Genomic DNA, 57,671 nt, shown 5'->3' on the forward strand with positions numbered 1-57,671 from the left:
GCGGGGTATCCGGCATAACGCCGGATACCCCGCTTCGCGCTGCCTGCGCGGCTGCGCTGGCAGGTCACCTTTCACCGGCCGCGTCTAGGCGTCGCGCCGTTTCAGCGCAACATATCCGGCTCCGAGCAGGGCCATGGCCCAGCTAACCAGCACCAGCAGCGCCGCCTGCGGCCCATAGGGTTCGGTGGCGCCGGTGGCCATGATTGTCGCCGCGTTGGTTGGCAGGTACTGGGCCAGCGTCTGCACCCACTGGAAGGGAATCAGCTGCAGGATCTGCGGCAGCCCGATCACCAGCATGATCGCCGAGACAATCGCCCCGGCCGAGTTCCGGCACAGCAGCCCGAGCCCGAGCACCATCAGGCTCAGCAGCGCCAGGTAGGTTCCGGCGCCCAGGCAGGCCGAAATCAGGTCGGAGAAGGCGAAGGCCCCGTACTGCCCCGCACTGAGCGCCGCGGGGATGGTGCCCAAGGAGATCATGGCCACCCCGGCAGCAAAACTGAGCCCGGACAGCAGCAGCGACTTCGCTGCCAGCAGCAGCCCGCGGCGTGGTACCGCTTGCAAGGAGGTGGTGATGGTCCCGCTGGAGTACTCGTTGGTGATGTGCAGGGCGGCTGCGGCGGCGAAGAACAGCTGGCCGAATTGCAGGGTAGCGAAGACCATCAGCGGGGCGGGCATCGTCGTGTCGAAGCCATTGTCCCCGCTGGCTTTCGCGCTGGCGCCAAGCAGCCACCCGAAGGCGATGGTCAGCGCGATTCCCGAGGCATAGAGCCAGAGCAGCGAACGCAGCCCGAAGAATTTAGTGGCTTCGGCGCGGGCAGCCCCCACCAGCTCTGCGCCCAGGTATCCGGATGCGGATTCATTGATCTGCAGCGTGCTCATTTGCTTCCCGCTCCCCCTGCTAATTCGGCGGAGTATTCCACCGTGTCATGCGTCAATTGGTTGTAGGCGTTTTCCAGCGATCCGTGGGCAACGCTCAGTTCATGCAGCTCGATGCCATGGGCGAAGGCCAGCGCACCGATGTTTTCCAGCGGCATGCCGAGGACCTCCAGCCGGTCCCCGGCGGCGTTCAGCTCGATGCCCGGTTGCCGCAGGAGTCCGGCGAGCGCGGCGAGCTGCGGCGAGCGCACCGTGATGACCTGCTGAGTGAATTGCCTGATCAGCTCCCCGGTGGGCGCTTGGGCGATCAGCTCCCCGCGGCCTACCAGGATCAGCTGGTCCGCCACCTGCTGCACCTCGCTCATCAGGTGGCTGGAGACGAAGACGGTCCCGCCGCAATCTGCCCGGGTGCGCATCAGCTGCCGGATCCAGCCGATGCCCTCGGCGTCCAATCCGTTCATCGGCTCGTCCAGGACCAGGATTTCCGGGTCGCCCAGCAACGCCGCGGCGATGCCCAGGCGCTGGCGCATGCCCAGGGAGAACCCGCCGATGCGCTTGGCGGCCACGGACTGCAGCCCGACTTCCGCCAGCACCTCATCTACCCGGGATGCCGGGATCCGGTTGCTTTGCGCCAGGGCCTTGAGGAAGGTGCGCGGGGTGTGCCCCGGATGCCCCGCCGTGCCGGAAATGTGCGCTCCTACAACATGCAGCGGGTAGCGCAGCTGCGCGTAGGGAACCGAATTGACCAGTGCCTGCCCGCTGCTTGGCGCGTCCAGTCCGAGGATCATGCGCATGGTGGTCGATTTGCCGGCCCCGTTGGGTCCGAGGAATCCGGTCACCTGCCCGGGCTCTATGGTTGCGGTAAGCGCATTGACTGCGCGGGTGGCGCCGAAGTCCTTGCTCAGTGCTTGAAGTGCGATCATGGTGTGCTCCTTTGGTTCTGTTCTCCACCCTAGGATTCGCCCAGGCCGCCGCGCACCGGCCGGAAGTCTGCAAACTCGCGGCCCCGAACCCCTACCTTGGTCGGTGTCTGGCTGCGGCGAATCTGCGTAGCATGTTGTCCATGACTACCTCGTGGAAGCAGCCGGTCCTGTTGCTGTTGCTGGCCCTCTGCGCCTATCTGGTCCCCATCTCCACGAACGGGGCCTGGGTTGTGCTCGCTCCCCTGGCCGCGGCCTTCAGCTACCTGGCTGGACGGCATGTTTCCTCGCTGGCCCACGGATTGCTGGCCCTCGGGGCAGGGACGCTGGCCTCCGGGGTGACGCTGGCGCTGTCCTCCCACCTGAGCCTGCTGACGTTCGCGCTGAATATCCTCACCGGCCTGGTGCTTTTTGCGCTGCTGCCCTGGTGGGCCGGCCGGGCGCGGCGCAATGCGGTGCTGTTCCGCAGCCAGGAGCGCCAGCATCTGGTGGTGCAAGCCGAGCTGCGCGAACGGGCGCGGATTGCCGAAGCCATGCATGATCAGCTGGGCCACGATCTGGCGTTGCTGGCGCTGTCCACCGGCGGGCTGCAGGTATCCCTGGAAAAGGGCACGGAAGCCTACGCGCAGGCGGCGCGGATCCGCGAGCAGGCCGATGAGTCCATAGAGCATCTGCACCAGATCATCGGGGTGCTGCACGAGGACGGCGAACAAGCGCCGCTGGGTCCGGCAGGGTCATCGCTGGAGCAGCTGGTCGAGCAGGCCCGAGCCAAGGGCATGAAGATCAATTTCACCCGGCATGGCCCCTCGCCCCAGGCCCCCGGATCCATCCGGTGGGCCGCGGTGCTGCACCAGGTAGCCCAGGAGGCGTTAACCAATGCGGCAAAGTACGCGCCGCACGCCGAGGTGGACCTCGAGCTCGATACGCACTCGGAGCATGCGGTGCTGAGGATTTCCAATCCGCTGCATGGGCCCCTGCCTCCCAGCCGGCCCGGGGCCACCGGGATTGCGTCGCTGCGCGGCACCCTCGAAGCCGCCGGAGGGACGCTGGAGGTGCACCGCACCAAGGAGCGTTTCGAACTGCGCGCTTCCATTGCCCAAACATCCCCGCAGCCGGCGCCTGCCGGGGTGCGCTCGCAGGTGAAGCGCACGAGCACCTCGATGCTGGTGCTACTGCCGGTCCTCGCCGTCACGGTGATTGCCGCGTCCCTGCTGCTGTTGCAGCATGCCACCTACCAGGCCACCGCGCTGCATCCGTCGGACTACCAGAAGCTCTTGGTGGGCATGGACTCAAGCGAGGTTGCTACGCTGGTCCGCGCCCCGGGCCTGGATGAGCCGCTTCCCGTGATCGACGAGCCGGCGCCACCTAGGGATGCGCAGTGCCGCTACTATGCGGCGCGGACCGGCCTGCTGGATCTGGGCAGCGAGATGTTCCGCCTGTGCTTCACCGATGACGTGCTGGTTTCCACCGACCACCTCTACCCCGCCGCCTAGCCAAAGGAACTGCAGATGAGCATGGATACACCCGTCAGCGTGCTGCTGGTGGATGACGATGCACTGATCCGCGCCGGGCTGCGCGCGATCCTGTCCAGCGACCCGGGCATCTCGATTATCGGCGAAGCGGAGAACGGGGTGCGCGCCATCGAACTGGCCGCGCGCCTGGACCCATCGGTGATCCTCATGGATATCCGCATGCCGCAGCTCGATGGACTGGGCGCCATGGAAGCGATCCTGGGCCGGGCCCCGGAGGCCAAGGTGCTGGTCCTGACCACCTTCGGCGAGGAGGAATACATCGACCGGGCCATGTCCAACGGAGCCTGCGGATTCATGCTCAAGAGCTCGGGGCCCGAGGAACTGCTCGGCGCCATCCATGCGGTGGCCGAGGGCGCCGCGGCGCTCTCCCCGCGCATTGCCCGGCGGGTGATCGACAAGGTGCGCGGGATCGATACCGCCTCGCTGGCCCGCGCCCGGTCCCTGGTCCAGGCCTTGACCGTACGCGAACGCGAAGTCCTGGCGCTGGTGGGTGCGAGCCTGACCAATGCGGAGATCGCCGCCCGGCTGCTGCTCACCGAGGCGACGGTCAAGGGGCATATGACCGCAATCCTGCTCAAGCTCGGTGCGCGCAACCGCGTGGATGCCGCCCTGATCGCCTATCGCGCAGGGATTGTTGCGGTCTAGGTAATCGTCTTCAGCACAGCCACTGACAATTATCGACGAAATATAGCCCGGAACACTAACCTCGAATTCACGCCGGTGACCCCTTATCAACCAATTACGCTTCTGAACCTAAGTCCACTGCTGGATAAGCTGAAATATTTGCCAGGAATAATCCAGACACAATGTGAGGGTTACTGTTACTGCCGAGCAGCTCAATCAGGACCGAGTCATCATCGCATTCCAAAACTAAAAACTGATCATCTACTTCAAACTTCAAACCATTATCATCACAGGCCCCAGTGCGCACCACGAAAGTTCTAACTTGCCCTTCGTTGCGCATCGATCTTGATTTGAACTTTTCTTTCAGAATATCGATGCGATCTTTCACCGCGGGACCGCTCGCAACACCGGCAGCATAAAGAGCAGTGGCCGCACCAATTGCCATCATCCCCGCCTTCTTGGGCCCTCCAACTCCTTTGACGAACGTAACTATCATTTGATAACCACCTAAATTACTCATGACGTTCCCCATTCCCGAGTCTCTGAATGAGCCTACCAACAGACGCGCTTTACAAATTGACTAGTGAAACAAATCTATCTTCAGCATGCGCACCAAGTGGAGAACAGTATTGGCGGCAGGTGACAGGCAGCACGCTCCACCTCCGGGAATATTTGACGCATCAACTTGTTATTACATGCATACGCATATAAATTAGAGGTAAGCGCACAGCGGATCTCGACAATTCAGGAGTGGACATGCAATTCGGAGTATTCTCAGTCAGCGACATCACCCGCGACCCAACCACCGGCCGCATCCCGACCGAAAAAGAGCGCATCGACGCATCGGTAGCGATCGCCAAGAAGGTCGAAGAAATCGGCATGGATGTCTACGCCATCGGCGAGCACCACAACCGCCCGTTCTTCTCTTCTTCCCCTACCACCACGTTGGCCTACATTGCCGCCCAGACCGAGCGCATCATCCTTTCCACCACGACCACGCTGATCACCACCAATGACCCGGTGAAGATCGCCGAGGACTTCGCCATGCTCCAGCACCTGGCAGATGGCCGCGTGGACCTGGTCCTGGGCCGCGGCAACACCGGCCCGGTCTACCCATGGTTCGGCAAGAACATGCAGGACTCGGTCAACCTGACCGTGGAGAACTACCACCTGCTGCGCCGCCTGTGGGATGAGGACGTGGTGAACTGGGAAGGCAAATTCCGCACCCCGCTGCAGAACTTCACCTCGACCCCGCGCCCGCTCGATGACGTGGCACCGTTCGTCTGGCACGGTTCGATCCGCACCCCGCAGGTAGCGGAAATCGCCGCCTACTACGGTGACGGCTTCTTCGCCAACAACATCTTCTGGCCAAAGGAGCACTACCAGCAGCTGATCAACCTGTACCGCGAACGCTACGAGCACTATGGGCACGGGCGCGCAGACCAGGCAGTAGTTGGCCTTGGCGGCCAGTTCTACATGGCCAAGGATTCCCAGCAGGCAGTCAAGGAATTCCGCCCGTACTTCGATAACGCCCCGGTCTACGGCCATGGCCCGTCGCTGGAAGACTTCACCTCCCAGACACCGCTAACCGTTGGCTCGCCGCAGCAGGTGCTGGAGAAGACGCTGTCCTTCCAAGAGTACTTCGGCAGCTACCAGCGCCAGCTGTTCCTCATCGACCATGCCGGCCTTCCGCTGAAGACCGTGCTGAACCAGCTGGACATGTTCGGCGAGTACGTGCTGCCTGAACTGCGCAAGGAAATGGATTCCCGTGCACCGAAGGACCTCACCCCGGCGCCTACCCATGCGGGATTGGTTGCTGCTCGCAACGCTAAACTAGAAGCTGAGCAAGCAAACACCAAGGAGCCTGTAGCAAGTGACCGGGACCAGTAATCCAGCAGCCTCATTGAAGGTCACCACCGATGCCTGGGAAGCGCTTTTCCGGGCACAGGTGGCGGTCATGCGCCAGATCACGGCAATGCCGGAGTTCGGCAAGCTGTCCATGCGCGAGTACGACGTGCTGTTCAACTTGCGCACCTGCCCCGGCGGCAAGAGCCGGATGGTAGACCTGAACAAGCAATTGCTGATTTCGCAGCCCAGCCTCAGCCGCATGGTCACCCGCTTGGAAGACCAGGGACTGGTAGTTCGTGAAGCCGACCCGGATGACCACCGTGCCATGCAGCTCTCGCTGACCGAGGCAGGCCGCAAGCTCCAGCAGGAAATCGGCAGGGAGCACGTCAAGCATCTGCACAATTTGCTGGGCACCGCACTGACCGAAGAAGAATTCCATGAATTGGAACGCTTGAGCACCAAACTGCGTGAAGCGGTGCAGTAGCGTTTGCGCCCAGCCTGGAAGGACATGCCCTAGGGCAGCTCCTTCCGGGCTCTCGGGCATTCCATGGGATTAAATTGAGTCAGCATCAACTGTTCAATCACGGCGCACAGAAGGCAGAACACTTTTGAAGGACGAAAAGCTATTCAGCTTGGAAGAAGCTGCCAGCACCCTTGGGGTAGAAACCAAGGAGTTGCGCAGCTACCTGCGCCAGCATCGTCCCAAGGGCGCCATCCAGAAGCCGCCTCAGCCAGGTGGCAATTGGCATGTCTCTGCCTCATTGCAGACCCAGATTCAGTTCGCCGGCGCGCCGGGACTGGAAATTGCCCTCACGCCCATAGATGACCAGGTCATCGATTCCCTGGATTGGTCACCGTGGGAATCCTTTGAAGCCACGGCCGAATCGGCGCCAGTGGCTCCGGGCGTCTACATGTTCCGGCGTGCTGGTGCCGGGGAGAATGAGCCAATCTACGTGGGCCAGGCTGGCGAACGCAGCGGCAAGGGCCTTCGCGGAAGACTGAAGATCTATTCCAGCGGCAAGGGCGCAACCTCCGGCATGGGCAAGTACGCTTTTGACGAAGGACTAGCAGATCCGCAGTGGCTACGGGACCTGGCAGTTGAAGCGGAACGCGGTGAATCCCGGTCGATCCAGCAAGTGGCACGCCTGGCCATTGACCGCTTGAACCTTGAAGGACGGTGGGTGACCTGCATACATCGCAAGGCGGCCTTGCTCCTGGAAGCCGCATTGATCAGGAAATACCACTCTTCGCTGTGGAATATTGCCGGCGTGCCAAAAGATGCGGAGAACTAGGCATCCCGCTGCATTTTCCCGGGAATGGGCTTGATTCTGCCTCCGGGCAGGTTCATTGTAGGAGTAGCCACTCTCCCACCGGTATGTAGTTTGAATCGAGGCATTTGCCATGGGCTCGGTAGTTTGCGATGTCACCGTCTCCCTGGACGGATTCTGCGCTGGACCCAATCAGAGCATGCAGAATCCACTGGGCGAGGGAGCCGAAGCCCTGCACCGCTGGCAGCTTGAGCGCCTCGAAGAGAACCAGGCGGAAATTTCCGCGATTACCCAGGCATCGGCTTTCATCATGGGCAGCAAGATGTTCGGCCCTCCGGCCGGAGAGGAAGACGCCGACTGGATCGGGTGGTGGGGAGAAAACCCTCCGTACCATGCCCCGGTCTTCGTGCTCAGCCATCACCCAAAGCCGATGCTCTGCCTGGAAGGCGGGACCAGCTTCCAATTCATCCCCGATGGGATCGAGGAAGCCCTCGCCGAGGCCCAGGAAGCGGCGGGAGAGCATCCAGTGGCCATCGCTGGCGGGGCAAACACGATTGTGCAGTTCTTGCGATCAGGCCTCATTGACGAACTAAGGCTGCATATCGCGCCCATCCGCCTTGGACAGGGTGAGCCCATCACCATTGAAGATATAGAAACGCATATGGACCGCGTTTCACGTCGCGAAACGACTCTCGCCACGCACGTCTACTACCAGCGCCGCCGCTAGCTGCCGATCCAGGTTATTTGTAGAACCCCTCGCGAAGATTGATCCCGTATTCCAGCCAAGCCTTCATTGCGGCCAGCATTCCGGTCCAGCCCTCGCAATTCCCAAAGGCGGCCTTGGCCCCTTCGGAGGTCCCCACCCAGCTAGCCTCGCTGATGGTCACCTTGGTTCGGGTGCTGTCTTCCAAGGAAGCAAATTCGAATGTCACGGTATTCATGCCGTCTGCAGCGGTGGATTGCTGACCGCCCCATTGGAAGACAATGCGCTTTGGCTCTTCTACTTCCAAGATCTTGACAGGGAAAGGGCCGGGGAAATCATGGAAGTCCCAGGTCACGGTTGCACCATTTTCCAGGTGCCCTTCAGCTCCCCCGGTGGTGAAGTAATGCGAAAGCTGTTCTGGATCAGCCACAGCTTCATATACCTGCCTGATCGATTTGGAAATGATTCCCGAAACGGAGAAAGACAGTTCGCGAAGCTCTTCATGTGGTTCCATAAGACAGGTCTACGCCCGAAGACCACTAGTGACAATAGATATGGGAAAATTCCCAGCGAAAATTAGTGCTTAAACACCAAACGGCTTGGCATAACGGTAGGTGCCGCGCGGCAGGCAGCTATCGTCGAACACGCGCACCATGAAGTGCTCGCCCCACGAAGTGCGCGTAGGCCGGATACCGCGAGCTTGCGCAGTTTCGTAGCCGAAGCGGCGGTAATAGCCAGGGGCGCCCAGCAGGACAATACCGCTGATGCTTTCTTGCTCGGCCTTGTCGTGAATTTCTTGCATCAGGATCGACCCGACACCTCGGTGCTGGTATTCCGGAGCAACAGCTAGCGGGCCAAGTCCCAGCAGGGGTTCCCCGTTGACTTCGCCCCATGTAGCGATGACGTGCCCTATGACCGTTGCGTCGTCCAGGGCAACGATTGAGAAGCGGTTATCGTACTGGTCGCAATCGAATAGACGCTGCAGCAGTCCGACTTCCTCAGGCTCAACCATCGGATCGATGCCGGAGAACGCAGCATGCGTTATTGCATACACCGCAGCTCGGTCATCGAAGACTTCTGGACGGATACGCATGCACGCAAACCTACCAAATCTCGCCGAGCTAGAAAAATTGAACCCTCGCGTTCTTCCACCAACTGGACTCCCTGCGCAGGGCATTTCCCTTGCTGCTGAACAGGCGATTGCGTTTTCTTGCAAGCATGGTTCGGCCAGCACTTCCCAAGGCCGCGTTCCTTCTGGCACGACCTGTCCAACCGGAATACCCAGTTGCCAATATTCCGTGGCCATTGCTCCGGGAAACTTCTCGCTTCCTCAGGCGGGAGGGCGTTTCTTCATTTCCGGGCCGCCAGTTGCCGCTGCTTGCAGGCGCCTGCTGCCAAGCGAGGATCTGCCCCACTAGCTGCTTCAAAAAATGGGCCCAATTAGCCCATTCCTTCTCTAACGTTTGCAGTAACGTCTTGAACGAGTCATGGATAGATGATGGAATGATGGTCGCATCGCTTGTCACCTCTATCGGAGAGTTCCATGAAACTGCCTCGGGCGTTCAAGACTTCAATGGCTGCCATCCTGTCGGCCGCACTGTTTGCAACCGTGCTTCCGGCAACCCCGGCTCTAGCCACAGCTCCTGTTCCAGCGACTGCAACGGTCCAGGCACAGGCACTCGCAGTCGATAGCGGACTGCAGATTGCCGCTAGGAAAATCCAGCGCAATCCGGGCAAGAACGACGTCTTCGTCAACAAGAAGTACCCGCTGAGCCCCGTAAAGTACGCGCCGAAGACGGTAGCGGTCAAGGGCACCAACGTCCGGCTGAAGTCCTCGGCGGCCAAGGCCTACAGCAAGATGGCCAAGGCAGCAGCGAAGGACGGTGTCAAGATCCGCGCTGTTAGCGGTTACCGTTCGTACAACCGCCAGGCTGAGCTGTTCAACTACTACACCCGCATCTATGGCAAGAGCTACGCTTCGCGCATCTCCGCGGTACCTGGCACCAGCGAGCACCAGACTGGCTTGGCCATTGACGTTGGAAACGCCAACGGCGCTTGCGGATTGCAGGCCTGCTTCGCCAACACTCCTGTGGGCAAGTGGGTCGGCAAGAACGCGCACAAGTACGGCTTCATCATGCGCTACCAGAAGGGCCAGGAATCCGTCACTGGCTATTCCTACGAGCCATGGCACTTCCGCTACCTGGGTACCTCGTTGGCCAAGAGCGTCAAGAATTCCGGCGCCAAGAGCCTCGAAGCCTACTACGGGGTCTCGGGCAAGAAGGCCAAGAGCACTCCTAAGCAGTCCAAGGGCACTGCCCGGACCACTGCGAATCTGAATATGCGCACCGGGGCAGGCACCGGCAATCGCGTGTTGCTGACCATCCCGAATGGCAAGAGCGTTCAGCTGACAGGATCCAAGAAGTCCGGCTGGTACCAGGTTCGCTACAGCTCGAAAACCGGTTGGGTTTCAGGCAAGTACTTGAAGAACATCTCGATGCCGGCTGCACCGAAGAAGGATGCAAAGAAGAGCGCACCTCAGAAGAGCACCAGCAACGCCAAGTCTGCGAAGACCACCGCGAACTTGAACATGCGTGCCGGGGTAGGCACCAGCCACCGCGTCGTGCTGACTATTCCGAATGGCAAGAAGGTCGCCATTCGCGGCGCCAAGAAGTCCGGCTGGTACCCGGTGAAGTATGCAGGAAAGAATGGCTGGGTCTCAGGCACCTACCTGAGCAGCTTCTCCTCCTCCGGGACTGCGCCGAAGACCACTAAGCCCAAGACCTCAAAGCCCTCCTCAAAGAAGACCATCGCGAACCTGAACATGCGCAGTGGTGCGGGAACGGGCAAGCGTGTCATCCTCACTATTCCCAAAGGAAAGACGGTGACTATCCGCGGCTCGAAGAAGTCCGGCTGGTACCCGGTGAAGTACGCGGGAAAGAACGGTTGGGTCTCCGGCTCGTATTTGCGCTAGCTCGTTGCACTACACCAACGCATCCGCAGATTGAGAGATAGACGATTCATTTTCGAATGAATCGTCTATCTCTCTTTTGCCGCTTTCTTGGACTGTGGTGCAGCAAAATCGCCCTTCAGTGCTGGCCGCCATCTGCGGTGGCAAACAACTGCAAGTTCGCTGATCGGCAATTCGCAGGTGGTCTCGCCGCTTCATGGTTCCTCTCGGATCCCGATTTCTGGCGCGTATTGGATAAGCTGTGAGCGACTCGCCTACACTTCGCGCCGCTGGTTTCCAGCACATACATTTGGGGGAAATAAATTGCATAAGAACACGAATGAGAAGCCTGATCTTGCCAGCCAGCAGGAGGCCGAACTAGGCACTGCGGATCCAAATGCTACGCAGTCTGGTCCAGAAGCAGACGAGACCCTTGCTAGCATGCTCAAGGATCAAAATGTGGATGCCGAGCAATTCGCTACCGTTTTCCTCAAGAAAGTTATCCGGCTCAGGGGTGTGAAAATCGATCGCGAGCACTTTCTCACTGCAGAGCTACACAAAAGGGGCTTGAGCCGCGAGCAGATCGAACAAGCAGTCTCGACCAACCCATCCGCAGCCGGCATCGGGCCAGCGATCCTTGACGATATTGCTTCCAATTCCATTGATTTCGAAACCCGCAAGTCCACTGCCTTGTCATTTGCCAGTGGATTGCCTGGCGGGTTCTTCATGTTCGGTACGATCCCAGCGGACATCACCCAGTTCTACATCCATGCATTCAGGGTCATGCAGAAGATCGCCTACACCTACGGCTGGCAATCCTTCCTGGACGACGTGGAACACATCGACGATGAGACCCTGGGCAAACTCGCTGGTTTCCTCGGCGTGATGATGGGAGTCAGCGGTGCTTCTACCACGGTCGGCCGGTTCGCTTCCCAGGTAGCCGGACCGGCTATCCAGAAGAATCTCGCGAAACAGGCTCTTACCAAAACAGCATGGTACGGTCCGATGAAACAAACGCTGAAGTTGATAGGCGTCAATGTCACCAAGCAGAGCTTCGCCAAGAGTGTCAGCAAGATTGTTCCCGTCGTTGGCGGGGTGGTCTCCGGAGGGCTGACTTTCGTCACGCTCAAGGTGCAGTCCAATAGGCTCAAGCAGCATCTACGCGAACTTCCGCCACCGCTGGTTGACGCGGCGGAGTACATGGCTGCGCTGCATGATTTGGACGCGGCTGAGCCTGAACACGGTTTGTCTACGACACTGTCCTCAGCAGGTGCATCTGCCCTCGACAAGGCACAAAAAGTGGCGGGTTCCGTGCGCGATAGCAACTTGGTGAAAGGCAGCCTGTCCGGGGCATCAGCTGGCGTATCCAAAGCGAAGAATCTCGGTTCTTCACTGGCCGGTGCCGCGAGCGGTCGAATTGCAGGATTGAAGCGAGCCGAACGCCACCGGGCTCTACCCGCAGATACCACTGGCGATCAGCCGGAGACAGACGACTGCTAATCAGGCGAACTCGAATATTTCCCCATTAGTTGGAACTCGCCATCGCAGCTTTTGGGGAATATTCCGTTCCCGACGTTCAAGGGCGCTGCCAAGTGTGCGGAGAACTCTCGGCATATTTGCCTCAGGCTCGCAAAATTAATCGAGCACGCCAAGGTTATCGAATTGGCTACCTCAAGAGCCCGGAGACGCAGGAAACTACAGCCGAGGCCACCTGGCTGATCTCATTTTCTTTCGCCGTTCGCGTGAACGACAGGCGGACAGCAGTATGGGCCAGTTCTTCTTCATAACCCATCGCGGTGAGTACCGCGGACGGATCGGTCGAGCCTGCTGCGCAAGCAGAACCCGAAGAGCATAGGACTCCCCTGCGGGCCAACTCAATCAGCACAGTTTCGCCGGCGGTCTTCGGGAAGACGAAAGAGACTATGCCGCCAACGCGATGTTCCGGATCCCCTGTCAGCTGGACGCTGCCCGGATGCTTGGCATTGAGTTCCTTGAGAATCCGTTCAATCAGGTACGGGCCAAAGCTTGCACCCAATCCCGCTTCGCGCTGTGCAGTCGCTGCCTGCAACGCCACGGCCACGCCGACGGCCGCCGCCGGGTTCTCCGTTCCCGAACGCATTCCGCCCTGCTGCCCGCCACCGTGCAGTAGCGGCACGAAGCGATGCCCGGCGGATAGGTACAACGCTCCGCTGCCCTTGAGGCTACCGATCTTGTGCCCGGAAATGCTCAATGCGTCCACCGCGGCGCACAACGGCTTGAGATCGATCCAGCCGGCGGCCTGCACGGCGTCCGTATGCATGATCGCCCCAGCGCTGCGGGCCAGTTGGGCAACCTGCACTACCGGTTGAATGGTGCCGACTTCATTGTTCACCGCCATCACCGAAACCACGGCAACAGCTGCATCGATCAGCTGACGGGCTGCATCCAGATCGACTAGCCCCGTGGCCGACACCGGGATAACGCGGTGTTCGAATCCGTGAAATTCAACAAGGTATTTGCAGGCTTGCAGCACCGCTGGATGCTCAATGGAGCTTGAGACCACCACACGTCCACGGGGGTTGGCCAAGGCCGCCCCGATCACGGCAGTGTTGGCTCCCTCGGTGCCACCGGAAGTGAAATAGACTTCCTCTGCTGCCACGCCCAACTGGCTAGCCAGCTGCGTTCTTGCCCAGTCGTTAGCCCGCTTGGCTTGCTGCCCGGCTTCGTGCAAAGATGCCGGATTACCGAAATCCTTGGTCAGCAACGGATTGAGCATGTCGAGAACGTCTTGGCGAGGTGGCGCGGTGGATGCGGCATCCATGTAGATCATGCAATAACCATATCCAGTCCAAGGTCAATTGCTTTCACCGAGTGCGTAATGGCACCCGAGGAAATGACATCAACACCGGCTTCAGCGACAGCCACGACTGTTGATGCGTTGATGTTTCCGCTGGCTTCTACTACTGCTTGCCCGTTGATCAGTTCAATGGCTGCGGGAATGTCAGCGGGATCAAAGTTATCCAGCATGATGATGTCCACTCCGGCGGCGAGCACTGGTGGAATCTGCGCAATGGAATCTACTTCAACTTCCATCGACGTGGTGTGTCCCAGCCGCGCGCGTACGGATTTCAGGGCCGCGGTAAGCTGCTCCCCGTCATCCAGCAAAGCCAGGTGGTTGTCCTTGGCCATGAAAGCATCCGATAGGTTGTCACGGTGGTTGACTCCTCCACCGCAACGGACTGCATAGCGTTCAAGGACGCGAAGTCCTGGCGTTGTTTTCCGTGTATCAACAATGCGGGCTTTGGTATGCGCAACCAGGCCGACGAGCTCAGCGGTCGCCGTAGCGATGGCACTCATGCGCTGCAAGAGATTGAGCCCCACGCGTTCAGCGGTCAGCAAGCTCGCCGCTGGCCCCGTGACCTTGAGCAAGCTATCACCGGCGGCAAACGTTTTTCCGTCGGCAATCAGCTGCTCTACCTCCAACTGCGCATCGACTAGCTGCATAGTCCGGGTGAATACTGCCCCTCCGGAGAGTACGCCTGGCTGGCGGGCCTGCACCACGGCGGTAGCTGACGCACCTTCGGGAACGATAGTAAGTGCGGTGATATCGCCGCGAGGATTGTCCTCGGCGAGCGCCAGCTCGATGATGCGGTCCATGGCAGCGCTTGGTACCGGATGGATCAAAGTGTTCACGCGTTCATTTCCTTGCTCAAAAGGTTCTCGTTGTCCAGCTCGCTTGGGTGCAGGGTCCAGCCATAGCGCACACCCTCATCTGACTGGCTGCTGGTGAATTCGGTTGAATCCAAGCGATGGTGTGCACCCAGGCTTTTTGTGCGTGCCATGGAACCTGCAGCGATGATCCTGGCAGTGATCCACAGATTGCGCAGTTCCGATTGCTCTCGCGCAGTGGCAGCTACAGGCGCGCTCGTCGCTAGCATCTGGGCCATTTCTTCGAGCTCCTCGCCGGTGCGATAGACACCAAGTTTGCTGCTGGCTGCCGTTTGCAGCTGTTCAAGATCCAGGGGTGCTTCCGGGGCAGGCTCGGAGATGTGCTGGATAGCCAGCGCATCGATATTGCAGCGAGCATCTGGTGGGTCGCTGATCAAGGCCAGGATGGCTTCTCGGGCAAAAATCATTGCTTCCAGCAAGGAGTTGCTGGCCAAGCGGTTGGCACCATGAACTGTCGTGTTGGCGCATTCGCCGGCCGCGTAGAGGCCTGGGACAGAGGTTCGTCCTGAGATGTCGGTGTGGATCCCGCCCATGAAGTAGTGCTGGGCCGCTACCACCGGAATCAGGTCATGAGCCATGTCCAGGCCGGAGCCGCCCGCGGTGCAATTCGCGAGCCGGGCGGTGATGGATGGGAAACGGCCTGCGAGGAATCCTGTGCCACGCGTTTCTTCCACGGCCCGCGCATCAAGGTAGACCTGGTGCCCGGCTTGGATCTGTTCATGGATGCCTCGGGCCACGACATCACGGGGTGCCAGCTCAGCATCCGGGTGAATTCCAAGCATGAAGCGCTGCCCGGCGTCATTGACCAAAATGGCACCTTCACCACGTACGGCTTCGGAAACCATCCCGGCTTCTGGATATCGGGCGGGGTCAACCAGCGTTGGATGGAACTGGATGAATTCGGCATCCGCGATGACAGCACCTGCCCGGGCGGCCAGTCCCAGGCCGTCGGCGGTTGCTCCTTGGGGATTGGTGGTCGCTGCGTACAACTGGCCCAGTCCACCGGTAGCCAGCAGGATCGCTTCTGCCAGGATCAGTTGTTCTGCCTCATTGCGCAGGTAGTGCACCCCTGAGAGTTTTCCATCATGCAGCTGGAGCTCGGTGGCAACTGCATCCTCGAAGATGCTGAGCTTGTTTGCAGTTTCCAGTTGTCGCACGGCACGAACCAAGGTTTGCACCAATGAAGCGCCGGTGGCATCCCCATTGATATGCAGAATACGGTGTGCGCTGTGCGCGGCTTCAAGGCCAAGCTGGTAGGAGCCGTCTGCATCGCGGTCAAAATCCACTGCATAGGATTCCAAAGCCTGCACTAGCTCTTCGCCTGAGGAACACAGGTGTTCCACCGGTTCCACGCCGCAGTGGCCCGCGCCAGCTTTGAGCGTATCGGCAACGTGTTTGGAAACAGAGTCGCCTTGGGCCATGGATGCTCCGGTAACAGCTGATAGCCCGCCCTGCGCGAGCTCGGAGTTCGAGTCCCCCAGTTTCCCTTTGGTCAGCAATACCGGCTGGATGCCCAGCTCTACGGCGTGCAAAGCTGCGCACAGTCCGGCCACACCGGAGCCGACGATCACCAGCTTCTTCGGTTCTTGTTGGACCTGGCTCATGGCTTGGCAGCTAGCATGCGCTCCAGGGCGATCTTTGCATCCCCTTGTTGTTCCTTCGGCACAGAAATCTGGTTGACCACTCGTCCGGCAACCAACTCTTCGAGCACCCAGGCAAGGTAGCCCGGGTGGATTCGGTACATGGTGGAGCATGGGCAGATCACTGGATCAAGGCAGAAGATGTTGTGCTGCGGGTACTGGGCAGCCAAGCGGTTGACCATATTGATTTCTGTGCCGATGGCAAAAGCAGTTGGCTCGGTAGCAGCGGCAATAGCCTTTTGGATGTAGTCGGTAGAGCCGGCTTCATCTGCCGCGTCCACAACTTCCATGGGACATTCCGGATGCACAATCACGCGCACGCCAGGGAAGTCCTCACGCGCCTTGGCGATCTGCGCGGGGTTGAAGCGCTTGTGCACGGAGCAGAAGCCGTGCCACAAAATGACCTTGGCATCGAGCAGCGTGTCGGCTTCGTTGCCGCCTAATTCCTTGCGCGGAGTCCACATCGGCATCTGATCCAGGGCAATGCCCATTGCCTTAGCGGTGTTGCGTCCAAGGTGCTGGTCCGGGAAAAACAGGACGCGGCGTCCTCGCTCGAAAGCCCACTCCAGAACAGTTGAAGCGTTGGAGGAGGTGCAGACCAGTCCGCCGTTGCGACCGACAAAGGCCTTGAGCTCTGCAGAGCAGTTCATGTAGGTCACGGGGATGACCGGCATCCGCCCGTCATCTGCTTCATCCGCATATAGGGCGGTGAGCTCTTCCCAGCACTTTTGCACGCTCGGACCGTCTGCCATGTCCGCCATGGAGCAACCTGCTGCAAGATTCGGAAGGATCACCGATTGGTCCTCGCGGCTGAGAATGTCTGCCGTTTCGGCCATGAAGTGCACACCGCAGAACACGATGGCTTCCGCCTTGTCGCGGGTCAATGCGGCGTTGGCCAGTTGGAAGGAGTCACCCACGAAATCCGCATATTTCACCACTTCATCGCGCTGGTAGAAGTGCCCGAGGATCACTGCCCTGTCCCCCAGGGTTTCTTTGGCAGCCATGATGCGAGTATCAAGCTCGGCGTCGCTAGCCTCCAGGTATTCCTCTGGGATGGAACCCTGCACCGGGTAACCAGCTGGAATCGAATCCTCTTGGGAGGCACCTGGCCCGTAGCCCGCAGGGGTGTCCCACGGGTTGGAGGCCAGATCGGTGGAGCAGGTGGATTCCGGAGCCAGCAGATTGAGCCGAGCGATGTTCTGGGCTACCGAGGCATTGGCGTTGTCAGTGATTTGGGTGCTCATGGGTTCGTCCGTTTCTTACAGGATGACGGTGAAAAAGTGTGGATGGTGATTGCTAGTCGTGCAGCGGGTCGACTTCCAACGGGTCTGGTCCGTGGCCCACGTAGCGGTATAGCCGTGGCGGCCGGTGCTGTCCGCCGGCCAGATATTCGTCGGTCTCCTCGATGGAGGCAGTGTTCTTGAGCGTTCGGCGGAAGTTCGCAGGATCCAGGCGGCGTCCGAGGATGGCTTCATAGACTCCGCGCAGGGCCGCCAGGGTGAAGCGTTCTCCTAGCAATCGATGCGCTATCTGCCCGTATTCGGTCTTGTTGCGCAGCCTCCACATGGCGTAGTCCAAGATCTTTCGGTGGTCGAAAGCCATCTGGGCAATCTGCGGATCATCGATGTCGAACCAGGCCACGTTGTCGTCTTGGACGGTGGCACCGACCTTGTCAGCGTTCAGCAGCGCAAAGTAGGCGATGGTGACTAGGCGGTGGGTTGGCGAGCGGTCGATATCTCCGAAGGTGTAGAGCTGTTCCAGGTAGGTGGGGCGTAGGCCTGTGGTTTCAGCGAGGTTGCGCCCGGCCGCTTGGCCGAGGGATTCCCGCGGATCAACTGGTCCGCCTGGCAGCGCCCACATTCCAGTGTGGGGTTGGCGAATGCGGCGTACCACTGGCAAGCAGAGTTTGTCCGGTCCGCCATCTTTGCCTTCACGGATTCCCAGGATCACAGTGGAAACTGCAAGAGCGGGCGGGAGGTTGCGGCGTTCGTCGACGTTCGCCCAACCTGGTACGGATGACATTTCTTAGTTGCCTCGTTTTCAGCACATTCGAATTCGTTAGAGTCATTCTGACATTAACACTCTTGACGCGCTAGCCCAGATCACATTTCGAGGGCGAATGGCCTATGATCAATGGCATGACATTGGATCTGAATCTTCGAGTGGTTCGTGCAAACGCTGAGGTGAAGAGCCCATCCGTGCTCTTCATCCACGGCTTCGCCTCATCCGGCGAACTGAATTGGGACCGCTCGCGTTGGCTGAAATATTTCACTGATGCAGGACGCGATGTCCTTCTGGTTGATTTGCCGGGCCACGGAGAAGATCCTCGCCGCAACGACGGCAGCTGGGCGCCAAGCCAGATTCGCCAGGCCCTGGCTGCCATCGTGATGGATCTGGACGATGGACCCGTAGATGTCATCGGCTACTCTTTGGGTTCCCGGCTGGCCTGGGAATTCGCCTCTTTCAATCCGGATTTAGTGAATCATTTGGTCATCGGGGGTCCAGGAGCCGGCGATCCGCTGGCCGCCTTTGAATTGGACCAGGCCCGCACCTACGTCGAGACGGGCGAAAAGATCCATGACGACTACACCGCCGCCATCATGCGGATAGCCGAGGCTGAACCGTCCAATGATCTATCGGCGCTCTTTGAGCTGATTGAAGCAATCAAATCCGAGCCATACGACCCGGCAGCCAAGGTGCCATCGGTTCCCACCATGCTGGTCGCCGGAGACCAGGATGATCTCGCGACTACCATGCCGCATTTGCGTCGCCTCCTGAAGGACGCAGGAACACGAAATGAAGTGCTGTGGCTGGCAGGACGCAATCACGCCAACGCGGTAACAAGCCACGAGTTCAAGGAAAAAGCTCTGGAGTTCCTTCAGTCCTAGCCGTTTTGCAAAAACCTTATCCTGCCCTCCGGGTTTCCCGTGGGGCAGTTTAGTTTTTAATTCACAGGATCAGGCTGGATCAGCACCGATGTCCACGGTTAAAGCGGCGTGTACATCAACAAGGTCAAATCCGAGGCTTCGGTAGGGGTCAGGTTGTGCTGCTCGTAGCGGGTCAGGCCTTTGGCGGGGTGCCGGAACACCCGTTCGCCAGTACGGAAACCTGCAACGTCCCGTTCATTCCAGATAGCAGCGAATTCCGGGGATGCCGCCGAGACCCGGGCAACGATGCCACTCTCCCCCGATGGGCTGAGCCATCCACGGGTTTCTGCACGGAAGCTCCCCACGAAACCACGGCTTTGCACTTCCCAATCCGGGAGCATCTCACGTAATTGCGCGTCGGTGAAAACCAGCCACAACAGGTTCCGATCTTCCCTGTCCAATGAACCGACCCGCGGATACAGCTCCTCGTAGGCCTGGTTCCACCCCAGGATGGTCCAGTCAGCGGAGAGCAGGAAGGCAGGGAACTGCAAAGCATCGAGCAAACGCTGCAGGGCTGGAGTCATGCCGCCGGTGCCAATGGGTTCAAGCTCGCCGTGCCCTGCCAGCGAAAACAGGTAGGAGGATTCCACCGGGGTTAGCCGGAACAGCCTCGCCAAGGACTGCAATACCTGGCGTGAAGGATTGATATCGCGAGCCTGCTCAAGCCAGGTGTACCAGGTAACAGAGACACCGGCCAAGGTGGCCACCTCCTCGCGGCGCAGGCCGCGCACCCGGCTGCGCCCGATCTCCGGCAGTCCGTGCGAAGACCTGTCGGCCCGGGCCCTGCGGTCCTTGAGGAATGCCGCGAGCTCTTCCCGGCGTCTTTGACTTGGATTCACTTGGCTGACCTCATTGCATGGTAGTAGTACTACTAGTATCGTCACCGTCTGGGTTTGACGGCAAATATATGGTGAGATTTTATGTATGACCACACTTCGTTCACACACTGTCACCCATGGCCGCAATATGGCCGGCGCTCGCGCACTGTTCCGCGCAGCCGGCGTGAACGGCGCTGACCTCGGGCGCAAGCCGATTATCGCTGTCTCCAACAGCTTCACCGAGTTCGTCCCAGGACACACCCACCTGCAGCCAGTGGGCCGCATCGTTTCTGATGCCATCACCGCCGCCGGCGGCATCCCCCGCGAATTCAACACCATCGCGGTGGATGACGGCATCGCCATGGGCCACGGCGGCATGCTCTACTCCCTGCCTTCCCGCGACCTGATTGCGGACTCCGTGGAGTACATGGTCAACGCCCACTGTGCCGACGCGCTGATCTGCATCTCCAACTGCGACAAGATCACCCCAGGCATGCTCATGGCCGCCCTGCGCCTGAACATCCCTACCGTCTTCGTTTCCGGTGGTCCGATGGAATCAGGCCGCGCCACCCTGGTTGATGGCACCGTGCGCACCTTGGACCTGGTTGACGCCATCTCCGAAGCAGTGAACGAGAACGTATCCGATGCAGACCTGCTGCGCATCGAAGAGTCGGCTTGCCCTACCTGCGGTTCCTGCTCGGGCATGTTCACCGCCAACTCGATGAACTGCCTGACCGAGGCAATGGGCTTGTCGCTGCCAGGCAACGGCTCCACCTTGGCCACCCACACGGCCCGCAAGGACCTGTATGAGAACGCAGGCAAGCTGGTAGTCGATATCGCCAACCGCTACTACGGCGAAGACGATGAGACGGTCCTGCCACGCAGCGTCGCCACCAAGAAGGCCTTCGGCAACGCCATGGCACTGGATATCGCCATGGGCGGTTCCACCAACACCATCTTGCACCTGCTGGCCGCAGCCCGCGAGGCCGGCGTGGACTTCGGCCTGGATGAGATTGATGAAGTATCCCGTCGCGTGCCATGCCTGGCCAAGGTTGCACCCAACGCTGCCGGCAACGGCACCACCTACTACATGGAAGACGTCCACCGCGCCGGTGGCATCCCGGCCATCCTCGGCGAATTGCGCCGTGGCGGCCTGCTGGATGAAACCGTCCACACCGTTCACTCGGCCACCTTGGGCGAATGGCTCGATGACTGGGATATCCGCAGCGGCAAGGCCAAGCAGGAATCCTTCGACCTGTGGCACGCAGCCCCGGGTGGCGTGCGCTCCTCCACCGCATTCTCGCAGTCCGAGAAGTGGGCGGCCCTGGACACCGATGATGCAGAAGGCTGCATCCACTCTGTAGAGCATGCCTACTCCAAGGACGGCGGCCTGGCCGTGCTGCGCGGCAACATTGCCGTTGACGGCGCAGTAGTCAAGACCGCGGGCGTTGACCCATCGATCTGGACCTTCTCCGGTCCAGCGGTGGTCTGCGAATCCCAGGACGAGGCCGTGGAAAAGATCCTGAACAAGCAGGTGAAGGAAGGCGACGTAGTGGTGATTCGCTACGAAGGGCCCAAGGGCGGTCCTGGCATGCAGGAAATGCTCTACCCTACTTCGTTCCTCAAGGGCCGCGGCTTGGGCAAGTCCTGCGCACTGATCACCGATGGCCGCTTCTCCGGCGGCACCTCGGGCCTGTCCATCGGGCATGTCTCCCCGGAGGCTGCTTCGGGCGGCATGATCGCCCTGGTGGAAGATGGCGATACCATCTCCATCGATATCCCGACCCGCGAGCTGACCCTGAACGTCTCGGACGAGGTTTTGGCCGAACGCCGCGAGCGCTTGATCGCCACCACCGGCTACCGTCCGAAGAGCCGCGAGCGCGTAGTCTCCCCTGCGCTGCGTGCCTACGCCGCCATGGCGTTGTCCGCGGACAAGGGCGCTGTACGCGACGTTGACCGCGTAGAGCAGGCCGTGCGGGAAGCTGATGAGCGTGCCGCTGCGGCCCAAAGCGCAGCCAAGATCTAGCCACAGGGCTTGAGTGCTGCAACAGACCCGGACCACTTATGCGAATAAGAGGTCCGGGTCTGTTCTGCTTCTGCCGCATTGCCCGCGAAGCAGCAGGGGTTCTGCCCCGCACGCCGAATGCCGGCCCTGCCCCGAAGGGCAGGACCGGCATCCAGCTGGCGCGCGGACTATGGGTTCCGGCGACGGTACCGAAGCAGGATCAATGCTCCGGCGATAATCACCATTCCGGCAGCCCCTGCCAGCCACAACGAGCCTTGGTCAAGGCCGGTTGCCGCTAGTGGTGCTGGCTGGGCTGGTGGCGCTGCCGGCACCGGTGGTGCTGGTGGAGCCGGTGGCGCTGCCTGCGGAGCCTCGGCGCAAACTTCCACGTCCGCCGAATCCGAATTGTTCCCATCCTCGCCGGACTTCTCCGGAATCGAGGCGGTATTCGTCATCGTCTGGCACTTGCCGGCTACGCCGTCCAGAACCAGTTCGTACGTGAACTTCTTGCTCTGCTCCTGGGCCTTGACCTTGCCCAGTTCCCGCGGTTGGCCAGGATTGGTGTAGTCATCGAAGACCGTCACCATTTCATCCCTGGCCGATGCGGCCTCGAATTCCAGCGGCGCCTTGGCACTGGCCGTATGAGTTTCCCCATCCTCACCGGTCCAGCTGGCGGTCACCGTGTTCTCGTGGCCGGTGTAGTCGGCCTCGGCAACAGGTGTTTCGAAGGTGCAGCTGTACTTCACAGTGCTGGTTTCCCCGGCGGGGATCGCCAGCTTCCCATCCGCCAATCCTTCGATGGAGCAGGTGGCCCCTTCGATGGATATCGTGTCTTCCAGGAGCACTTGCGTGTCCTTGAAGTCGTTCGGATTGCCCAGGATGATCTCACCGGTTACGGTGAATTCCTGGTCCTCATATCCCTCCAGCATTGCCTCGACCGTGTACTCGGCCGTGGCTTGCCCATCAGCGTCAACCTCGAATTGCGTTTGCTTCGCATCCTTGCGGGCTGACCAGTTGTAGTCCCGGACGTACTGGGCTTCGGCGCTCTTGGCGATCATCAGGTCCTGCTCGATGCACAGTTGCAGGTCCACCGAGGATTCGTCCTTGCCGTTGCCATCGGTACTCTCATGCACTGCCGCGGTATTGGTGTATACCGTGCAGGTTCCCGCTTCGGGTTCCAATACTTGTTCGTATTCGAACTGCATTGGCGCTTGCGGGACGTGGACTTCTCCGAGCACTTTCGGCTCGGTTTCGGGATCCATCATGTCGTCGGTGACTATCACCGATTCGTCGGTGACTGCATCGATCTGGAAATCAACCGGTGCTTCAGCGCGCACTTCGCGATCATCGAAGGTGGCAATCACGGTATTGACTGCTCCTTCAAAGGCGTCGGTGGTAAGCCAGCTGGCGAGGTCGCATTCATACCGGGCCCCCAAGTTCTCCCCGGCATCGAGCACGACCTGCAATCCAGCGGCCGCCTCATCGGCGTCTTCCAGGTCGATCCGGCAGCTGGTGCCGGCGGTATCGATCCGGTCTTCCAAGGTGGCGGTGATGGAACCGAAGTCATTCGGATTCTGCACCTGCACCGTTCCATCCAGCCGCAGATTCTGCTCAGCCACTGCGGTGTTGCGGGCTTCCACCCAATAGCGGGCGGTGACGGTGCCATCCTCGTTCTGCGTGAGCTGGCTCTGGTCTATCTGCTTCTCTACCTCCCATTCGTAATCCAGATCCACCAGTCCCTGTGCGGTCTTCTGCAGGCCCAGGGCCTTCTGTCCGCAGATGGACACGGTGGTTGAGTCCTCGGCCCCGGTTTGATCGATCACCGCGGTGTTGGTGAACTCGGTGCAGGTGCCGGCTTGGGCCTGGTGGCGCAGGGTGTAGTCGAAGTCGATCGGGGTGCCTTCGGCATTCCAGATCGCTTCGCCCAGCACTACCGGCGTCTCGGGGTTGGTCTTGTCATCGATGACCGTGACCTGCTTATTGGTTTCAGCATCCAGCAGGTAGTCGACCGGTGCGGTTGACGTGGCCATCGAATCCTCGCCCCACGTTGCGGTGGCGGTATTGCTGCCGTGCAGCTGGGCGGGGGTACCCGAGCAGCTGTAAGGCAGTTGCACCGTGGCTCCGGCTCCGTCGCTGCCCACCGGGACCGCGACTTGAAGGCCCTCGGTTTGCGGATCGGCGTCCTCGGCGTCGATGGTGCAGGTGACCCCTTCGATGCTGATCTCGTCGGTGATGGTGGCTACCGTCGAGGCCGATTCGAAGTGGTTCGGATTCACCAGGATGATCATGCCGTTCACTTCATGGCCTGAATCCTCCGAACCGTCCGGAATGGCCGAAACGGTGTAGGAGAAGTCGGCGGTGCCGTCCTCGGCGACAGTGACCTCGGTGCGGTCTACCTTCTTCTCAAGATCCCAAAGGTAGGTCCGATCGAAGCTGGCCTCGGCATCCTTGGCAATCATCAGATCGAGCAAGCCGCATAGCTGCACGGTCGCCTCATCCCTCGGATCCTCCCCTGCCTGGATATCAACCCATGCGGTGTTCGTGTAGCTCATGCATTGCCCGGCGGGAGCATCATGTTCCAGCTGGTACTCGATGAGCACCGGCGAATCATCAATGTCCACGGTGCGCATCAGCACCGGCTCTTGTGGATTCGACTGGTCGTCCCAGATCTCGACCTCCCGATCGATTTGGGAGTCAATGGCGAACTCGATTGGCACCTGCGTGCTCGATGCCCGGTCGTCGCCCCAGCTGACCGTGGCGGTGTTGGTGCCGCCGCTGTAGGAACCGGCATCGACTCCCGCGGATACATCGCAGCTGTAGCCGACGGTGATCATCCCGTTGGCCGGGATGCTCACCAGCGATTCCGAGGTGGTGCAGGTGATCGATTCCAGATCGACAACGTCCTGGATCGTGGCGTCAATGCCCGTGTACTGGTTCGGGTTGGTGATGGTGATCTGGCCTTCCAGCACCCATCCCGAATCCTCGTACCCGGTGTTCTCCACCTTGATCACGTAGTCCACCGGTTCGCTGGCCGCGCCGTTGGTAGTGATCTGCTGGTCCTGGCCTTCGGCCAGCGACTTCTCGATCTGCCACTGGTAGGTGCGGTCGTACTCGGCCTCGACGGTCTTGCTGATCTCCAAGGCCGCCTCGCGGCAGGCTTCGGCGAGCGCATTGTCCGTCGCGGTGAATCCGTCATCGCCGGTGAGCGTGGCGACGTTCTCGAATACCTGGCAGGTGCCTGCCTGGTCCACGGTCCACGTCACCGAGTAGTCCCGGCTTTGCGGCCCATCGGCCACATCCACTGTCCACGCCGGATCGAACTCATGGGCGCTGTCCGTGATGGTCACCGTGTCGTTCAACGGCGTCTGGGTCCAGTCGGCTTCCGAGATTTCCACGGTATCCGAGTCCTGGCCGTTGACCGTGCTCAGCGCCTGGGCATCCCAATCCACGGTGGCGGTGTTGCTGCCGTTGTACTCCGGCTGGGATTCGAAGGTGCACGAGTAGGTCATCACCCATTCGGCCCCTGCGGGGATCACCGTTTGGAAGCCGGCTTGCTCGGCGGACATGTCCGCCACCGCTTCGCCCTGCACCCCGGTGATCGTGCAGCTCACGTCCCCGCCGACATCGGCGAAGTCCTGCACCGTGATCGGCGCGTCTTGCCAGTCGTTCGGGTTGGCGAGCGTGATTTCTCCGCTCATCGCCCAATTGCCATCCTCGTGGCCTTCGGGGGTCACGGTGATCCGGTAGTTCGCGGTGGCTTCACCGGTATTGGGGTTGGCTGCCAGCGGTTGCCCGGAGAGCAGTTCCTTGTCCATGCTCCACAGGTAGGAGCGGTCGAAGGAGGTCACGACGTTCTTGGCGATATCCAGATCGGCTCCGGCGCACACCGTGGCGCTGGCCGTGGCCGTGTTCTCTTCGCCCTCGCCGGTGGCCTCATCGAGCACTGCGGTATTGGTGTAGTCGGTGCAGGTTCCTGCCACGCCATCCAGTTCCACGTCGTACTCGAAGGTCTTCGGCGATTCCTGGGCCTTGGCGGTGCCAAGGACCGTTACCTGTCCTTCAACGGTCTTGTCATCGGTGATGGTGACTTCGCCGTCGGTCAGCAGTGCCTGCTCGAACCCGAAGCCGACTTCCGTTTCAGCCTGGCGCTCCTGGCCCCAGGTCACGGTTGCGGTATTCGTGTACTGGGCGGTGATGTCGGTGTCCGCGGGTACCTGGCAGTTGTAGCCAAGGGTGATGCTTTCACCGTCTCCCAGCACGATCTGGAAACCGTCAGCGCTTTCATCCGCGTCGGTGCCATCGATGGTGCAGCTGGCCGACGGGATGGAGAGCAGATCGGCCACCGTGGCCGTCAGGTCCCCGACTTGCGTGTTCGGGTTGCTGATGGTGATGGTTCCGGATACGGTCTTCGCGCTGTCCTGTGCGGCACCGGCGGTGGCCACTACCGTGTAGTGCGCGGTGGCCGTTCCGTTGCCGGCTACCGTGAATTCGCTCTGGTCCACTTGCTTGTCCAATGACCAGTCGTAGTCGCGTTCGTAGCTGGCGTCCACCTCCTTGGTGATTACCAGGTTCTTCTGGTCGCAGATGCTCACGTCCTGGGAATCTTCTAGATCCTCGCCGGCGAGATCGACCCACGAGGTATTCGTGAAGACCAGGCATTCATCGCGTGGCACTTCATAGGTGATCTCGTAGGTGAAGCTCTGCGGCGCTTCGGCGTAGTTCACGGTGCCCAGCAGTTCCGGGTCACCGGCTGGATCTGCCTGGTCATCCCAGACGTCAACGGATTCATCGGTGCTCTCATCCAGGGTGAACTCGATGGGCACCGGCTGGCTTTCGGCCTGCATTCCCTGGCCCCAGGTGATCACCGCGGTGTTGGTGTGGCCGGTGTAGTCGGCTTCCGCTACGGCCGATGCATCGCAGTTGTAGTCCGCGGTGATCGAGTCGCTGCGCGGCACCACCTGCTGCATGCCCGCCATTCCCGGATTCGTGTCCTCGGCCACGATGGTGCAGGCGGCCGAGAGGGTATTCTCGTCGCTGATCGTCACTTCGAGGTCTTCGAATTCGTTGGGATTGCTCACCGTGATGGATCCGGAAAGCTGCTGCCCGGAATCCTCGTAGCCGGTGTTCTTCACCAGCACCGTGTAGTCCACGGTGGCGGTTCCGTCTTCCTCGACCACGACATCTGGCGACTGGCCCTCGGTCAGCTGCTTGTCGATGCTCCACAAGTAGGTGCGGTCATATGAGGCCGTCACGTCCTTGGTTACGGTCAACCCTGCCTGGCGGCATGCTTCGATCTGGGCGTCATCGCTCTTGACCAGCTGGTTGCTTCCGGTGATCGTGGCGGTGTTCATGAAGCTCTGGCACTTGCCGGCCTCGTCCACGGTCCAGGTGTACGAATAGGTCCTGGTCTGCGGTCCATCGGAATAGCTGATGGTCCAGTCCGGATCGAATTCATGCAGCGGATCTGTCACGGTCACCGTGTCATTGAGCGGTGTCTGAGTCCAGTCGCCCGCATTGACCGGAACCACCTCGGTGGCGCTGGCCGATGCGGTGGAGGCGTCGCTGGCTGACCAGGTGGCTTCAGCGGTATTACTGCCTTCGTAGTTCGGCTGCGATCCGAATGTGCAGCTGTAGTTGAAGGTCAGCGTTTGGGAGGCGTCCAGTGTTGCCTGGAAGCCCGGTGCTCCCGGATCGGCGTCCATCGTGTCCGGTTCGCCGGCAATGCCGACCACCTGGCAGGTCGCGTCCCCGCCCACATCGACTTGGTCGCTGACCGTCACGTCAACGGCTTGCCAGTCATTGGGGTTGGAAACGGTGATGGTACCGCTCATGGCCCAGTCGCTGTCCGAATAGCTTTCGGGAGTGACGGTGACCGAGTATTGTGCGGTGAATTCTCCGGTTTCGGGATTCGCGGTGAATGGCTGCTCGCCCACGGCGTCCTTGACGATGCTCCAGTCGTAGCTGCGGTTGAAGCTGGAAACGACCAGTTTCTCGATGCTCAGGTCCTGGCCGATGCAGATTTCCACGGTGGCATTATCGGTCAGCGTTTCCCCGTCGTCTTCGGCGAGGCTGGCAATGTTCTCGTAGTCGGTGCATTCTCCGAGCACGCCGTCCCACTCGATGGTGTACGCGAAGGTCTTCGGGCTTTCCCCGGCTGTAACGGTGTTACCGCCTGCGATGCCCGAAAGGTCGATTTCGCTATCGGTGACGGTGACTTCATCGTCGGTAACCGTTGGCGAAACGGACGCGAAGTCGTAGTCGGCCGACCCGCTGGCTTGGCCATCCGTGCCATAGTAGGCATCCGGATCCCAGGTTGCGCTGACCGTGTTGGTACCGGCGCTGGTGGCGCTGGTTCCCTCGGGCAGGTCGCATTCGTAGGTGAAGGAATTCTCGCCTGGCTGGATGGTTACCGGATTGGCGATCGGCGTGCCGCCAGCGGAGATGACGCAATTGGCGCCATCCAACTGGTCGACCAGGGTGACCCCGGCCATTGCCGTATCGTTCGGGTTGGCCACGGTAATGGTGCCGGACAACTCGAAGTTGCTGTCCTGTGCCCCGCTGGCGGTGGCTACCACGTTGTAGTCGACTTCCACTCCGGTGGCAGTTGCCTTCACTGTGGCTTCCTGGCCTTCTGCCAAGGACTTGACCAGATCCCAGTCGTAGTCACGGTCATAGGATGCCTGGACATCTTTCTGGACGGTGAGCTCGTCGTAGGTGGTCTTCGTGTTGGTGAAGGTACAGGTGACTTCATCATTGTCGCCCAGCTCGAAGGTGATGGCCGAACCGCTGCGGATGGCGGCGGCGCCGGTGCAGGCGATCGAGGAAAGATTCCAGCCAGCTGGCAGGTCTGCTTCAGTAATGGTTACCGTAGATGGCGCCACGGTGTAGGTAACGCGATCGGGCAGGCTCGCACCGGTATCGGAATCGGCGCTGTCATCGAGGTTGAATGCCGTCGAGTCACCGAAGCGGTCCTCGGCGAGGGTGAACCCGAAATCAGTGCCATCGGCAGGAACCGCGTCCTTGATGACGGTCACGAAACCTGCTTGGACCGCCCCGGCCTGGATCTGGTTATCGCGTTGGCCAACGGACTTGCAGTTCAGCGATGAGATCACGACGTGATACGGCGAGCCGCTGATGGACGAAGCACCGGTTCCCGGTCCGTGGTCCAGCTCGGAAGCGATGTGCGCGTCGAAGTAGAGGGTGACACTTGACTCGTCGCCTTCTTCTCCGTCGACCATCAACGTGATGAAGACGGTGTCGACGCGGTCGTCCCCGGAGCCTTCATCGATAGTCCAGCCGGTAATCGTGGCACCGTCCACTGTCTGGTTGAGCAAATAATCATAGGCCCATTTGCCGGCCTGCTTGACCTGGTACTTGATGACCAGCTCGTTTTCGCCTGCGGGCAATGTCATTTCCAAGCGTTGGTGGACCACACCGCCCTCATAGAGCCCGTCGTGGACATTGCCGTTGGCGTAGGCGGGCATCTCATCGGATTTCTGCATGAAGGTGTTGATGGCGCCGTCATTCGCGTTGTATTCGCAAATCCGCGGAGCACCTGGCTCAAGGGCTGCGGCCGTGATCGGCTCGCTGGCCGCGGCCGAGGACTCGGTTGGATCTGCAGGGTCCGATACATCGGCCTTTGGTTGCGCAAGTTTCGGTGAAGCCTTGTCCACTGGCTTCTTCTCTGTCTTGGGCGCAGTGGATTCCACGGGTTGCGCTTCGGGTGCCGTCTGCGTGGTTTCCACGGCTTCCTGCTGTTCCGCCTTCTCAGGTTCAGGTGCAGTTGCCGGTTCTTCCTCAGGCGTCGTTGCCTTGGAACTATCTTCTGCTTCAGCGGCTGGCTGTTCTTCGGGTGCCGTTGCCTGGGCAGCTTCCTTGGTTTGGACTGCTGATTCCTCTGCGGACTCCGTCTCCAAGGCGGATGCGGAATCCTCCGGTACGGTTGCTGTCTCCGTGGCCTGCACTTCTTCCCCAACAGAAGTTTCGGCAGCCACTGCCATTCCCGGAATGGTCATGACAAAACACAAGGAAATTGACGAAATTATCGCCAAGAATGGCTTTAATGATCTTTTTAAAGTTGTTTTACGGCGCGAATTTGGCACAAAAGTGCCACGCCTTTGATGCCTAGACATTTCTCCCCCATACAAGAATGTCCAGGGTGGATCGCGCGGCGTGCAAGTACGATCCACCCGAAAAAGAGCGAGCGATAGTAAGGCTCTGACCTCAGATAATGAAAGCCTGGCCCATGATGTAGCCACCCCATGTGGCTCAACTGCTCAGGATAAATTCCCCAATGCATCTAAAGATGCGAAATGAATGCGAGTGTTTCAATTCGTCTTTAAATCCCCCAATTCAAGACAACGATATGTCGACATCCTACGCCGGCTTTCAGCTTATTGCCAGCAAATGGAGGGAATTAAATTTGACTGAAAATGAAGCGATTGATGCATTTCTTCCTCGATGGATTAAACGCGCTTGTCACCAGCGGTATTCTCGATCCTGGCAAACGCGGATCAACCGGAAGAGCGAGGCCTCGGAACCGCAACCAGCGCCCCCGACCCGCTTGCGATATGCGCAAGGGCTTGCGCCAACTGCAAAGTGGCAGAAGCACCCGGTTGCGCTCCTTCCCTGCTCCGCGCCGATACCAGGAGGCATGGCGATACGCTCCGGGCCCTTGATGCCTGCCGGTTGGTTCCGTGCTGCCGGGTTCTGGAAGCGGGGCATCGCGCCCCCTGCACACCGGGAAGGATCACTACGACCTTCAACTAGTTATTTGAGTACCCGCTCTGACCTGCAGAGTAAAAATAAATCTCAATCTGATAAAGGTTGAGCGTTTTCTCCGAATGAGCTTGGTAGTAGCTGAACACTTTGGTAATCATTGAAGGGTGAAAAGAGCAACCCTATGAGCCAACGACGCGCGTTCCGTCGCATTTTCCTTCCCGCTGCATGGCTAGTTATCGGCGCCTTGATCGCCGTCAGCCTCGTGAAACTCGCGTTTGCCGGCGGCACTACCGCCGCCGACGATGACCTGTTCCCGACCGGAGAGATCCCAGCCGAGACCATCTTTGCCGAGAAAGCAACGGTCGAGAACAAGCTGTCCATCCCTGGAACCATTAAGCTCACCGAATCGAAGGAGCTGAACGCGCCAGTGGACGGTGTTGTCAACTGGGCTTTCGTCAAGCCCGGCGACAACGTCACCCTCGGTGATCGCATCTTCCAGGTCCGCGCAGAATCCCAGCCAGAGAGCGTTGAGGCGAACGGCTCGGATAGTGAAGCTTCCGAGGACGAGCAGCAACCGCAGGAAGCTGCGCCAGTAGTGAAGTACCACGACGTCTACGCACCGGCCACGGGCAAGGTTGGCGCTTTCCAGATCGAGGTTGGCGATGACGTCACCAAGGGCACGGGACTCGGAGCGATCCAGCCCCAGGACTTCTTGGCAGTCGGTTCGATCGATCCGCTGGACCGCTACCGCTTGCTGGATGAAAGCCTCGAAGCAACGATCACCATTGATGGCGGACCGGAGCCATTCACCTGCAAGGACCTGTCTGTCGGTGACAGCGCTTCGAAGAAATCCAGCGCCGACTCCGCAGACCAGGACATGGAATCGCAGATGGATCCAATGGCGTCCGGGGAATCAGCTGAGAGCTCTTCGAGCAGCAAGATTTCTTGTGCTGTGCCGGCAGACATCGTGGTTTTCGACGGCCTGAGCATGAACATGGAAATTGATGCAGGCACCGCCGAGGACGTATTGACCGTACCGGTATCGGCTGTTCGCGGCTTGGTTGGCCAGGGCGCGGTGTGGAAGCTGGATGAAAATGGCAAGGAAATCCGCACCGAAGTAGAGCTTGGCGTGACCGATGGCAAGGTCATCGAAGTGATTTCAGGGCTGAAGGACGAGACTGAGATTCTCCGCTTTGTCCCAGGGTCCACCCCGGCACCTGAAGACATGATGGATATGGAGTCCTACCCAGATGAGTGGTGAGCCATTGCTGAAGCTCGAGAATGTCACGCGCAGCGTCCTGCTGCCCGATGACAGCGAGCTGCATATCCTCAACGGGATTGATCTCACCGTGTCCGAAGGCGATCACATTGCCATCGTCGGCCGTTCGGGTACCGGCAAGTCCACCCTGCTGAATATCCTCGGCCTGCTTGATCGGCCCACCAGCGGCAGCCTGCTGTGGCGCGGCAAGGACGCGACCCGGCTGAGCGCCAAGCAGGCAGCTCATGCTCGCGGCCGTGACCTCGGATTCGTTTTCCAGCAGTTCAACCTCTTGCCAGGACGCACTGCCCTTGAAAATGTCATGGCTCCGCTGATGTATGCCAGCGGCCGGGATTTCTGGAACCGGCGCAAGCTGGCAACCGAGGCGCTGGATCGCGTCGGGCTGGGCAACCGCTTGGACTCCATGCCCCAGACCCTCTCGGGCGGCGAGCAGCAGCGTGTGGCCATTGCCCGCGCGCTGGTACGGCGTCCGCGCGTGGTTCTCGCCGATGAGCCCACGGGTGCATTGGATGTCAGCACCGGGCGCGCGGTCATGGGCCTGCTGGATGCTGCCACGGTCGATTCAGGCGCAGCGCTGATCACCATCACGCACGATAGCAACGTGGCGGCCCTGGCCCGTGAACAGTTCCGACTGGACGGCGGGCGGCTGCATCCGCTCAGTGAGGTCGTGTTCTCATGAATACCCTTGCACGCTTAGGCACCGGCTTTGCGGCCGCATTGCTTGAGGCATGGCAGGAACTTCGCATCCACAAATTGCGTGTCCTGCTCTCCCTGGTTGGCGTCACCATCGCCGTGGCATCGCTGACCACCGCACTGGCCGGTGCTGGCATGGCCCGACAGATGATGACCGAAAGCCTTGAAAGCGAGGGCCGCCCGGCGATGATCACCACCTATGCCTACGACCCCCGCTCGGATGGCGGTCCGCAAGGCGGCGGTCCAGTCGCCAAGGCCTTCGATAAGACCAGTGAGCGCTTCAAGATCGACTACACCACCATGATCGGCCGCAACTACGGCCAGCAGGTCGCATCCCAGGGCATGGCTCTTGATGCGGAGGTCCTGGTGGTCGAACCGGACTACGCGCCCATGCACCGGCTTGTCATGGCCGAAGGGCGTTGGCTGGAAACCGAAGACGCGCAAAATCTTTCACCGGCAGTGGTGGTTGACCAGAACGTCATCAAGGAATTGGGGCTGGAAGGCCAGCGGCTGCCATTAACCGTCGACTTGATGAGCAACGGCAACGCCGTGTCCGTCACGGTCATCGGCACCTCCACCGCCCGGTCCTTCGGCATGTCCGGCCAGCTGTGGATGCTGCCGGCCACCTATGAGCACTGGTTCTCGGGCCAAACCCCGCTGGATGAAGTTTCCTACAAGATGTGGGTGCCCATCGAGGGGTCCGAGGAGTTGGCCATGCGCTTTGGCCAGCAGCTGCAGGCGGAGCTTCCGGGATTCACGGTTGAATCGCACCGCCAGGATTATCTGATGTGGGGTGCCGATGAAAGCCTGAAGCAGCTGGCGATGGTGGTTGCCGGCATTGCCGTCATCATCTTGCTGCTTGGTTCCCTGAGCCTGCTGAACGTTGCCATGGTGACGATGAAGCAGCGCATCCGCGAAGTGGGTATCCGCCGCAGCTTCGGCGCAACCACCGGCCGGGTGTTCTTCTCGGTGATGATGGAGAGCGTTGTGGCTACCGCAGTGGCCGGTGGCCTGGGCGTGCTGATCTCGGTGGCCTTGGTATCCAACGAAAACCTGCTGAGCATGGTGCTGGCTACCGAGCTGGACCAGATGCCGGGCTTCCCGCTCGATGCCGCCCTGCTTGGCATGGGAGTCTCCGTCGCCGTGGGCGCGCTCACCGGCGTGCTTCCGGCGCTCGTGGCAGCGCGCGTGAAGATTGTGGATGCCATTCGCGTCTAGTACGCAAATTAGCTAGCCCGGGGATTCCATGAAGATGGGCAGTCATTGATGTCGAAGCGGTTCTGACTGCGGCGCTCCCCGCCCGCTTCACGCAACGGAGCGGAGATCGGAGGGTGGTGACTGCCTTGGATCCGGAAGGCGGTCTGCCACGTAGCCGCGACGAGCATGAGCCCGGTTGCCGGGCAGACCGTTCTTTCTACCAACTGCCGGAACCTTCCGAGAACGCATCGATGGCAGCGGCCAGCTCCGCACCCCGGTCTTCGCGAATTGCGGAGATCGGGGTGTCTTCGCCCGGTATTGAATTGCCTCCGATGAAAGAACTATCGGGCGACATGGCCTCCTTCTTGGGGTTTGACGCGAGTCCATTGCGAATGTGCCAGCTGGAGGCGTTGCCGGCTGGCTGGGCCAGGAACCGGCCCGGTTGGGTTTGACCAGCGCGACGGCTGCTTTCGGTCTCTAATCCCGGCCAGGGCTGCAACCAACGTGGGGCTCAGGGCGTCATTGAGTGCTCGCGCGACCTGATGGATATCCATGCGAGCGGCGCGTCCATGAGCTTGGTTTCGTGTGAAGGTGGCCGCATCTCCACAACACCTCGAACGCACGCAAAACAGACCGTGAAAATCCTTGTTTCCTTAGCCCCGGCTGCGGCGGCCAGCCCTGGCAGCGAAGTTGTCTAATGCCTCGATGACCCTGGGGGCGATCCACACCCTGTGGCCGTTGACATGGCCTACCGGCTTCAGCGCACCCACCTGTTCCAGGTGTTCGATGTTGCGATACGCAGCACTGGAGGATTGGCCAGCTGTTTCGCTGAGCATCCGGGCGGTGATGGCCGGCTCGCGCACGATCAGTTCCGTGGCCCGCTTCAGCCCTTCCCCCGGGGTGCGGCCGAAGCTGGTGTAGATCTCTTGGCGGATATTGCCGATGTCTTGGGCCAGCTGCCGACCATTAGCTGTGGCGCGGAACGTGGACTCGGCAAACATCTGCACGATCGGCTCGATATCCCCCTCGCGGAACGCGCCCAGCGCATCGAAATACGCCTTGGTGTCAGTCAGCAAACCGGAGGAGACCGGGATCGTAACCTTCTCCGTAACCCCCTTGTTCCTGAGCATGGAACCCACCAGGGCGCGCCCGGTGCGGCCATTGCCATCCGGGAATGGGTGGATGGTCTCGAATTGCGCGTGGGCGATCGCCGCTTGAGTCAACGCCGGAATGTCATCGCGCTGCATGAATCGGATCAGGTCGCCCATGGCTTCAGGTATGCGCTCATGGCTTGGCGGCACGAACATTGCCGCATGGGGCGAGTTGCCGCCAATCCACACCGCCTCGGTGCGGTATCGGCCAGCCATCTGGGGCTGCGAGGCATCAAGCAGCGCCTTGTGCATGGCCAAGATGTTGGTTTCCTCTAAACAGTCAGCCAACTCCACTGCCGCCACCATCGCGGAGATGTTTGAGGCTACCAAGGCCGCATTGCTACTGGAACGTTCGCCCAGCTGCGCCAGGGCGATGCGTTTCGCCCCCACGGTCAGGTTCTCGATCTGGGAGCTGGCCGCTGATTCGCTGCGCAGCAGCAGAGCCGCGAATGGTGCGGCGTCGTCACCCAAGTCCCGGTCAAACCGGACCGTTTCGATGGTCGCTTCCTCGACCAGCGCTGCGGTCTGGCCGGAAACCATGGGGTGGGAATCGGCGATGCTGGGAACGACGGCAGCCTGGTACGGCCCGCGGGCACGCAAGCGCTGGCGCCGCGACTGGGACGGGTCATGGATGGTTTCCCACTGCTTATCCTCGTAGGCAATGGATGGCCAGCCGGCCGCCGGTAATCTGATTTCCGATTCGGGGCGTTGGTGTTGCCAGAACTGGCCACCGGCGCGGATGCCGCGCGGGACACGTGGTTGATCCAAGGAGCCACCCCTTTCCATGGTGGGAATGATTCACACCTATATTCCCACATTTTTCAAATATGGGAATATAGGGCTAGCAGGTTCCCACTCGGGGCCCCGCCCCTGCTGAGCCTGCCACGCTCGGATTGGAAGACTGATATGGCCAGCCGGCAATGGATATTCGGACCAGATAGTGGACCACTCCCAGGTGCTGTTCCAGCAGTCCTGGGCGGTTGGCCTCAGCCCTTTCCAATGGCTGCCCGTCCGAATCCAGCCCACACAGCACAGCTCCCGGATTCGGATCCCCACTGGGAAGGATGTGCTCCGGGAGCACCTGCTCATGCTCCGTCGAGGAGATGAAGCACCCGCCAGGATCTCCGGCAACTTTGGCGACCAAGCGGGCCTCGGAGTCGCCACACCCGGTGATATGAATTTGGCTTTCGACGCGCCACAAGAATCCGACCCCGTCGACCACTAGCTATGCAGGGCGCTTCGCGCAGGCTGGTGAGACGCTCCTGGCAATTGGCTATTGCAAACTTCATGATGTCCTCTAGATCAGCCGGGTCATCCCGTCCCGGCAACGGCCGGCATCCTGGCTAAGCAGGGGCAGGGTGACTCGAGACGAACACCCTTCAACGGTGAAGTCCATGCTCCCGGTTGTTCACGCAGCGCGGGAGTTACTTAGCTTCTGATAGCGCTCCTGGCATCGGCCACTAAATGGATACCCCTTTAATCATTAAAGCGAATTCACGCCGGCAGATCACCAATATCCCCAATCGGCTCTGTGAATTCACGACTTCACTCCTGCTGGAATAAACCACGGTGAGAGCTGGACTGAATCCAGGAATCAATGCCGCAACCGGAATCACCAGCGCCTGCGCCCCTTCGACCCGGACTCAATTCGTCAGGCGCGTGATCCTGGCAAGCTTTCCTCTCCTACGACAAAATCCGACCTACGGGCCAAGCTCTGAAAATAGTTATTACTGCCATACGCAACATAAATCCGTCCAAAATCTTGCCGAGTCGTTGGCCAGAGATTTTTCTTCGGCCAACGCCGTTTTAACGCCTTCCATGTTCCCTGGCGGAACATCAGATCCACTCCCGGACCAAGTGGCCGTCGGGTTTCCGGCCGGCATTGTGTGCTGCCATACATCCGATCCGGCACCCCGCAATTGCCTGTTTTGAAAAACTTCAGATCTCGAGGAATTTCCCGTGATCCTGCGGATTTCCAGGCCTGCGCTGCAATCATTTCCGGAGATTTCCAAGGCCCACTTGACACCGTTTGAGATTCGGAGCACACTGATCGTATACGATTTGATGTACGAGATGATGCATGACGAAAGCAGGCCGATCAACGGTGAGCAATATTGTCCCAGTAACCGAAGAGACCTTCGCGCAGGCAGGCAAGATCCTGGCCGTACACCTTAGCTACTCCTCGCGTGCGGCGCAGCGCGGACGCACCCCGAAGTTCCCCAGCTACTTCATGAAGGCCACCAGCTCGCTGGCCGCCAGCGGTTCCACGGTGGAACGCCCTGCCGGCACCGAACTGCTCGCCTTCGAGGGCGAGATCGCACTGATCATCGGCAAGACCGCTCGCCGCGTCTCGGCAGAAGAAGCCTGGGGCTATGTCGGGCAGGTCACCGCATCGAACGACCTTGGCGTGCACGACATGAAGTACGCGGACAAGGGCTCGAACATCCGCTCCAAGTCCGGCGACGGCTACACCCCGGTGGGCCCCAACGCATTGGATGCTTCCACCCTGGATCCTGCCAAGCTGCGCGTGCAGACCTGGGTCAACGGCAAGCTCGCCCAGGACGCCGACACCTCCGAGCTGCTCTTCTCCTTCGCAACCATCATCGCTGACCTGTCCCAGCAGATGACCCTGCAGCCAGGGGATATGATCCTCACCGGCACCCCGGCCGGCTCCACCGTCTTCTTCCCCGGCGACGTTGTCGAGGTCGAGGTCACCGACCTGGTCTCCGGCGCCACTACCGGCAAGCTGAAGACCACCGCCACCGAGGGCACCGCAGCCTTCGCCGCTTTCGGCAACCAGCCAAAGGTCACCGACAAGGACAAGGAAGATGCCTACGGCGATCGCGAAACCGCCGGCATGGCCCCTATCATCACCGGCAAGGACGTACTGACCGACAAGGTCCGCGAGCAGCTGGCTTCGGTTGCTACCGCCACCTTGTCCGCCACCTTGCGCAAGCGCGGACTGAACAACGTGAACATCGAGGTCCCCGGTGCCACCAAGGGCATGCAGCGCGTGATCGGCACCGCCCGCACCCTGCGCTACATCCCCAACCGCGAGGACCTGTTCAAGGCCCACGGCGCCGGCTACAACATGCAGAAGCAGTCCATCGACTCGCTCAAGGACGGCGAAATCCTGGTCATGGAAGCCCGCGGCGAGACCGGCTCGGCCACCCTGGGCGACATCCTGGCCCTGCGCTCCCAGCAGCTCGGCGCCGCCGGCATCATCTCCGATGGCGGCGTACGGGACCTGGACGCCGTGTCCAACCTGGAAATCCCGGTCTTCTACAACGGCGCCCACCCAGCGGTTCTCGGCCGAAAGCACGTGGCCTGGGACAAGGACATCACTGTGGCCTGCGGCGGCGTTTCGGTCCAGCCAGGCGATGTGATCGTGGCCGACTCCGATGGCATCGTGGTCATCCCGCCAGCCATGGTTGCCGAGGTTGCCGCTGAAGCTGCGGTGACCGAATCAAATGACGAATTCATCTTCGCCATGGTCCAGCGCGGCCACGGCATCGAGGGACTGTTCCCGATGAACGATGCGTGGAAGAGCAAGTACAACGCCTGGAAGGACGCAGGCAGCCCGGATCTGGACTCATGGTCGCTGTAATGACCGCCTCCAAGTCCGAAGCCGCCTACCAGCTGGTTTCCGAGCGCATCGTCAACGGGGCGTACTCCCCCGGTTATCGGCTGGTGCTGGGCACCATCGCCGATGAGCTGGGCTGCTCCGTGGTTCCGGTGCGCGAGGCGATCCGCCGGCTGGAAGCCGAGGGCCTGGTCCATTTCACCCGCAACGTCGGGGCGACGGTGGCCCACGTGGATTCCACCCTGTACCTGCACACCATGCAGACCCTGATGATCATCGAGCCGGCAGCTACCGCGCTGGCCGCCGATGCCATGGACGCCGCCTGGCTTGCCAAGGCAAGGGCGCTGAACGAGAAGATGCGCCAATGCCTGGCGGATTTCGATCCGGTGGCCTTCACCCGGATGAATACCGAATTCCACCAGCTGCTCTACGGCCAGTGCCCCAATCCGCACATCCTGGACCTGGTCCAGCGCGGATGGCGCCGGCTGGCAGCGATGCGAGCCAGCAGCTTCACCCACATTCCCAACCGGGCTCGCGCCTCGGTGGAGGAGCATGAGGCGCTGCTGGATCTGATCGGCAACCATGCCACCCCGGCGCAGATCGAAGCGGCCTGCCGGGACCACCGCTCGAATACGCTCAACGCCTATTTGAAAGCGGCCGGCATGGCGCCTAGCGCCATCTAGCCAGCAGCACCAAGAACTTTCATAGATTTGCCAAAACCCAGCCGGTGAAAACACCGGAACAGCACGAAAGGAACTGCCATGAGCAAGCACTTCGTACCGGAAAACCTTCCGACCCACCTTCAGCACTACATCAACGGCGAATTCGTTGACTCCATCGGCGGAGCCACCTTCGACGTGCAGGAACCGGTAAGCAACACCAACTACGCCACCGTGGCTTCGGCGCAGCCCGAGGACGTGGACCTGGCCGTTGCCGCCGCCGACAAGGCCTTCAAGGAAGGCCCATGGTCCAAGATGCTGCCACGCGAGCGTTCCCGCGTGCTGCACAAGATCGCTGACATCGTCGAGTCCCGCGACGAAGAGCTCTCGCTGCTCGAGTCCTACGACTCCGGCCTGCCGATCACCCAGGCCAAGGGCCAGGCCCGCCGCGCCGCGGAGAACTTCCGCTTCTTCGCCGACCTGATCGTCGCGCAGGTGGACAACTCCTTCCGCGTCCCAGGACGCCAGATGAACTACGTGAACCGCAAGCCGATTGGCGTCGCGGCGCTGATCACCCCGTGGAACGTTCCGTTCATGCAGGAATCCTGGAAGCTGGCCCCGGCCCTGGCTACCGGCAACTCGGTGGTTCTCAAGCCTGCCAGCTACACCCCGCTCTCCGCTGGCCTGTGGCCAGAAATCTTCCGCGAAGCCGGCCTGCCAGAGGGCGTCTTCAACCTGATCTTCGGTTCCGGCGGTGTCGCCGGCGACTACCTGGTCAAGCACCCGGATGTGCCGCTGGTGTCCTTCACCGGCGACTCCTCGACCGGCGCCACCATCTCCACCGCGGCCGCGCCATTCTTCAAGGGCCTGTCCCTGGAGCTCGGCGGCAAGTCCCCTGCAGTGGTCTTCGCCGACGCTGACCTGGAAGCAGCCCTGGACGCCACCGTCTTCGGCGTGTTCTCGCTGAACGGCGAGCGTTGCACCGCCGGCTCCCGCGTGCTGGTCCAGCGCGATATCTACGATGATTTCGTAGCCAAGTTCGCAGAACGCGCCAAGAACATCCGCGTTGGCCTGCCAAGCGACCCGAAGACCGAAGTCGGCGCGCTGGTGCACCCTAACCACTTCGAGAAGGTCATGAGCTACATCGAGATCGGCAAGACCGAAGGCCGCTTGCTGGCCGGCGGTGGCCGCGCAGAGGGCTTCGAAGAGGGCAACTACGTTGCTCCGACCGTCTTCGCCGATGTGGCTCCGGATGCGCAGATCTTCCAGGACGAGATCTTCGGCCCGGTTGTTGCCATCACCCCGTTCGACACCGACGAGCAAGCACTGGAACTGGCCAACAACACCAAGTACGGCCTGGCAGCCTACGTGTGGACTTCCAACCTGAAGCGCGCGCACAACTTCGCGCACCAGATCGATTCGGGCATGGTGTGGCTGAACTCGAACAACGTCCGCGACCTGCGCACCCCATTCGGCGGCGTGAAGGCTTCGGGCCTGGGCCGCGAAGGCGGGTACCGCTCGGTGGACTTCTACACCACCCAGCAGTCCATCCAGATCACCCTGAACGAAGCGCACTCCCCTAAGTTCGGCGTCTAGGAAGCACGCGCTTCCCGCCACTAGTTTTTCTTGCTTGCAAAGGAGCAAATCATGAGCAAAGAGATCGCAAACCCGATCCCAACCCCATCGGTTCCAGCACCGGATATCCTGCGCTGCGCCTACGCTGAACTGGTCGTCACCGACCTCGAGCGCTCGCGCAAGTTCTACGTAGACGTACTGGGCCTGCACGTTTCCTATGAAGACGAGAACCAGATCTACCTGCGTTCCTTCGAGGAATTCATCCACCACAACCTGGTGCTGACCAAGGGCCCGGTGGCCGCGCTGAAGGCCATGGCCTTCCGTGTCCGCAGCACCGAAGAGGTCGACAAGGCCGAGGCCTACTACAAGGAACTGGGCTGCCGCACCGAGCGCCGCAAGGAAGGCTTCGTCAAGGGCATCGGCGATGCACTTCGCGTCGAGGATCCATTGGGCTTCCCGTACGAGTTCTTCTTCGAGACCACCCACGTCGAGCGCCTGCACATGCGCTATGACCTGTACTCGGCTGGCGAACTGGTCCGCCTGGACCACTTCAACCAGGTCACCCCGGACGTGCCACGCGGCCGCGCCTACCTCGAGGACCTGGGCTTCCGCGTCACCGAGGACATCCAGGACGACGAAGGCACCACCTACGCAGCCTGGATGCACCGCAAGGGCACCGTGCACGACACCGCACTGACCGGTGGCAACGGCCCGCGCCTGCACCACGTGGCCTTCTCCACCCACGAGAAGCACAACATCATCCAGATCTGCGACAAGATGGGCGCACTGCGCATCTCGGACCGCATCGAGCGCGGCCCGGGCCGCCACGGCGTCTCCAACGCGTTCTACCTGTACATCCTGGATCCAGATGACCACCGCATCGAGATCTACACCCAGGATTACTACACCGGCGATCCGGACAACCCGACCATCACCTGGAACGTGCACGACAACCAGCGCCGCGACTGGTGGGGCAACCCGGTTGTCCCATCGTGGTACACCGAAGCTTCCAAGGTCCTGGACCTGGATGGCAACGTGCAGGAAATCATCGAGCGCACCGACGACTCCGAAATGGCAGTCACCATCGGCGCGGACGGCTTCTCCTTCACCCGTGATGGCGACGAGGACGGTTCCTACCACGGCCAGGCTTCCAAGGGCTTCAAGCTGGGCAATCAGCTCTAAGCCAGGCAAGCTCTTCTAGACCCAGAGCTTGGCAGCTTCCCTGAGGTGCGAGGAAAGAATCCCGGGACATCAGCGATTTTTCGCCGATGCCCCGGGATTCTGCTTTTGGATACTCTGGTCGGGATGGCTTTCACCCCTGATGCACCCTGCGATGAGGTGCTCTCTTCCCTTGATATCAGGTAGGATTTTTGCCCAGCTGCCGTGCTGCAAGGGCAATGTGCAAAGGCAATCAGCAGTTCCCCAGCGGGTTGATCGCCGCAGATGATGCTAGTCCCGACGGGCCGAGGGCCGCTCTTTGGCCCGCTCGAAAGGGAAGAGCAGCAGGCCAACAACCAGCTGGGTAAATCCCCGAATAGACTTGTCGAACCCGGGTATTGCGAATATGGCCACCGTCAGCGCGGTCAAAACCAGACATGCGGAGAAGGCCGCGGCGCTGCCTGCCCCTTCAAGGACTGCCGGCAGGTACGGGGTTGCCGCGAGTACCAGGAAACCGTGCATTACGTAAATGGCCAAGCTCCGTCGGCCGAGCATGGCCAGCAGCCCGTCCTTGTTCGGCATCAGCGACAGGAAAATCACTACCGTGGCTGAAGCGATGCACAATAAGCCGATCCGGATGAGAACTCCCTGCGCATCGGGGACATCCAGGCGTTCATAGGAGAAGCTGCCATAGAACCACCTTGGACGGACTTCTTGGAAGTACAGGAGCATCCAGGCTCCAATTGCCATGCAGGCACCCATAATTTTCCAGGCCACAGGCATTCGGGCGGCCGCGCTGAGAATCACTTGGCCGTATGATGCGCCAACAACATAAAAGGGCAGGAACACAAGTGCACGCGACAGGGTGAAGTCGTAGCCGATGGACTCGATAGTTCCCGATGCGATGGACACGAGAATCGCCAGCATGATCGATGACCTGGGGAACCTGGCGATGATCGGGACCAGCATCTGCCACCAGCACATGGCCAGCAGGAACCACAAGATCCAGAAGGGCACAATCGGCGAAAACGTGCGTTCCAACGCGAGGACTTGCACAGCGAAGAAATACAGGGTCTGGAATAAGGCCAGCAAGACCATGTAGGTGCCGATACGCCGAGGCAACTGCGTGGCCTTGGCAGTGACACCGGCGAGGAACACAAATGCTGGCATATGGAACATGTAGATTCCTGTCAGCGGCAATCTGGTGGATCGTGCGTCCCAGCCAGCAGTCGCCTCCAGCAGATGGCCGAGCACAACCAAGGCAATGAGCGCACCTTTTGCGGCGTCAAGTCGGTGAACGCGGACTCGACTAGTAATTTCAGACACCGGGATAGGCTACCAGCACCTTCTCCTCCTGCCCGAAATTGAAGAAGTTCAGTACTCGACCGAACACGCTGCCAAGTTGTCGGCCGCCACGCGTAGGGTGGGACTCAACAAGAACTACCGAGTTAGGCGGAATATGCGCGAGCACAAATCGATGATCGGTGCGGCCAAGGACATCGCGGCCGCGGCCCACGAAGGACAGGTCGACAAGCTCGGCGCCGCGTATATCGGGCATCCGGCACGAGTAGCCGGCCACGCCTGCGACCTCGGCGGTTCGCCAGAGGCCATCGCGGCAGCCTGGTTGCATGATGTGATCGAGGACTGCGATGTCTCCGCGGCGGACCTGCGCGCCGCTGGCCTTTCCGAAGCGGTCATCGTAGCGGTCGAGCTGCTGAGCAAGCGGCCTGGGCAGAGCTTGGAAGAATATTGCGCCGGGGTGCGCAGCAATGCTGTGGCCCTGCTGGTCAAGCAGGCGGACCTGGCCGATAACACCGATCCCGAGCGAACAAGCCAACTGGATCAGGCTACCCGGCAGCGGCTGGCCGAGAAATACCAGCGCACCCGATTCCTCCTGGGTCTCTAGGCGCACCCGGAGTCCCCGATTCCACCCGGACCCAAGGATTCATGCTCCGTGGCTGCCCAAAAAAATAACTCCAGGCCAAGATCCCCCAAGCACTCCGTCGGGCGTTTTCCGGGAATTTCCTGCACCTCTTGACCCTCCGGCTGAACAAGCGTTCAATATTGAACATGAGTTCAACCAAGCGTGCCCCGCATACCGCTCCGCTAACTGCGCAGCGCATCCGCGAAGCGGCCATCGCACAGTTCGCCGCCCACGGCTTCGCCAAGAGCACCGTGCGGGCCATCGCGGCAAGTGCCGGGGTTTCCGCAGGCCTGGTGATCCACCATTTCGGCTCGAAGCACGAATTGCGCGCGGCCTGCGATGAGCATGTGTTCACCACGCTGACCGAAACGAAGCGGGCGAACGCCACCAGCAATCCGCTGGTAGTTGCCGAAATGCTCGGCGAGGGGCCGATGCGGATCTATGCCGACTACCTGCTCAAGTCGCTGCTGGACCCCTCCGAGCAGGGCCAGCGCTTCTTCGACCACTACGTGGAATCCATCGAGCAGGTCATCGAGGAGGGCTTCGCCGGCTACACGTTGCGCCAGGCCGAGGACCGCCGCGCCCAGTCCACCGCCATCGCCATGCTGGCCCTGGCCCCGATGCTGCTTGAACCGCGCATCCGCCATGCCTTGGGCACCGCGGACCTGGCCGGCTCGATGGCACGGCTCACGCCCTACCTCTTCGAGCTCTACCAGCACGGATTCATCGAATCCGTCCCCGAGAAGAAGGAAGGCTGAGCATGCAAACTACTCCTCGTCCCACCGGTTCAGCCCCGGCGATCAGCATTGCCGGGCTGTCCAAGAACTTCGGCTCGGCAAGGGCACTGGATGGCCTGGATCTGGACGTCGCCCCGGGCGAAGTCCACGGCTTCCTCGGTCCCAACGGGGCCGGCAAGTCCACCACCATCCGCATCCTGCTGGGCATCCTGCGCCACGATGCGGGCACCGTGCGCCTGCTGGGCGGAGACCCGTGGAAGGACGCGGTGCCCCTGCACCGGCGCATCGCGTATGTGCCCGGCGATGTGGAACTGTGGCCCAACCTGACCGGAGGCGAAGCCATCGACCTGTTCGCGCGGCTGCGCGGCGGGGCCGACAAGAAACGCCGCAACGAGCTGATCGAGCGTTTCGACCTGGACCCGCTCAAGAAGGGCCGCACCTATTCCAAGGGCAACCGGCAAAAGGTCGCACTGATCTCTGCGCTGGCCTCGAATGCCGAGCTGCTGCTGCTCGATGAGCCCACCGCCGGGCTTGACCCGCTGATGGAAGCGGTATTCCAGCAGCTCATTGGCGAGGCCAAGGATGCCGGGCGCACGGTGCTGCTCTCCAGCCATATCCTGGCCCAGGTCGAGGTGCTGGCGGACCGCATCTCGATCATCCGCAAGGGGAAGATCGTCGAATCCGGCACGCTGGGACAGCTGCGCCACCTGAAGCGCACCGCCATCAGCGTGCAGACCAGCTTGCCGCCCGCTTCGCTGTCCAGCCTGGAGGGAATCCACGACCTGCGCGAGGAAGGCGGGCAGCTGCGCTTCAGCGTCGATGCCCCGCAGCTCGATGCGGTGATGCGCGAGTTGGCCGCCCACGGCGTGCAATCTCTGACCGCTACCCCGCCAACCCTGGAGCAATTGCTGCTGCGCCACTACGGCGATGAAATGCACCGGAGCGCATCATGAGCCCGGCACATCGGCAAACCACGGCCAATACCCGCAGCGGTTCGCTGGCCGGAACCGGCCAACTGCTGCGCTTCATGCTGCGCCGGGACCGCATCCGCTTCCCGGCATGGATTCTGGGCCTGTCGCTGATGCTGGACTATTTCGCCAATGCGCTGGGACTGGTGCTCGACGAGCAGTCGCTGGCCACCTTCGCCGTCTTCGCCGCAAATCCGGTGATGGCGCTGATCGGCGGGCCGGGCTACGGCTTCGAGGCGATCACCCTGGGCCGGTTCCTGGTGGGGATGTACGGGGTGTTCCTCATGATCGGCGCAGGGCTGATGGGCATCACCACCATCTCCCGGCACACGCGCGCCGAAGAGCAGAGCGGGCGCGCCGAGCTGATCCGCGCCAATGCCGTGGGCCGGCACGCGCAGCTGGCCGCCGCCCTGGCGCTGGCGACCTTGATGAACCTGGCGCTGGCCGTGCTCATGACCCTGGTATTCATGGCCTCCCCGGCCCAGGCACCGGCACCTTCCGCCTTCCTGTTCTCCTGCGGCGTCGCCGCCGCGGGCCTAGTCTTCTGCGCCGTGGCAGCGCTGGCCGTGCAGCTCTCGGCTTATTCCCGGGCGGCTTCCGGGCTGGCCGGGGCTGTGCTCGCTGCCAGTTTCATGGCCCGCGGCCTGGGCGACATGTCCGCTGCGCAAGGCGGGAAACTTTCCTGGCTGTCCTGGCTTTCGCCCTTTGGCTGGTCCCAGCACACCGCACCGCTGGTGCTGGACCGGTGGTGGCCGCTGCTGCTTTCGCTGGCCGCCGCCGTGCTGCTTTCGCTGGCCGGGTTCGCGCTGCAGTCCCGGCGCGATCTGGCCGCCGGGATCCTGCCGGACCGGACCGGCGGCGAACGAGCCCCGGGCTGGCTGGGCAGCCCGCTGGCACTGGCCTTCAGGCTGCAGCGCTCGGCGCTGGCCTGGTGGTCCTTCGCGCTGCTGCTCTCGGGCATCGTCTTTGGCGCCTTCGTGCAGCCGATGGCCGAAAATGCCGCGGGCATGCCCGAAGAGCTGCTGGCGGTCTTCGGCGGCGCCCAAGGCATGGTCGAAGGCTATCTGGGCTTCATGAGCCTGTACCTGGCGATCCTGGTCTCGGTGTTCGCGATCCTTTCGGTCCTTTCCCTGCGTGGCGAGGAGCAGGCGGTGCGCGCCGAGCCGATCCTGGCCGCGTCCGTCTCGCGCGCCGGATGGCTCGCTTCCTGGGTGCTGGTCACGGTCCTGGGCTCGCTGTGGCTGATGCTGCTCGGCGGGGTCGGCAACGGCATCGGGGCCGGGCTGTCCACCGGCGACTGGACCCTGCTGGCCCAGGCGACCCTCGGCCACTTGGTGCAAACTCCGTCCGTTTGGGTGCTGGCGGGACTGGCCACCGCGCTCTACGGGTTCCTGCCGAGGCTCGCATCCCTGGCTTGGGCGGTGTTCGCCTACTGCTCGGTGCTCGGGTTCTTCGGCGAAATGCTGCAGTTGGACCAGCCGGTTCTGGACTCCTCGGTATTCTTGCATATCGGCCAGTATCCGGCCGCTGAAATTGATTGGACCGCGGTGGGCGGCCTGAGCCTGCTTGCCGTGGCCCTCATTGCCCTGGGCGCCGCCGGCTTCCGGCGGCGGGATTTGATCACCGCGTAGAACTCGGAATGCTGGATATTTCCCGCTTCCCCTTGCAATCGGGCACCATTGGGCAAGACTTGGATTATGGCCACAGGTAGAAGCACAGTTTTCGAAGACCGCAGCCATGCCGGCGCCGCGCTGGGCATGAAGCTGTCCACCTTGCTGCCCGCCGGCGAGTATACGGTGCTGGGTTTGCTGCGCGGCGGAGTGCCCATCGCCCATGAAGTGGCCAAGACCCTCGGGGCCACCCTGGGCGCGGTGGCGGTGCGCAAGCTCGGGGTGCCCAGCAATCCTGAACTGGCGTTCGGCGCCATTGCCCAGTACGGGCCCGACAGCGCCCGCCACATCAACGAGGCGATCTACCGCCGGGCGCTGCAGTATTTCGGCAAGGACGAACTCGAATCCCTGGAACGCGGCACCGGTGCCGACCTGCTGGCCCTGGCCGACACTTTCAAGGCCTACTGCCCCGAGCTGGCCGGGCGCGACCTGCTGCTCTGCGATGACGGAATGGCCACGGGCGCCACGATGAAGGCCGCGCTGGACCTAGTCCAGGGGTTGGCTCCCGCCTCCATCCGGCTGGCAGTTCCGGTGGCTTCGCCTGAAACAGCTGCCGGATTGGCACCCCAGGTCAATGGCATCTGCCAACTGCTCACCCCGGATAACTTCACCGCCGTCGGAGCCTTCTATGAGGACTTCGGGCAGGTGGGCCAGGACCAGGTCCTGGAAATGCTGCGCGCCACGCAGTGAAATCCCAGGACCACAGCTCGGACCTTCGCTTCCAGGGCACCGGATCAGCCGATGGCACCGCTCAGCGGCGCATGCAGGCCATCATTTCCATGCTCAGCAGCTCGCTGCCCTGATCCAGTGGCTCGTGACCGAAGCCATCCCGCCCCGCACCGGCAATGGCCTGCGCGGCGGAATCCCGCATACATCCCAGCTCCTGGCTCCCGATGAGCTTGCCGGCCCCTTGGCTGGAGCTTGCCCGGAAGCTGGGCTGGCGTGCAGGACAGCTTCGGTCCTGATGGTTTGATCCATGCCGGCCCCGGTCATCTCACGCCCGGTTCACCGACGCCGTTTCCGGGCGCCACGAGGCAAACGCCAGCACCGTACCGAACCCTCCGATGCCAACCAGGACCAGGGCCACACCCCACAAGCCGATCGAAGCACCAAGGGCGCCAGCCACCGGGTAGGTCAACAAGAAGCAGGCATGGGACAAGGAAAATTGCGCGGCAAAAACACTAGGGCGGGTCTGCTCGGTGCTGTTGCGGCGCAGCAACCTGGCCGAGGGCGTGAGGATGGTTGCCGTCGCGGCACCCAGCGCCAGCCATAGGCCAAGGAGCCCGGCCCATTGGCCAGCATCCTCTCCCCAGCCGATCACAGCGGTACCGATGAGCAGCAAGAGCGGCATCATCACGGCGCCCGAGAGCATCACACTGCGGTCTTCGAATCGCTCCAGCAACCCCGGCATGCCCAGTGCTACCGCCATCGAACCTGCACCGTAGGCTCCGAGCAGCAGCGCCACATCCACCTGCGAGCGGCCCATATCCCCCTTCACCAGCACCACTGTGTTGACGATGACCATGGCAGAGATCGCGGCGACCACCAGATTCAGCGCCATCAGGCTGCGCAATTCCCGTGCCGCCCAGAAAGCCCGCGTTCCCCCGGTGAGGCGGTGGAAGAACTTCGACTGTTCCGGCGGAGGGATCACCGGGAAGCGCGTCGCGGCAACGAGCAGAACAGACGCGGCGAACCCGACCACGGTCCCGGCAAAGAGATTGTGGTAGCTGGTGACAGTCAGCAGCGCGGCCGCCAGCATCGGACTGGCCAACGACTCCATGTCATAGGCCAGCCGCGACAAGGACAGGGCCTTTGTGTAATCCCGCTCTTCGGGCAGGATCGAGGGAATGACCGCCTGGAACGCGGGGGTGAAGGTCGCCGATGCTGATTGCAGTACGAAAATCAGCACATAGATCTGCCACGCTTCGCTGGCGAATGGGAGGCAGAGCGCCACTAGTCCACGAATGATGTTGGACCCGATGAGCACGGGTTTGCGCGGAATATGGGAAACCAGGGCATTGGCCAAAGGCGCAACGGCCACATAGGCGACCATCTTCACAGTCAAGGCCAGCCCAAGCACTAATCCCGCGTTGCTGCCGGCAATATCGAAAGCCAGCAGGCCCAGGGCAACGGTAAGCAGGCCGGTACCCAGCAGCGCAATCATCTGGGCGCTGAAGAGCTTGGCGTACGCCTGGTCCCTGAGTACTGCGAGCATCTTTGCCGACTCCCGTATCTTTTGCCGCTAGCCTTGCGGGGCTTCGTGGTGCAGCGGCAGCTGTCCGTTGGATACCGAATGCTCCGCCTGCTTGATCGCTTCGCTGACCAGGCGCGCCGGGTGCTCATCGGTGAGGCTGTACAGGACCTTGGTTCCGTCCTGGCGCGTGGTCACCATGCGCGCCATGCGCAAACGGGCCAGGTGCTGGGATACCCCCGAGGGACTCTTCTCGACCAGCTCTGCGAGCGCGTTGACCGAGAGCTCACCGGCACGGCGCAGATGCAGCACAATCCGGATCCGGGTGGCATCGGACAGCAAGCCGAAGACTTCCGCGGCCAGCTCCACGTAATCCGAGGAAGGATCCGGAGCATAAATCTTATTATCTGCATGCATGCTAATAGACTAATGCTCTCGCCCGGTATTGCCTAGGGCACACCGGAAATATTCCGCGTCCGACTGGAACTAGAATTGGAGCCATGACTGCAACGCTCGTGGCCAAGGACCTGACTGGCGGCCACGCCCACCGAACCCTCTTCTCGAATCTGAACTTCACCGCCGCACCCGGTGATGTCTACGGCGTAGTGGGTGCCAACGGCGCTGGCAAGTCCACATTGCTCTCGCTGCTTGCCGGGGCCGCGGCCCCGCAGGCCGGAACGGTGAGCACCGCCCCGGATTCTGCGTTCATCGGCTGGATGCCCCAGGAACACGACCGCATTCCAGGTGAAACCATCACCGCGTATTTGGCCCGCCGCACCGGTTGCGCCGCCGCCACCACCGCCATGGAATCCACCGCCGAAGAACTTGGCAGCGGCAAGCCCGGTGCGGATGACGCCTACACCGCTGCATTCGACCACTGGATGGCCTGTGGCGCCATGGATCTGGAAGACCGCATCCCCGAGGTGCTGGCCAAGCTCGGCTTCACCCTCCCGGTGGAAACCGAGATGACTGCCCTGTCCGGCGGCCAGGTAGCCCGCGTGGCTCTGGCAGCCCTGCTGCTCTCCCGCTTCGATGCGGTGCTGCTCGATGAACCGACCAATGATCTCGATCTCGAGGGCCTGGAGCATTTGGAGCATTTCATCAATTCCCTGCGCGCGCCGGTGATCCTGGTATCGCATGACCGCGAGTTCCTCTCCCGCTGCACCACCGGCATCATCGAATTGGACCTGGCCCAGAACCAGGTAGCCACCTATGAAGGCGGCTACGACTCGTACCTTGACGAACGGGCCATCAACCGCACCCATGCCCGTGAGGCCTACGAGCAGTTCGAGAACCAGAAAGCCGATCTGGTCTCCCGCGCCCGCACCCAGCGCGAATGGTCCTCGCAAGGCGTGCGCAACGCCATGCGCAAGGCGCCGGACAATGACAAGATCCGCCGCCGGGCCAACTCCGAGTCCTCGGAAAAGCAGGCCGCCAAGGTGCGCCAGATGGAATCGCGCATCGCCCGGCTCGACGAGGTGGCAGAACCACGCAAGGAATGGGTCCTGCAGTTCTCCATCGCCGCGGCTCCGCGCGGGTCCTCGGTGATGTGCACGCTCAACGAGGCCTCGGTATCCCACGGGGACTACGCTTTCGGACCGGTTTCGGTGCAGGTCAACGCCGGGGACCGGATTGGCATCACCGGCCCGAACGGAGCAGGCAAGTCGACCTTGCTGAACCTGCTGCTGGGCAAGCTGGCCCCGCACGGCGGCTCGGCTTCACTGGGCAGCTCGGTGAATGTCGGCGAAATCGATCAGGCGCGCACCCAGCTTCCCGGCGATCTCCCATTGGGCGAAGCCTTCGAACAGGAAGTGCCCGAGTACTCCGCCGCCGAGGTCCGCACCCTGCTTGCCAAGTTCGGCCTGAAGGCCGATCAGTCCTCCGCCCTGGTGGATTCGCTCTCCCCCGGCGAGCGGACCCGCGCATCCATGGCGCTGCTCCAGGCCCGCGGGGTGAACCTGCTGGTGCTCGATGAGCCGACCAACCACCTGGACGTGCCGGCCATCGAACAGCTCGAAGAAGCCCTGGAAGCGTACACCGGTGCCCTGCTCCTGGTCACCCATGATCGGCGGTTGCTGGAGAATGTGCGCCTGGACGCTCGATGGGAAGTTGCACAGGGCCAACTAACTGCCCATTTCTAGGGCCTCACTTGGGTACTTATTGCACTAGTAAGTTCACAGCTATCCAACGTAGGATTGGGACTATGGGAGCCGAGTTTTTCAGTTCTTTCGACTGCGAGGTCGACGCCTAGTACCCAAGGATATTTTCTTGAGCAGCACTGCAACACTCCATCCCCAAGGGCCTACGGTCAAGCCGGGCGATCCCAAGAGCTTCTTCCACGTCAAGAAGCTGGTCACCGAAGCAGGACTGGTCGGCCGCCGCCGCGGGCACTATCTCGGCTTGGGCATCGTGCTGACGGTGCTGCTAGCCGGCACCGTTACCGGTTTCATCCTCCTTGGCGACAGCTGGTTCCAGTTGCTGATGGCCGGAGCCTTGGGCCTGTTGCTGACCCAATTCGCGTTCTTGGCGCACGAGGCGGCACACCGCCAGATCCTGGCTTCGCACAAGCGCAATGACAAGCTGGGCCAGTTCCTGGCCAATATCGTCGTGGGCATCAGCTACCAGTGGTGGATGAACAAGCACAACAAGCACCACGCAACCCCCAATACCGTGGGCAAGGATCCGGACATCGAGTGGGACACCATCTCCTTCCAGACCGAGGACGCCAAGCGCCAGCGCGGGCTGCTCAAGTGGATCACCAACCGCCAGGGCTACCTGTTCTTCCCGTTGCTCACCCTCGAGGGCTTGAATCTGCATATGCATTCGATCAAGTACCTGTTCAAGGCCGGCCGGGTCAAGAACCGCAAGCGTGAGATGACCGGCATTGCACTGCGCATCGCCATCTACCTGGCGATCGTGTTCTACTTCCTGCCAGTGGGCATGGCTTTCGCCTTCCTCGGCGTGCAGCTGGCAGTCTTCGGCGTCTACATGGGTGCCTCCTTCGCCCCGAACCACAAGGGCATGCCGATGGTCCCCCAGGACGCCCGCATCGACTTCTTCTCCCGCCAGGTACTGACCGGACGCAATGTCATGGCCAAGTCCAGCTGGGGAAACCGCGTGCTCTCCCACGTCTACGGCGGATTGAACTACCAGGTGGAGCACCACCTGTTCCCATCCATGCCGCGCGCCAACCTGGCCGGCGTCTCGCGCATCGTGCGCCAGTACTGCGACGAGCACCAGGTGCCCTACACGGTGGCCAGTGTCCGCGAATCCTACGCACAGGTGATCACCTACCTGAACAAGGTCGGGCTATCGGCCCGGGATCCTTTCGAGTGCCCGATGATCTCCGGTTACCGCGTCAGCGCATAGCTTCCTCGGAAGCCGCAAAGAGCTAGGAAACCTTGCCGCCATAGGCAAGGGTTCCTAGCTCTTTTCCGTCTGCGTCAAGAACGAGCATCTTATTGCCGTCCTGAAGCGTGGCGGTGGCAGCACGCGAAAGCCAGTCATCCACGCCTTCGCAGAACATCTTGGTCGAAGCGAGCGCGGCGAATTCCAGATCTTCGGATGCGCTCCAGGTGCCGGTGAGGCGGTTGCAGCCATCGCTGCCGGAGACCTTGCCGTCCTCGGCTAGCTCCAGCCACGGCTGGCCTTTCTCCTTGCTGCCCCACAAGCCGACCGGATCCTGGAGTATCACGCTGGTCTCGCTTCCAGTTGGCTGGCTTGCGCCAGGATCGCTTCCAGTGGCCGCGCAGGCGGCCACGCCGAAGGCCAAAGACAGTGCCGCGGTGCGCAGGAAGAATCGCTTCATAGCACCCAGCCTAGGCCTTCGGCTATTCGCTGGCCAGCACCGAATTACGGCTGGGAGTCTACTGGCTGGGTTGGTTCCTTCGGCCCGGCAACCTCGATCGCTCCGGTCACCGTACGCTGCACACCGGTGCTCACGGGAACGACTTCTTCGGCAGCTGGCCTGCTGTGGGCAGCATGGCCATGGCGCAGATCAAGGACACCGACCAACAAGGTGGCCAGGACCAATAGCGAAATGGCAACGAATGAGAGCGCCATGGCCATCGAGTACCCGGCTACGTGGTTCATGCCGTAGAAGACAGCGGTAATCACCGCAATGCCCACCGCGGTGCCCACGCGCTGGGAAGTCTGCATCAAGCCGCCGGCGCTGCCGGAGTTGGCCACGGGAACTTCCATGAGGGTCAGTGCCTGGTTAGGCGAAATGATGAAGCCCTGGGCTACGCCGATGAAGGCTAGCGAAAGCAGCATCCACCAGATGCTCAGCAGGCCGCGATCCTCCAGGAGCACAACGGCAATGGTGGCCAGCAGGCCGAACAGGGCGCTGAGAATGCCGCCAATGACCATTTTCCGCCCCACGGTCATGACATAGCGTCCGGCGATGTCAGAGCTGAATGCGGAGAGCAGGGCCGCTGGAAGGCAGATCAGCCCGGCCTGCAGGGCGCTGAACCCCTGGGATTGCTGGACGTAAATGGCCACCAGCACCCAGACACTGGAAACCCCCATGAAGTACAGGCCGGCGATGAGCGTGCCATTGGTGAAGCTGCGGATCTTGAACAGGGCCAGCTCAACCATTGGTTCTCGCCCGAGCTTCTTGTACTTCTTCTCCCACCAGACCCAGAGCACCATGACCAGGACCGCCAAGGCCAAAAGCGACCAGAGCCATGGGGTTTCGCGGCCCTGGACGAAAGGCAGGAGCAGGGCGAAAATCCCAACCGCCAGCAGCAATCCGCCAACGGGGTCCAGATCCACCTTGCCCGCTGGCTTATTGAACAGCGGCTTGGGCAGCCACAGCAACGCCAGGACAATGGCCAGCACGCCGACCGGGACATTGATCAGGAAGGTGGCGCGCCAGCCGGCGTCCTCGCCAAACCAGTTGATCAGCAATCCGCCCAGCACTGGCCCAATGGCTACCGAGAAGCCGACGGCGGTGCCCAGCAGGCCATAGGCCCGGCCGCGGGCCGCGCCCCGGAAGTGCTGCTGGATCATGCCCATCACCTGGGGGTTGAGCAGGCCGGAGCCAATGCCCATGATGAATCGGGCAATGTTCAATACCAGTGGATCAGCGGCCAGTCCGGCTAGGACGCTGGCGGCTGTGAAGATCGCGACACCTGCCACGAACATCACGCCACGGCCCAGCAGGTCGCCGGCGCGTCCGGCAGCGACCAGCACCACGCCGAAGGTCAGCGCGTATCCTGCCAATACCCACTGCAGGTCGGCTTCGGTCGCCTGCAGGGTGGAACCGATGGCCGGGAGGACCACGTTGACGATGCTGACCGAAACCAGCGACATGAACATCGCGGCCAGCAGCACGCCCAGCAATCGCCACCGGGCTCCGGCCGAGAGTTCTTCAGCAACTGGTGCCGGATGCGGCTTGCTCTGGGACATGGGCCAACTTTCAAACGAATTCCAGGCCGCACAATCCTGCGGTCCTGCAACTTACAGCGTTGGCCAGCTAGCTAATATTCCCTGTCGAAGTGCTTATTTCACTGCCCGCGGTCCCCGGCGGCCCGATTGAGCTCAAGCATTTGCGCAATAGCCAGCAACCGCAACTCAATGACTTCCTCGAAAAGGTCATCGCTGTCCTGCGGCGGCAGCTCAAGCGCTTTGCGTGCCAGCGGCGTGGGAACTTCAGGGTAGGCGTCAAGCAATTGGACCGGCACCAGTGAGCTCACGTAGTTCGGGCTGTCCTTTGAACGGCGGTCGTAGTAGTAATCCACATGCATCACGAAACCCAGGACATCTCGTTCCAGGGCGCGGACCATGGCCACCGCCTGCTTGAGCGTCAGCCCGATATCCACGAAGAAAGCGAGGATCCGTTCCATCAATTCATTGCGGAACGGGCCGGGCTCCACCTTGAGCTTTTCGTCAAGTGTCAATTGCGAGGCCCGAGGGTAGGCGCGGTAGGCCCGGCGCGTCGCGTTGTAGGCTTCGGTCACCCCGAGCTTCCAGTCGTTGCTGTCGAACTCGATCAGCGGATTGATCGAAATGAAGCGCCCTACCGCCAGGTTGATGACCTCTTGGCGATCAGCCACGTAGTTGTACAGCGCACGCGGGGTGACGTTGAATTCGGCCGCAAGACGGTGCATGGTCAGCGCGTCATATCCTTCGGCACCGGCGATTTCCAATGCCTTCTGGGCAAGCTGCTCCTTGCTCAGGGACTGGAACTCAGAGTCCTTGCGCGGGCGCCCGCGACCACGTTTTGAAGGTTCAGGAGAGGAATTTTCCTTATTCTCGGCCATGTCACGAGGATATACGCATTTTCTATGTAAATTCCCATTAATCGCCCACAAGCATTGAAACTCCTAAAACAGGGCCAGCAATTTCCTGGCTCGCTCATGCCACATGCCGGCAGCTAGCGCCAGGTGCCCTACGGCGAAGCCCATCCCGCCAGCCAGCCATGGCCACGCCAGGACCGCGCCATAGGTTCCCGGCAGCGCAGCGACGAATCCAGCGGCCATCACCAGCAGGCCGACTGCTACCAGTGCAATATGAGCCAGCTTCCAGCGGAAGGGCAATAGCATCGCCAGCACGGCCAGCAACGCGGCCGGAGCCACGATCAGCCATGGCGCAGCGCTGAATCCGGCCAGGCCTTGGTAGCTGGCATACCCGACGACCATGATCAGCAGCACCGCTGCGCACACCAGCCAGCCTGGTCCGGGGCTTGCCATGGAACCACGCATCATCAGCAGCGGGGTGAAAACCTGCGCCCAGAGCAGCACGGTTACCGGGATGAAGAAGAGCGAGAGCTGTCCGCCACCGGCCGCGCAGATGGCGGTCATGGTCACCGCACCGAGGATTTGGATGATGGTGTCGGCAATATTCGGCAGCCACAAGGGAACCAGGCTGAAGATGACCGGAATGAACGCCAGCCAAATCAGCTGGGATCCGATCAGCAATTCGAGTTGCCCCAGCAGGCCGCCAACTCCCCCAGCAGCAAAGCCCAGGCCCTGCTCATTGGCCAAGGCGGCTTGCGGCGGGGCGAAAAGCACCACCATCAGGGTCAGCAATGCGAGAGCGAAAATTGGCCACGCCAGAATACGCGTCAAAAAGTACTTGCCGCTGCCCACTTCCAGGGCTTCTGGCTCATGGCGTTCGAATTTGAGCGCACGAGCGGCGGGCTCGCCGAGCAAGCGGATCAAATCGCGCTTGCGGCGTCCGCCGCCAGGCAGGCGGAGAATCTCCTGCTTGGTGGTTTCAATGACCTCGTTGCGCTCTTGCAAAGACAAGAAATCCAAGGCACGGCGAAGTTGCTCCAGGTAGTTGCGGGCGGCGCGCGGCAAGTAGGGCTTCATGCCTTTTACTCTACGTGCTCCGGCCCGTGGGCCGACGCATGGAAATGGGGCAACGCCAGTGACGTTGCCCCATCTGCCCGAAGCCCCGAGGTGCTGCCGGCTACTTGCCTGCGCCGGCGGTCAGGCCGCCGACGATGTACTTCTGCAAGAACAGGAACAACGCCATCACCGGGATCGCTGCCAGCACCGCACCGGCAGCGAAGACCGACCAGTTGGAGGTGAACTCCTCCGAGACGTAGGAGTACAGGCCCACGGCCAGCGTCTGGTTCTCCGGGGAGACCAGGATGACCGAGGCGATCACGAAGTCCGAGGTGCTGGAGATGAAGGACAGCAGGCCAACCACGGCCAGGATCGGTGCCACCAGGCGCAGGATCATGGTGAAGAAGATGCGGGCGTGGCCAGCACCGTCGATCTTCGCCGCTTCATCGATTTCCACCGGAACGGTGTTGAAGAAGCCGTACATCAGGTAGGTGTTCACGCCCAGTGCGCCGCCCAGGTACACCATGATCAATGCGATCTGGTTGTCGATGCCCAATACCGGGAAAACATCGCCCAGCGAGGTAAGCAGGATGAAGATTGCCACCACGGCCAGCAGCTGCGGGAAGATCTGCACAATCAGCAAGCTGACCAGGCCCACGCGGCGGCCGGTGAAGCGCATCCGCGAGAAGCTGTAGGCAGCCAGTGCGCCGAGGAACACCGAGGCGGCCGCCGTGGTCAGGCCGATCACCAAGGTGTTGATGAACCAGGCACCGAAGGGACGCTGCTGGTTCTGGAACAGCTCCACATAGCTGTTGAAGCCGATGGTGCTGAAGAATCCGTTGGAGGAAAGCAGGGTTCCGTTGGGGTTCAGCGAGGCCGAGAGCACGTAGAGCAGCGGGAAGGCCGCATAGATGCACAGGGCCACGCCGATCAGGTGGCGCCAGCCGGTGGCGGCGAACCATTTGCCCAAGCCCTGGCGCCCGGCGCGCCCCTTGGATGCGCGGGCTACCGGCCTGCCGGTGATTTCGGTGCTCATTAGTTCAGCTCCTCCAGT

The 57,671-nt window shown here is 61.4% G+C and carries 47 protein-coding genes (1 of these 47 running past the window's edge); 24 read left to right on the top strand and 23 right to left on the bottom strand.

Annotated elements, in window-relative coordinates; genetic code table 11:
* Nucleotides 1–84 precede the first annotated feature (84 nt).
* Entirely contained in the window at nucleotides 85–879 is a 795-nt protein-coding gene (locus tag ACRDT3_RS09975) for a hypothetical protein (RefSeq protein ID WP_431492837.1), read from the bottom strand.
* Nucleotides 876–1,799: an ATP-binding cassette domain-containing protein gene (locus tag ACRDT3_RS09980; protein WP_431492838.1), complete on the bottom strand. Its 924-nt coding sequence runs from the start codon at nucleotides 1,797–1,799 to the stop codon at nucleotides 876–878. Before ACRDT3_RS09980 ends, ACRDT3_RS09975 begins: the two co-directional genes overlap by 4 nt.
* A gap of 140 nt (nucleotides 1,800–1,939) precedes the next feature.
* Here ACRDT3_RS09980 and ACRDT3_RS09985 point away from each other — a divergent pair, with 140 nt between their 5' ends.
* On the top strand, nucleotides 1,940–3,289 hold the full coding sequence (locus tag ACRDT3_RS09985) for a sensor histidine kinase (RefSeq protein WP_431492839.1): 1,350 nt from the start codon (nucleotides 1,940–1,942) through the stop codon (nucleotides 3,287–3,289).
* 15 nt (nucleotides 3,290–3,304) lie between these two features.
* Nucleotides 3,305–3,973, top strand: a complete 669-nt coding sequence (locus ACRDT3_RS09990; protein WP_431492840.1) for a response regulator — start codon at nucleotides 3,305–3,307, stop codon at nucleotides 3,971–3,973.
* A 94-nt stretch (nucleotides 3,974–4,067) separates the two neighbouring features.
* Here the strand turns inward: ACRDT3_RS09990 and ACRDT3_RS09995 are convergent, their stop codons facing one another.
* Complete coding sequence (locus ACRDT3_RS09995) at nucleotides 4,068–4,472, bottom strand: hypothetical protein (protein WP_431492841.1); 405 nt, start codon at nucleotides 4,470–4,472, stop codon at nucleotides 4,068–4,070.
* 236 nt (nucleotides 4,473–4,708) lie between these two features.
* Here ACRDT3_RS09995 and ACRDT3_RS10000 point away from each other — a divergent pair, with 236 nt between their 5' ends.
* From ACRDT3_RS10000 to ACRDT3_RS10015, 4 genes are all read left to right on the top strand, one after another.
* Nucleotides 4,709–5,842: an LLM class flavin-dependent oxidoreductase gene (locus tag ACRDT3_RS10000; protein ID WP_431492842.1), complete on the top strand. Its 1,134-nt coding sequence runs from the start codon at nucleotides 4,709–4,711 to the stop codon at nucleotides 5,840–5,842.
* A complete protein-coding gene (locus tag ACRDT3_RS10005; protein WP_431492843.1) occupies nucleotides 5,826–6,284 on the top strand; it encodes a MarR family winged helix-turn-helix transcriptional regulator in 459 nt (152 codons plus the stop codon). Before ACRDT3_RS10000 ends, ACRDT3_RS10005 begins: the two co-directional genes overlap by 17 nt.
* A gap of 124 nt (nucleotides 6,285–6,408) precedes the next feature.
* Nucleotides 6,409–7,092: a hypothetical protein gene (locus tag ACRDT3_RS10010; RefSeq protein ID WP_431492844.1), complete on the top strand. Its 684-nt coding sequence runs from the start codon at nucleotides 6,409–6,411 to the stop codon at nucleotides 7,090–7,092.
* Nucleotides 7,093–7,201: 109 nt separating this feature from the next.
* The gene (locus ACRDT3_RS10015; RefSeq protein ID WP_431492845.1) at nucleotides 7,202–7,795 is read left to right on the top strand and encodes a dihydrofolate reductase family protein; all 594 of its coding nucleotides are present in this window, start codon (nucleotides 7,202–7,204) and stop codon (nucleotides 7,793–7,795) included.
* A gap of 13 nt (nucleotides 7,796–7,808) precedes the next feature.
* On the opposite strand, the gene ACRDT3_RS10020 is transcribed toward ACRDT3_RS10015, so the two are convergent.
* Nucleotides 7,809–8,285, bottom strand: a complete 477-nt coding sequence (locus ACRDT3_RS10020) for an SRPBCC domain-containing protein (protein ID WP_431492846.1) — start codon at nucleotides 8,283–8,285, stop codon at nucleotides 7,809–7,811.
* Between the two features lie 69 nt (nucleotides 8,286–8,354).
* Entirely contained in the window at nucleotides 8,355–8,864 is a 510-nt protein-coding gene (locus tag ACRDT3_RS10025) for a GNAT family N-acetyltransferase (RefSeq protein WP_431492847.1), read from the bottom strand.
* A gap of 450 nt (nucleotides 8,865–9,314) precedes the next feature.
* On the opposite strand from ACRDT3_RS10025, the gene ACRDT3_RS10030 reads away from it, so the two are divergent.
* Together ACRDT3_RS10030 and ACRDT3_RS10035 are read left to right on the top strand one after the other, a co-directional pair.
* Nucleotides 9,315–10,742, top strand: coding sequence for a D-alanyl-D-alanine carboxypeptidase family protein (locus ACRDT3_RS10030; RefSeq protein ID WP_431492848.1), 1,428 nt, complete (start codon nucleotides 9,315–9,317; stop codon nucleotides 10,740–10,742).
* A gap of 300 nt (nucleotides 10,743–11,042) precedes the next feature.
* Nucleotides 11,043–12,218: a hypothetical protein gene (locus ACRDT3_RS10035; RefSeq protein ID WP_431492849.1), complete on the top strand. Its 1,176-nt coding sequence runs from the start codon at nucleotides 11,043–11,045 to the stop codon at nucleotides 12,216–12,218.
* 166 nt (nucleotides 12,219–12,384) lie between these two features.
* On the opposite strand, the gene ACRDT3_RS10040 is transcribed toward ACRDT3_RS10035, so the two are convergent.
* Genes ACRDT3_RS10040 through ACRDT3_RS10060 form a run of 5 tightly spaced genes read right to left on the bottom strand, consistent with a single transcriptional unit; the run spans nucleotide 12,385 to nucleotide 18,088 of the window.
* Complete coding sequence (locus ACRDT3_RS10040) at nucleotides 12,385–13,527, bottom strand: cysteine desulfurase family protein (RefSeq protein ID WP_431492850.1); 1,143 nt, start codon at nucleotides 13,525–13,527, stop codon at nucleotides 12,385–12,387.
* Entirely contained in the window at nucleotides 13,524–14,390 is an 867-nt protein-coding gene (gene nadC / locus ACRDT3_RS10045) for a carboxylating nicotinate-nucleotide diphosphorylase (protein WP_431492851.1), read from the bottom strand. Before nadC ends, ACRDT3_RS10040 begins: the two co-directional genes overlap by 4 nt.
* Nucleotides 14,387–16,030 carry an L-aspartate oxidase gene (gene nadB, locus ACRDT3_RS10050; RefSeq protein WP_431492852.1) on the bottom strand — a complete coding sequence of 548 codons (1,644 nt, stop codon included), beginning with the start codon at nucleotides 16,028–16,030 and terminating at the stop codon, nucleotides 14,387–14,389. Before nadB ends, nadC begins: the two co-directional genes overlap by 4 nt.
* Nucleotides 16,027–17,310, bottom strand: a complete 1,284-nt coding sequence (nadA, locus tag ACRDT3_RS10055; RefSeq protein WP_431492853.1) for a quinolinate synthase NadA — start codon at nucleotides 17,308–17,310, stop codon at nucleotides 16,027–16,029. Before nadA ends, nadB begins: the two co-directional genes overlap by 4 nt.
* Nucleotides 17,311–17,362: 52 nt before the next feature.
* Entirely contained in the window at nucleotides 17,363–18,088 is a 726-nt protein-coding gene (locus tag ACRDT3_RS10060) for an NUDIX hydrolase (protein ID WP_431492854.1), read from the bottom strand.
* Between the two features lie 116 nt (nucleotides 18,089–18,204).
* Between ACRDT3_RS10060 and ACRDT3_RS10065 the strand changes: the two genes are divergently transcribed.
* The gene (locus ACRDT3_RS10065) at nucleotides 18,205–18,954 is read left to right on the top strand and encodes an alpha/beta fold hydrolase (protein ID WP_431492855.1); all 750 of its coding nucleotides are present in this window, start codon (nucleotides 18,205–18,207) and stop codon (nucleotides 18,952–18,954) included.
* Nucleotides 18,955–19,052: 98 nt separating this feature from the next.
* Here ACRDT3_RS10065 and ACRDT3_RS10070 read toward each other — a convergent pair whose 3' ends face one another.
* On the bottom strand, nucleotides 19,053–19,832 hold the full coding sequence (locus ACRDT3_RS10070) for a helix-turn-helix transcriptional regulator (protein WP_431492856.1): 780 nt from the start codon (nucleotides 19,830–19,832) through the stop codon (nucleotides 19,053–19,055).
* An 85-nt stretch (nucleotides 19,833–19,917) separates the two neighbouring features.
* Between ACRDT3_RS10070 and ilvD the strand changes: the two genes are divergently transcribed.
* Nucleotides 19,918–21,837, top strand: coding sequence for a dihydroxy-acid dehydratase (gene ilvD / locus ACRDT3_RS10075; protein ID WP_431492857.1), 1,920 nt, complete (start codon nucleotides 19,918–19,920; stop codon nucleotides 21,835–21,837).
* Nucleotides 21,838–22,004: 167 nt separating this feature from the next.
* Here ilvD and ACRDT3_RS10080 read toward each other — a convergent pair whose 3' ends face one another.
* Nucleotides 22,005–29,810 carry a prealbumin-like fold domain-containing protein gene (locus ACRDT3_RS10080; protein ID WP_431492858.1) on the bottom strand — a complete coding sequence of 2,602 codons (7,806 nt, stop codon included), beginning with the start codon at nucleotides 29,808–29,810 and terminating at the stop codon, nucleotides 22,005–22,007.
* A 908-nt stretch (nucleotides 29,811–30,718) separates the two neighbouring features.
* On the opposite strand from ACRDT3_RS10080, the gene ACRDT3_RS10085 reads away from it, so the two are divergent.
* Genes ACRDT3_RS10085 through ACRDT3_RS10095 form a run of 3 tightly spaced genes read left to right on the top strand, consistent with a single transcriptional unit; the run spans nucleotide 30,719 to nucleotide 33,727 of the window.
* Nucleotides 30,719–31,798: an efflux RND transporter periplasmic adaptor subunit gene (locus tag ACRDT3_RS10085; RefSeq protein ID WP_431492859.1), complete on the top strand. Its 1,080-nt coding sequence runs from the start codon at nucleotides 30,719–30,721 to the stop codon at nucleotides 31,796–31,798.
* Complete coding sequence (locus ACRDT3_RS10090; protein WP_431492860.1) at nucleotides 31,788–32,495, top strand: ABC transporter ATP-binding protein; 708 nt, start codon at nucleotides 31,788–31,790, stop codon at nucleotides 32,493–32,495. The genes ACRDT3_RS10085 and ACRDT3_RS10090 overlap by 11 nt, the downstream gene beginning before the upstream one ends.
* Complete coding sequence (locus ACRDT3_RS10095; protein ID WP_431492861.1) at nucleotides 32,492–33,727, top strand: ABC transporter permease; 1,236 nt, start codon at nucleotides 32,492–32,494, stop codon at nucleotides 33,725–33,727. The genes ACRDT3_RS10090 and ACRDT3_RS10095 overlap by 4 nt, the downstream gene beginning before the upstream one ends.
* 196 nt (nucleotides 33,728–33,923) lie before the next feature.
* Here ACRDT3_RS10095 and ACRDT3_RS10100 read toward each other — a convergent pair whose 3' ends face one another.
* On the bottom strand, nucleotides 33,924–34,061 hold the full coding sequence (locus tag ACRDT3_RS10100) for a hypothetical protein (RefSeq protein WP_431492862.1): 138 nt from the start codon (nucleotides 34,059–34,061) through the stop codon (nucleotides 33,924–33,926).
* A 298-nt stretch (nucleotides 34,062–34,359) separates the two neighbouring features.
* On the bottom strand, nucleotides 34,360–35,625 hold the full coding sequence (locus ACRDT3_RS10105) for a Fic family protein (RefSeq protein WP_431492863.1): 1,266 nt from the start codon (nucleotides 35,623–35,625) through the stop codon (nucleotides 34,360–34,362).
* A 1,312-nt stretch (nucleotides 35,626–36,937) separates the two neighbouring features.
* On the opposite strand from ACRDT3_RS10105, the gene ACRDT3_RS10110 reads away from it, so the two are divergent.
* From ACRDT3_RS10110 to hpaD, 4 genes are all read left to right on the top strand, one after another.
* Nucleotides 36,938–38,464, top strand: a complete 1,527-nt coding sequence (locus ACRDT3_RS10110) for a fumarylacetoacetate hydrolase family protein (RefSeq protein WP_431492864.1) — start codon at nucleotides 36,938–36,940, stop codon at nucleotides 38,462–38,464.
* Nucleotides 38,464–39,123, top strand: a complete 660-nt coding sequence (locus tag ACRDT3_RS10115; RefSeq protein WP_431492865.1) for a GntR family transcriptional regulator — start codon at nucleotides 38,464–38,466, stop codon at nucleotides 39,121–39,123. The genes ACRDT3_RS10110 and ACRDT3_RS10115 overlap by 1 nt, the downstream gene beginning before the upstream one ends.
* A 78-nt stretch (nucleotides 39,124–39,201) precedes the next feature.
* On the top strand, nucleotides 39,202–40,695 hold the full coding sequence (hpaE, locus tag ACRDT3_RS10120) for a 5-carboxymethyl-2-hydroxymuconate semialdehyde dehydrogenase (RefSeq protein ID WP_431492866.1): 1,494 nt from the start codon (nucleotides 39,202–39,204) through the stop codon (nucleotides 40,693–40,695).
* A 63-nt stretch (nucleotides 40,696–40,758) separates the two neighbouring features.
* Entirely contained in the window at nucleotides 40,759–41,856 is a 1,098-nt protein-coding gene (hpaD, locus tag ACRDT3_RS10125; RefSeq protein ID WP_431492904.1) for a 3,4-dihydroxyphenylacetate 2,3-dioxygenase, read from the top strand.
* Between the two features lie 267 nt (nucleotides 41,857–42,123).
* Here the strand turns inward: hpaD and ACRDT3_RS10130 are convergent, their stop codons facing one another.
* Nucleotides 42,124–43,158: an acyltransferase family protein gene (locus tag ACRDT3_RS10130; RefSeq protein ID WP_431492867.1), complete on the bottom strand. Its 1,035-nt coding sequence runs from the start codon at nucleotides 43,156–43,158 to the stop codon at nucleotides 42,124–42,126.
* 133 nt (nucleotides 43,159–43,291) lie between these two features.
* Between ACRDT3_RS10130 and ACRDT3_RS10135 the strand changes: the two genes are divergently transcribed.
* The 5 genes from ACRDT3_RS10135 (at nucleotide 43,292) to ACRDT3_RS10155 (ending at nucleotide 47,821) form a co-directional block, all read left to right on the top strand.
* Entirely contained in the window at nucleotides 43,292–43,738 is a 447-nt protein-coding gene (locus ACRDT3_RS10135; RefSeq protein WP_431492868.1) for an HD domain-containing protein, read from the top strand.
* A 164-nt stretch (nucleotides 43,739–43,902) separates the two neighbouring features.
* The gene (locus ACRDT3_RS10140) at nucleotides 43,903–44,514 is read left to right on the top strand and encodes a TetR/AcrR family transcriptional regulator (protein WP_431492869.1); all 612 of its coding nucleotides are present in this window, start codon (nucleotides 43,903–43,905) and stop codon (nucleotides 44,512–44,514) included.
* A gap of 2 nt (nucleotides 44,515–44,516) precedes the next feature.
* Nucleotides 44,517–45,446 (top strand): ABC transporter ATP-binding protein, encoded by a 930-nt coding sequence (locus ACRDT3_RS10145; protein WP_431492870.1) that lies wholly within the window; start codon nucleotides 44,517–44,519, stop codon nucleotides 45,444–45,446.
* Nucleotides 45,443–47,092, top strand: coding sequence for an ABC transporter permease (locus tag ACRDT3_RS10150; RefSeq protein WP_431492871.1), 1,650 nt, complete (start codon nucleotides 45,443–45,445; stop codon nucleotides 47,090–47,092). The genes ACRDT3_RS10145 and ACRDT3_RS10150 overlap by 4 nt, the downstream gene beginning before the upstream one ends.
* A gap of 66 nt (nucleotides 47,093–47,158) precedes the next feature.
* A complete protein-coding gene (locus tag ACRDT3_RS10155) occupies nucleotides 47,159–47,821 on the top strand; it encodes a phosphoribosyltransferase (RefSeq protein WP_431492872.1) in 663 nt (220 codons plus the stop codon).
* A 304-nt stretch (nucleotides 47,822–48,125) separates the two neighbouring features.
* Here the strand turns inward: ACRDT3_RS10155 and ACRDT3_RS10160 are convergent, their stop codons facing one another.
* Together ACRDT3_RS10160 and ACRDT3_RS10165 are read right to left on the bottom strand one after the other, a co-directional pair.
* Nucleotides 48,126–49,346 carry an MFS transporter gene (locus ACRDT3_RS10160; RefSeq protein ID WP_431492873.1) on the bottom strand — a complete coding sequence of 407 codons (1,221 nt, stop codon included), beginning with the start codon at nucleotides 49,344–49,346 and terminating at the stop codon, nucleotides 48,126–48,128.
* Between the two features lie 27 nt (nucleotides 49,347–49,373).
* On the bottom strand, nucleotides 49,374–49,739 hold the full coding sequence (locus tag ACRDT3_RS10165) for an ArsR/SmtB family transcription factor (RefSeq protein WP_431492874.1): 366 nt from the start codon (nucleotides 49,737–49,739) through the stop codon (nucleotides 49,374–49,376).
* 83 nt (nucleotides 49,740–49,822) lie between these two features.
* On the opposite strand from ACRDT3_RS10165, the gene ACRDT3_RS10170 reads away from it, so the two are divergent.
* Complete coding sequence (locus tag ACRDT3_RS10170; RefSeq protein WP_431492875.1) at nucleotides 49,823–51,463, top strand: ABC-F family ATP-binding cassette domain-containing protein; 1,641 nt, start codon at nucleotides 49,823–49,825, stop codon at nucleotides 51,461–51,463.
* A 127-nt stretch (nucleotides 51,464–51,590) separates the two neighbouring features.
* Complete coding sequence (locus tag ACRDT3_RS10175) at nucleotides 51,591–52,691, top strand: fatty acid desaturase family protein (protein WP_431492876.1); 1,101 nt, start codon at nucleotides 51,591–51,593, stop codon at nucleotides 52,689–52,691.
* A 22-nt stretch (nucleotides 52,692–52,713) separates the two neighbouring features.
* Here the strand turns inward: ACRDT3_RS10175 and ACRDT3_RS10180 are convergent, their stop codons facing one another.
* From ACRDT3_RS10180 to ACRDT3_RS10205, 6 genes are all read right to left on the bottom strand, one after another.
* On the bottom strand, nucleotides 52,714–53,130 hold the full coding sequence (locus ACRDT3_RS10180; protein WP_431492877.1) for an META domain-containing protein: 417 nt from the start codon (nucleotides 53,128–53,130) through the stop codon (nucleotides 52,714–52,716).
* Between the two features lie 44 nt (nucleotides 53,131–53,174).
* Nucleotides 53,175–54,731: an MFS transporter gene (locus ACRDT3_RS10185; RefSeq protein ID WP_431492878.1), complete on the bottom strand. Its 1,557-nt coding sequence runs from the start codon at nucleotides 54,729–54,731 to the stop codon at nucleotides 53,175–53,177.
* Nucleotides 54,732–54,829: 98 nt separating this feature from the next.
* Entirely contained in the window at nucleotides 54,830–55,585 is a 756-nt protein-coding gene (locus ACRDT3_RS10190; RefSeq protein WP_431492879.1) for a TetR/AcrR family transcriptional regulator, read from the bottom strand.
* A 63-nt stretch (nucleotides 55,586–55,648) separates the two neighbouring features.
* Entirely contained in the window at nucleotides 55,649–56,638 is a 990-nt protein-coding gene (locus ACRDT3_RS10195) for an HAAS signaling domain-containing protein (RefSeq protein WP_431492880.1), read from the bottom strand.
* 100 nt (nucleotides 56,639–56,738) lie between these two features.
* Nucleotides 56,739–57,653, bottom strand: a complete 915-nt coding sequence (locus ACRDT3_RS10200; RefSeq protein WP_431492881.1) for a sugar ABC transporter permease — start codon at nucleotides 57,651–57,653, stop codon at nucleotides 56,739–56,741.
* Nucleotides 57,653–57,671: the final stretch of an ABC transporter permease subunit gene (locus tag ACRDT3_RS10205; protein WP_431492882.1), read on the bottom strand. Its footprint extends 1,577 nt past the window's final position; the window shows 19 of its 1,596 coding nt (coding positions 1,578–1,596); its start codon lies off the right edge, out of view — the gene reads right to left on this strand; its stop codon occupies nucleotides 57,653–57,655. The genes ACRDT3_RS10200 and ACRDT3_RS10205 overlap by 1 nt, the downstream gene beginning before the upstream one ends.

This window comes from Glutamicibacter sp. (genome assembly GCF_050701915.1).
Classification (GTDB): Bacteria; Actinomycetota; Actinomycetes; order Actinomycetales; family Micrococcaceae; genus Glutamicibacter.

Excerpts from the sequence above, each read along its gene's own strand:
- ACRDT3_RS10155 (WP_431492872.1), top strand. The coding sequence starts at position 47,159 with ATGGCCACAGGTAGAAGCACAGTTTTCGAAGACCGCAGCCATGCCGGC.
- ACRDT3_RS10195 (WP_431492880.1), bottom strand. The coding sequence starts at position 56,638 with ATGAAGCCCTACTTGCCGCGCGCCGCCCGCAACTACCTGGAGCAACTT.
- ACRDT3_RS10025 (WP_431492847.1), bottom strand. The coding sequence starts at position 8,864 with ATGCGTATCCGTCCAGAAGTCTTCGATGACCGAGCTGCGGTGTATGCA.
- ACRDT3_RS10085 (WP_431492859.1), top strand. The coding sequence starts at position 30,719 with ATGAGCCAACGACGCGCGTTCCGTCGCATTTTCCTTCCCGCTGCATGG.
- ACRDT3_RS10020 (WP_431492846.1), bottom strand. The coding sequence starts at position 8,285 with ATGGAACCACATGAAGAGCTTCGCGAACTGTCTTTCTCCGTTTCGGGA.
- ACRDT3_RS10000 (WP_431492842.1), top strand. The coding sequence starts at position 4,709 with ATGCAATTCGGAGTATTCTCAGTCAGCGACATCACCCGCGACCCAACC.
- ACRDT3_RS09975 (WP_431492837.1), bottom strand. The coding sequence starts at position 879 with ATGAGCACGCTGCAGATCAATGAATCCGCATCCGGATACCTGGGCGCA.
- ACRDT3_RS10165 (WP_431492874.1), bottom strand. The coding sequence starts at position 49,739 with ATGCATGCAGATAATAAGATTTATGCTCCGGATCCTTCCTCGGATTAC.
- ACRDT3_RS09995 (WP_431492841.1), bottom strand. The coding sequence starts at position 4,472 with ATGAGTAATTTAGGTGGTTATCAAATGATAGTTACGTTCGTCAAAGGA.
- ACRDT3_RS10180 (WP_431492877.1), bottom strand. The coding sequence starts at position 53,130 with ATGAAGCGATTCTTCCTGCGCACCGCGGCACTGTCTTTGGCCTTCGGC.
- ACRDT3_RS10135 (WP_431492868.1), top strand. The coding sequence starts at position 43,292 with ATGCGCGAGCACAAATCGATGATCGGTGCGGCCAAGGACATCGCGGCC.
- ACRDT3_RS10160 (WP_431492873.1), bottom strand. The coding sequence starts at position 49,346 with ATGCTCGCAGTACTCAGGGACCAGGCGTACGCCAAGCTCTTCAGCGCC.
- ACRDT3_RS10145 (WP_431492870.1), top strand. The coding sequence starts at position 44,517 with ATGCAAACTACTCCTCGTCCCACCGGTTCAGCCCCGGCGATCAGCATT.
- ACRDT3_RS10200 (WP_431492881.1), bottom strand. The coding sequence starts at position 57,653 with ATGAGCACCGAAATCACCGGCAGGCCGGTAGCCCGCGCATCCAAGGGG.
- ACRDT3_RS10110 (WP_431492864.1), top strand. The coding sequence starts at position 36,938 with ATGACGAAAGCAGGCCGATCAACGGTGAGCAATATTGTCCCAGTAACC.
- ACRDT3_RS10060 (WP_431492854.1), bottom strand. The coding sequence starts at position 18,088 with ATGTCATCCGTACCAGGTTGGGCGAACGTCGACGAACGCCGCAACCTC.
- ACRDT3_RS10190 (WP_431492879.1), bottom strand. The coding sequence starts at position 55,585 with ATGGCCGAGAATAAGGAAAATTCCTCTCCTGAACCTTCAAAACGTGGT.
- ACRDT3_RS10150 (WP_431492871.1), top strand. The coding sequence starts at position 45,443 with ATGAGCCCGGCACATCGGCAAACCACGGCCAATACCCGCAGCGGTTCG.
- ACRDT3_RS10015 (WP_431492845.1), top strand. The coding sequence starts at position 7,202 with ATGGGCTCGGTAGTTTGCGATGTCACCGTCTCCCTGGACGGATTCTGC.
- ACRDT3_RS09985 (WP_431492839.1), top strand. The coding sequence starts at position 1,940 with ATGACTACCTCGTGGAAGCAGCCGGTCCTGTTGCTGTTGCTGGCCCTC.
- ACRDT3_RS10115 (WP_431492865.1), top strand. The coding sequence starts at position 38,464 with ATGACCGCCTCCAAGTCCGAAGCCGCCTACCAGCTGGTTTCCGAGCGC.
- ACRDT3_RS10185 (WP_431492878.1), bottom strand. The coding sequence starts at position 54,731 with ATGTCCCAGAGCAAGCCGCATCCGGCACCAGTTGCTGAAGAACTCTCG.
- ACRDT3_RS10090 (WP_431492860.1), top strand. The coding sequence starts at position 31,788 with ATGAGTGGTGAGCCATTGCTGAAGCTCGAGAATGTCACGCGCAGCGTC.
- ACRDT3_RS10140 (WP_431492869.1), top strand. The coding sequence starts at position 43,903 with ATGAGTTCAACCAAGCGTGCCCCGCATACCGCTCCGCTAACTGCGCAG.
- ACRDT3_RS10040 (WP_431492850.1), bottom strand. The coding sequence starts at position 13,527 with ATGATCTACATGGATGCCGCATCCACCGCGCCACCTCGCCAAGACGTT.
- nadB (WP_431492852.1), bottom strand. The coding sequence starts at position 16,030 with ATGAGCCAGGTCCAACAAGAACCGAAGAAGCTGGTGATCGTCGGCTCC.
- ACRDT3_RS10065 (WP_431492855.1), top strand. The coding sequence starts at position 18,205 with ATGACATTGGATCTGAATCTTCGAGTGGTTCGTGCAAACGCTGAGGTG.
- ACRDT3_RS09980 (WP_431492838.1), bottom strand. The coding sequence starts at position 1,799 with ATGATCGCACTTCAAGCACTGAGCAAGGACTTCGGCGCCACCCGCGCA.
- nadA (WP_431492853.1), bottom strand. The coding sequence starts at position 17,310 with ATGAGCACCCAAATCACTGACAACGCCAATGCCTCGGTAGCCCAGAAC.
- ACRDT3_RS10170 (WP_431492875.1), top strand. The coding sequence starts at position 49,823 with ATGACTGCAACGCTCGTGGCCAAGGACCTGACTGGCGGCCACGCCCAC.
- hpaE (WP_431492866.1), top strand. The coding sequence starts at position 39,202 with ATGAGCAAGCACTTCGTACCGGAAAACCTTCCGACCCACCTTCAGCAC.
- ACRDT3_RS10095 (WP_431492861.1), top strand. The coding sequence starts at position 32,492 with ATGAATACCCTTGCACGCTTAGGCACCGGCTTTGCGGCCGCATTGCTT.
- ACRDT3_RS10100 (WP_431492862.1), bottom strand. The coding sequence starts at position 34,061 with ATGTCGCCCGATAGTTCTTTCATCGGAGGCAATTCAATACCGGGCGAA.
- ACRDT3_RS10030 (WP_431492848.1), top strand. The coding sequence starts at position 9,315 with ATGAAACTGCCTCGGGCGTTCAAGACTTCAATGGCTGCCATCCTGTCG.
- ACRDT3_RS09990 (WP_431492840.1), top strand. The coding sequence starts at position 3,305 with ATGAGCATGGATACACCCGTCAGCGTGCTGCTGGTGGATGACGATGCA.
- ilvD (WP_431492857.1), top strand. The coding sequence starts at position 19,918 with ATGACCACACTTCGTTCACACACTGTCACCCATGGCCGCAATATGGCC.